Genomic DNA, 56,673 nt, shown 5'->3' on the forward strand with positions numbered 1-56,673 from the left:
GCGGATCGCCTGGTTTGGCTCGGCCCAGCTTGCCGCCTTCTGTGGGCGATGCTTTGCCTGTCTTCTCGTGCAATGTGATGATCGGCTGAACCAGCCTGATCTCCTTGATGTGCAAGCGATCCGACCAGAGGGAGGAGAGTGTCACCGAGCCCGCAACCTCTCCGATTTCCGCTGCGACGCCCGCCTCTTCGCTCGATAGCACGACAGTTTCGGCAACCACCGCCACATGCGGGAATACGGACAGCCTGACGGGGCCTTGCAAGGCAATTGAGCTGCCTGTTGCAGTCGAGAGCTTTCGGCTGAGTTCGGCGCGCATCCAATCGCTCGAAACGAAGCTGGGCAAGACGAGGATGGAGGCGGCAATGAGCGCACCGAACGCGAGAAGGCCAAGGAAGAATCGCATTATATGTCCCCGTCGCGAATACAACTGATTCGTTATCGTTTTCCGGGGTGAAAAGATTTGCAACTGCCGGTGGACTTGTCCGGTACAATGGAGCAAGTGATCTGAGTTGTAAGCGATATGGCAGGGAAGGTGGCAGCGCGCCGCACGCCATGTCGGACGCGACCGCGAGGCGGCATGGAGGCGGCCGTCTCTTTCCTGACGCTCTGACTCCGAGTTGTTCTTAGGTCGAAACAAAGCGACCGAGCTCGCAGTTCGGGACTCTTGTCAACACGCGAACGTTCGTCGAACGCGAACGTACCCGATCTCGCGTGGGATCCTCATTGCACAACTGTCGGGGCTGTGAACGTATAGCCCACCCCATAGACCACCTTTATCGGCACGTGCAGGTTGGTCTGCTCGCCTATTTTTCGGCGAAGGCGACTGACGACAGCATCCAGATGCCGGTTATCGAAATGGGTTCTGGGGCGGGCAATGGTCTCCGCCAGTTCCTCGCGTCCGCAGATGCCACCGTCATATTTGCAGAGCGTGCTGACGAGCGCGAACTCGGTTGCCGTTAGCTTGAGTGAGCGTTGGTTGGGCGCAGTGAGAGTCCAGTTTCTGCTGTCCAATGCCCATTTGCCTGCCGCGCCGTCCGCTAAATCACCTTGATCACCTGTTCGCCGCAGTAGGCTACGGATCGCTGCTTCGATCTCCCGCAAGGTGCTGTGCTTGACGAGGTAAATGTCGGCTCCACTTTCAAAGCCGCGAATGCGGTCGTCACCGTCGCCAAGAGCTGTAAGCATGATGATGCCGCAGCGATGGGCCTCACGGATTTCGCTGGCCAGGTCGAAACCATTGCCATCAGGCAACCCGACATCGAGGATGATGACATCGGGCGGCTCATCATTTGCCAGTGTCTGGCGCAAGCCTTCTGCTGTCGCAGTTCCTTCGGCCGTGAAACCGCACAATCCCAGAAAATCAACCAGATCCCTGCGCAGTCGCTGTTCGTCCTCGACGATCAAAATGCGGGTCAAGCCATTATCTCCTCTTGCAGGGCGGGCTCTGTCGTTCCGCTCAAGACAGGCACACGCGCCACAGCCGCCGTTCCCCCTCCTTCACGGGGTAGCAGCTCCAATGTGCCGCCATGATAGGCCAGAAGCTTACGGGAAGAGTAAAGGCCAAGCCCGGTCCCGCTTCCGGCCTTGGCGTTGGAGGCTCGGAAGAAGCGGCGACCAATTTTGTGTGCCTCAGCTTTCGGTATGCCGATACCGCGATCACACACTTGGATAACGACGAAGCCACTTGCCGACAGGGTATCAATATGAATGGGCTGGTTCTCGGGCGAATATTTGAAGGCGTTGTCGATGAGATTGATGACGACGGTTGCCAGCATATCGGGATCGACGAAAACCGAAGTTGCTTCCCCGTACGTTCTGAAATGCAATCGTTCCCCGCGCCCGGTCATTTCGAAATGGAACTGCACGTCGGCCATCAGAGATCCGATCTGCATCGATTGCGGTCGAAAGCCATTGTCTCGGTCGTTCGTCATGAAGCGATCAATAAGGGAGAACAGCCGGTCTAGCGCCTCGCCGATCCCGGTAAGCCGTTCCTTTGTTGCTTCACGCGATCTGTCACCGACGAGACCGATCATGTCGGCCGCATTACGGATGACCGCCAGAGGAGTACGAAACTCGTGACTAACAATGCGCATGAAGTCCGCCTGCTCCTCACGAAGCGCGCGTTCGGTTTCAAGGCTGGTATTCAATTGGTTTTCAAGGTTTCTGCGTTCCACCACTTCCCGTAACAAAGCGTCGTTCTTCTCGCGTAGGGCCGCTGATAGTCGCGAACTGACCATGAAGAGGAGGCAGGCAAACAGAGCGATCAGAAACAGAACGCCCTGCAACAGGTACCAGGCGTTGCGATTGTCGAGAACCGTGATGTCTTGGGCGGCGGCCGGGTTCCAGTACTCGATGGCGCTGTGAATTATACTGGCTGCGATATATTCGGCCAATACCGCAATGGTCATCCATCGCAAAAGCCAAGGCTGTGTCCGGTCACGCAGCAGCGCCACGGACATTACGGACATCATGATGATCGTGAAGAGGGTCGATGAGTGGATGCGGATGGCAAGGTTGCCCGGATCGACGGCGAGGGCGATGCTCCAGGCCACGACCTGAAAAATCAGCAGCGAAATACCGATCCAGGTGTAGCGCGGTTGACCCAGGAAGCGCGCCAGTCCTTCGGCGAGCAGGACCAGACCGAGTTTTATTACAGTATTGTGCAGCACGATGGACCATGCTGCAGGCTGCTCGCCTCTCAAGATCATCAAGAGAAGCCCTATGGCAATGGCGGTAAACCCCGCAGCAAGAAACTTGAGCTCGTAGAGATGGCGCCAAACCAGCCAGACAAAGATCCAGACGACCGCCTGCAGGCTAGCAGTCGCCAGATTGACGACCAGGACTGTCTTGAGGTCAAGCATTCTTGAGCATTTGTACGGTGTCCCCCTGCTGCTGCAAGTCACGCGATCATGCAACCTATAGCTGGCAGGAGTCGAACGCAGGCGCAAGAACAATCAAGTGACGTAAGAATTTACAAGAGTTCAGCCGAATTGATCGATTTTCATCGATCGACAAATCCCAAGAGCGCTCTGCAGAGCGTCGCATGCAGGATTTGGTCAGAATTGAATCGTTTTGTTCGGTTGAATCTCCGCTGTTTGCCGCTTTATCGTTCGCGTGGTTGTGGCCTTGCAATTCTGGTTGAAGGAAGTCGCGTCGAGGATTTCGCGCAGATTGCGCATGCGACGAAGCTTGTCTCAGGGTCGGCAGGTCTTGTTCGCTTCACTTTTGGGGGCTCATCGCATGAAGCATGTCGTACGCACCGGGAAGACCGGGCAGGGATCGTCGCTCCCGTCATCCAGGCGCAGCGACCAGGCCGCAGTCCTGTCCGACCGAAACGCATCGCGTTTAGTGATAGTGTTGGCCTTGGGTCTCGGCGGCGCAACCGTGGCCGGCAATGCGTACGCAGGCTGCACCGGGTCCGCGACCCAGACAATCGGCCAGGTCGACTATGGATATACGTGGTCCGCCTGCTGGGGCGACAGTGGTGTCGATCACAACGACGAGAAGGACGGTGACCCAGGAGCGAATATAACGATCAAGACGCAGGCCTCGTACACGGCCGGCGCAAGCCTCCCTTACACAGTGCCGTGGGAATCCGTCGGCGGCGTCATCATGACATATACAATGGGTGGCGCTGGCGTCGACGAGGGAAGCGCCGGCGCCGGGGGTTCAGTGACGATCACCAATTACGGCCCCATAACCCTGACGAGCTCGACAGATCCAGGCTCGATCGGCAGCTTGATTTCGGTAACGAGCTTCGGCGGCGACGGGGATGGGGATAACGACAACTACAAAACCAGCGGCGGGGCCGGTGGGGCGGGAGGCGCGATAACGATCACCAACTATGGGGCGCTGGCCGTAGAATCGCTCAACTCGAATACGGCCAGAGGTATGACCGGCATCTTTGCCGTGAGCAAGGGCGGCAGCGGCGGCGAACAGAACAGCGGTGCGGCGGGCGACCAAGTGGGTGGCAACGGCGGCAGCGGCGGCACCATCAACATCACCAACACCGGACAGGTGAATCTCGGCAGCGGGACCAACCCGCTGAGCGGACTGGACTATGTCTGGGGCCTTGCCGCCGAATCCACCGGCCAAGCAGGCGGCCACGACAACGGTGCGGGCGGCGCGGGCGGCTTCATCGATATCGCAAACGGTTCCTCCGGCAATACAGCCGCCGGCGCGATCGGTATCTACTCGAACGACGCCGACAGCGTGCGCGGCATCTATGCGCTGAGCCAGGGCAGCAGCGGCACGGCTTCGCAAGACAGCTCCGATGAAGGCGGTACCGGGGGAGGTGGCTCGGTCATAAATGTCGACACATATGCCGACATGAAAATCGTCGCCACCGGCGAGGTGAATGACCTGTCAGGTGGAGTCGTTGCCGTTACCCAGGGTGGTGATGGCGGCGACGGCTGGAGCTCGAACGTCGCGGGCGCCGGTGGCGAGGGCGGCAGGCCCGAAAGTGGAATAGCCGCGACGACCGTGACGGTCCATTCAGGCACCATTTCGACCCAAGGCGACTATCTTGGTGGCGTGATCGCATTGAGTCAGGGTGGCCGCGGTGGCGACGGCCAGGCCGGCGAGAAGGACAGCTCTGGCGGCGGCGGCGGAAATGGTGGTCAGATCCAGTTGAACCTATCCGGCGGCAGCGTTGAGACGGAGGGCAGCTACGCCTATGGCTTGCTGGGCCAGAGCATTGGCGGCCAGGGTGGCAATGGCGGCGACGACACCGCCGTTGTCGGCACGAGCGGCGGGGGCGGCTATGGCGGCAATGCCGGCAGTGTAGGCCTCTTTTCGAGCGGGGCTTCGAAGATCACGACGAGCGGTGATTACTCGGCCGCCATTACTCTGCATTCCATCGGCGGCGGTGGCGGCACCGGCGGCAACTTCACCGACGTGCTCGGGGGTGGCGCGGGCAATGGCGGCAATGGTGGCAATGGAAACACGGCTATCGTCAACAACAACGCGGCGATCGCCACCTCGGGCGGGCATTCCTATGGCATCCTGGTGCAGTCGATCGGCGGCAGCGGGGGCACTGGTGGCATCGCCGACGGGCTGGCGCTCGAGCTGGGCGGCGATGGTGGCGACGGCGGGGAGGCCGAGACGGCCAGCGTCCAGAATTCCGGCGCGATCACCACCTCCGGCTATTCGGCGCACGGCATCATTGCGCAGTCGATCAGCGGCGGCGGCGGCGCCGCCGGTATGGCGGGCGGTATCCTTTCGATCGGCGGTTCCGGCGGCAGCGGCAACTATGCCAGCACTGCCGAGGTTCAGAGCTCGGGCGCCATCAGCACGGCCGGCGACGCGGCGATCGGCATCATGGCACAGTCGATCGGCGGCGGCGGTGGTTCGGGCGGCGGTGCGAAGGGCATCGCGACCGTCGGAGGTTCGGGCGGGGCTGGCGGCTCCGGCAGCCATGCAAACGTATTGCTGACTGGCGGCTCGGTCACCACGCAGGGTGAGATGTCACACGCGATCATGGCGCAATCGGTCGGCGGCGGCGGCGGCAATGGCGGCAATGTGATCGACCTGTCGGTCGGTGTTCCGGCACTGGGTGTCGGCGGCACCGCCTCGGGCGGTGGTAGCGGCGGATGGGTCTGCGTCACCAATGAAAATTCCAGCGGCGATTGTTCTACAGGCTCTGGAACGCCGCAGGCAGTTGCCATCGCGACAGAAGGCTCCGGTGCGCTCGGCATACTCGCGCAATCGATCGGCGGCGGCGGCGGTAATGGCGGCAACGCCACGGGCGGCGATGCCGGGCTCGGCAGCTTCCAGATCGGCGGCGGCGGTGGTGGCGGCGGCTACGCAAACACCGTGACCGTCGGCTTCCAGGGACTGAACCTGACGACCCAAGGCTCGCACGCCGCGGGCATCGTGGCGCAGTCGATCGGCGGCGGCGGCGGCACCGGCGGTTCCGCCAGTTCCTATTCCGCAGGTATCGGCTTCACGGCGTCGGTGGCTGTCGGCGGCACCGGTGGTTCCGGCGGCGCCGGCGGCGAGGTCTCCGTGGGCCTGACCGACAGCAGCATCAAGACCGGCCAGGGCGGCGGCGATGTGACCGACGCGATTGGCGTGCTCGCGCAGTCGATCGGCGGCGGTGGCGGCAGCGGCGGCTCCTCGGTTGCCGATGCGCTCACCGTGGCAGTGCCGACCGGCGAAGACGTCTCCCTGGCGATGAGCGTCTCCACGGCCGTCGGCGGTAGCGGCGGATCAGGCGGGACTGCCGAGGAAGTGTCGCTGACGCTGGACGGCAGCTCCGCGGTCTCCACGAAAGGTGCTTCGTCGCATGGCCTTGTGGCGCAATCGATCGGCGGCGGCGGCGGCAATGGCGGCAGTGCATCGTCGATGGCCGCGACCGTCGGCACGGTGGACACCGTCAGCGCCGACGTCGGTGTCTCGGTCGGCGGCTCCGGCGGCAGCGGCGGCAATGGCGGTATCGTCAAGGTCGATCTAAACGACAGCGCCTCGGTAACGACGGCCGACGATTATGCCAATGCGATCGTGGTGCAGTCGATCGGTGGCGGCGGCGGCAATGGCGGCGTCGGCAGCGTCAACAGCAAGCAGATCGGTAGCGGCTTCAACCTGGCGGCAAATGTCGGGGTCGGCGGCTCAGGCAGCGGCGGCGCCAGCGGTGGAAACACGACTGTGGACCTCGAGAGCGGCACCAGCTTGCAGACTAGCGGGTCCGGTGCTCGCGGCGTGCTCGTTCAGTCAATCGGGGGCGGCGGCGGTACTTCGCAAGGTGTCAGCGTCGGGCTATCGGCCAGCGCCGACCTGCCCGGCGGCGAGGAAGCCGAAGAATCCGAAGGGGGCAGCGGTGCTTTCTCCGCATCTGTCGGCGTTTCCGTTGGCCGGACTGGCGGCAGTGGCGGGACGGCGGGCACGGCCACAGTCACCACCAGGGGTAAAATCAATACCTCTGGCGCAGATGCGGACGGGGTGCTCGCGCAGTCGATCGGCGGTGGCGGCGGGCTAGGCGGCTCGGTAGGGCAGGCTACTTCTGACGATTCCGAGCCGCTCGACGACGAGGGTGGCAGCGAATGCGCCAGCGAAGACGGCGATGGACATGGCTACTGCTTCAACGTCAGTGTCGGCGCCACCATTGACGACGGTGGGAGTGGCGGCACGGCCGCCAATGGCAACACGGTGACGCTGACGCATGGCGGGCACATTGCCACCACGGGCGACTGGGCAGACGGCATCGTCGCCCAATCGATCGGCGGCGGTGGCGGTGCCGGTGGCACGTCCACCGCATCCGGCAGCCAAGCAACGGCCAACATCACCGTCGGTGTTGGCGGCAGTGGCGGTGCGGGCGGTAATGGCGGCACGGTCGACGTCACCTTCGACAGTGACCACGGCACCGCCGGCATCAGTACCGCTGGTTATAGCGCCTATGGTGTGCTGCTGCAGTCGATCGGCGGCGGCGGCGGCCAGGGCGGCGATGGTTCAGACAAGGCGGCAGGCAAGATCACCGTCGGCGGCGGTTTCGGCGGCAGCGGCGGCGCCGGCGGCAGCGGTGGCAAAATTACAGTCGGTGCGGGAAGCTGGCTCGCCCTTCAGACGAACGGCGACGATTCGATAGGCATCCTGGCCCAATCGATCGGCGGCGGCGGTGGTGTCGGCGGCGCCGGAAGCACCAAGGCGGCCGAAGAGGATGACAGCCATGCGATCGACCTTGTTGTTGGCGGCAGCGGTGGCGTCGGCGGCAGCGGCGGCGAAATCGACCTGAACTACGGCGGCGGCGTGGACACCTATGGCGACCGGGCCCATGGCATTGTCGCACAGTCGATCGGCGGTGGCGGCGGCATCGGCGGCGCCGGCGAGGCCAACAGCATCGGCTCGCTCGTGGTCGGTGGCTCGGGCGGTGGAACAATAAACGGCGGCGTCGTCACGGTCGATCTGACCAACGACAGCACCATTCATACGCGAGGTCTGGCCGCCCATGGCATCGTTGCCCAGTCGATCGGCGGCGGCGGCGGTATTGGCGGCACCGCCTCGGGTGCGCCGCTCTCCACCAAGGGCAACAGCCCCGGCAGCACCGGTGACGGCGACGATGTCTCCGTCTCTGTTGACGGCAACATCACCACGTCGGGCGACTATGCCTACGGCATCCTGGCCCAGTCGATCGGCGGCGGCGGCGGTTTCGGCGGCAACGCGACCAGTGCTTTCATCGGCTCCAACGGCAATCTCTCGTCGGCCGGCAACAGCGGCGATGTGACGGTCACCCTCGATGCTGGCAAAACTATCCAGGCGACCGGCAAAGACTCGATCGGCATGTTCGCGCAGAGCGATGCAGGGACGGACAACAACGGCAAGATCAATGTGACCGTCAATGGTTCCGTCACCGGCGGCTCCGACAACGGCGCCGGTGTCTGGGTTTCGGCTGGGAAATACAACGTGGTGACCGTCAATTCCGGAGGCAGCGTCTCGGCTGCTTCAGGCCTTGCCGTCAACTATACAGTCGGCAGAAGCTCGCCCGTCGGCAGCACCCTGACCGTTCTTAACTCCGGCACGATCAGCGGCAGCGTGAGAGGGGATCTCATCGAAAGCAAAGTCGTATCCGACGACGACAACTTGCCGGTGGCGGCCCGCTTCGGCAGCAGCATGGCCGTCTCCGTGATCAATGAGGCCGGCGGCCTGCTTACGGATGCGGAGATTTATGAGGCTGACGTGATGAATCATGGCCGGCTGATGATCGGTCATTCCGACGGCATCGACGCCACCAGAATCACTGGCGACCTCACGCAGGACGCGGGTGGCATACTGGGGCTCACCGCCGACTTCGCCGGCTCGCGCATGGATCGGCTGACCATCGACGGTGACGCTACGCTGGACGGCAACTTCGCGGTGAACGCCATCAGCGTCCTGCCCGACATCAGTCTGCCGTTCCTCACCGTCGGAGGCACCCTGGACCATTCGCTGAGCGCCCAGTCGGCAATCTTCGACTATGCCATCACCCGGGCAGGAAACGAGCTGTCGGTTTCGGCTGAGTCGGCCCACTTCGCCGAGCCCGGCGTCGCGCTAAACGACGGCCAGGATAGAGTCGCAGGTCACCTGCAGGAGATCTGGGATGCCGGCGGCGGCTCCTTTGGCACACTGTTCGGCACGCTCGGCTCTCTCGCCGACGGCGATGCGGGCAGCTATGGAGCAGCTCTGTCAGACATGTCGCCCGGTGTCTCCGGTGCAGCTGCGGCCGGCAGCATCGCCATGACGCAGCAGCACCTCGACCTTTTGCTCAGCTGCCCCGTGTTTGCCGCGGGCACCTCGTTCCTGACGGAGACGGAGTGTGGCTGGGCTCAGGCCGGCGCACAGACGCTCGACCAGAAGACCAGCGCCAGCGTGTCGGGCTTCGACACCACGACCTATGCCCTGCAAGCCGGCGCCCAGGTCGAGGTGTCGCCGAACTGGTTCGTCGGCTTCGCTGGCGGCTATGACCGCAGTTCCATCCGCGGCGACGACGCCCGGGTCAACGCCAACGGCGACATCCTCTACGCCGGTGTTTCCCTGAAGCATCAGAGCGGCCCCTGGTTGCTGTCGGGTGCCGTTGCCGGCAGCTACGGTTGGTACGACAATACTCGCACGATCCGGATTCCTGATTTCGCCGGCCAGGCCGAAGGCGACCCTGAGGTTAGCAATGTCAGCACCCGCGTGCGCGCAGCCTATACCTTCGCGCAGGATCCTTACTATGTGCGGCCTCTGGTGGACTTTGACCTGATCTATTCGCATGCCAATGGCTATCGCGAGTCGGGAGCCGGCACCCTCGACCTCCTGGTCGATGATGCCGGCCAATGGAGCTTCCACGCCACTCCGGCCATTGAAGTCGGTACGCGAGTTGACGTTAACAAGACAACGGTCATGCGGGCATTCGCGGCCGCCGGAGTGAGCTTCAGCAGCGCAGATAGCTGGGATACGTCTGCACGGCTGGCCAATGCGCCCGCCGGGATAGGCACGTTCGGCAGTGAGGTGCCGCTGGGCGACGTGGTGGGGCGGCTGACCGCCGGCGTCGATCTGGCGAGCGACAACGGCTTCAATTTGCGCTTGAACTACCAGGGTTCGTTTTCCGACACCTACACGAGCCACGGCGGCGCGTTGCGCTTGGGTTATAAGTTCTGAGGGGAGACAGGGGCCTTGAGACAGTGCTTATCATCGTGGTTCCGGTCGAATCGGACAATCTTCGCTACCTTCTGCCTGGTGGTCCTGGCCATTGGTGAAACGTTCGCGCAGGAGCACGCCCCGCTGCCGGGCGGTGCGTCCTCTCTGCAGGAAACCTACGCGGACTGGATCGTTAGCTGCGTCCAGAGGAAGAACAGGCATTGTCTCCTCATGCAGCAACAGACACAGCAGAACGGACAGCGGCTTCTGGCTATCGAGATGGCAGCCGGTGGCGATGGGAAGACTGCGACCGGTACACTTGTTCTGCCCTTCGGGCTCGCACTTGATGCCGGCGTATCGCTTCAGGTCGATGAGCGGTCTTCGGAGGCGCCTGTGCGTTTTAGCACCTGTCTGCCTGCCGGATGCGTTGTCCCGCTTAGCTTCGACGGTGCAGCCCTTGCCGAGCTGCGGACCGGAGCGGTGCTCAAGATGATGGCCAAGGCTAACAATACCAACGAACCGATCTCGTTGTCGGCTTCCCTGAAAGGCTTTTCCGCTGCCTTGGATCGGGTGACAGCCCTGATGAAATGACATCTGCGGTGTGTCGCCCGGGCGGACCGTCTTGCTCCATCTTTTTACAGCTCGCTTCCAATCTTTTTCGGCGGATAACGATGTGCACTTTGAACAAGTTCATTTCCAAAACCATCAAATGGTTTCTCATCGTCTTCGGTTTGGCGACCTGTGGGACATTGCCGTTCGCGCTCGACATCAAACTCATCACACCGATGCTCGGTGGACTTGTCGATTTCACCTCTTCGAGCGTACCTGCTCTGCGACACTGGGGAATCATGATCTTCGGAATTGGCGCACTGATGGTGGTCGCGGGGTTCCGTCCGTGGCTACGATTTGAGACCATGGTGTTCAGCACCTTCGAGAAGGCATTTATGGTCTATCTGTATTTAACTAATCTCGGGGAGCCTTGGATAGAAGGTTATTTTGCTGCCTTCCTTGTCGATTTCACGATCGTCGCATATGGCGTGCTGTACTTCATCAGTGCCGAGGGCCGGCCCAGCCGCTGGACCGTGAGGAGATTGGTCTGCCCCCTGAAAAGTGGTCCTTCTTGAAGTATGGCTTGTAAGCCGCAAAAGGACATTGAAATGGCGGCGAAAAGACACAAGGCGGAAGAGATCGTCTGGAAGCTTTGTCAGGTATGCACTGTTCTTGAGCGTCGTTCCACGCAGCGCAAAGTCGCTAAGACAGCGGATGATGAGGCGGCATTGACCGCCAGCATCACAGCGCTCGCCCACAAATATGGCCGATATGGCTTTCGGCCCATCAAGGCGAATGCTGCACCCAGGCGGGCTGGATTGTTGACGTCAAGCGGGTTGGGTGGGCTGAAGGTTCCGGCGGGTCTGCGTTACGTCGTGGACGACATCTACCGCTGTCAAAGCTTGATGCATCGCAGTTCAATTTGTTTCTGAGAGGTACTCTTGCACACACCGCCTATCGTCACAGACCATGCCTCTGTCATACAAACATCCCTTGCGCCGGTGTTTTTGTTGGCTGGCACCGCAGGCTTTGTCAGTATCTACACCATTCGCCTCGGGAGAGTTTCGGACCGGCTGAACGAGGTCGCGGATAGGGGTAAGCAGGGCAAGTTGTTTCGCATGCAGATCGCGTATCTGCGGCGAAGGGCACTTGCACTGGAGGTTGCGGTCGTGCTTGGGGTGATGGCCGGCATTTGCACGGGCGGCGCAATCCTAAATCTGCTTGCTGGCGCTCTTGCCATAGGACTGCGCCAAGAAAATCTCTTCTGGTTTTTTGCTGGTGCCATCGTCTCGCTTATCGGATCGCTTGTCGCGTTCCTGTTTGAATTGCTGATCGCTGGACGGAACATGTTGCGGCAAATACGAATGGACCAAGTTTCCATGGAGCAAGACTGACCACGTGCTTGTCACGTTGGTAACCGACCACAATTGAATTGGTCGCACCCGACCATACCGAAAAACACGGAAACTATTTGGCGGCTTCCGAGAACGTTCTGTGGCTTCGCACGCTTCGACGATCTCTACCCAGTGCGTTGGCAGGGCCGGAGACTAACTCAAAGTCCATAGTCGAGCCTTATGCCGCCTTCCCTAAATTGTGGGTTTTGGGTTCGTATCCCTTCAAGGGCTACAATTCTCGCCTGTTACAGTTGCTCAAAACGGGCTCGGCGGTTCCTTTGCCATCAATCCCTACAGATGAAGCTCGGGATGCAAGTACGATAGACGATGATCAATGCCGCATGGTATCTGCCCTCTCGGGTAGGTCGGAAGCGGTGATCCAGATGCGACCGTCGAAGGCGAATTCTCCGCCATCGAGCTTTCGGCTGGCGATCCTCTCAAGCAACGTGAGCTTGGAACGAATATCGCCGATCACGCTGTCATTGACCACGCAGACGGCCTGACAGGTGCTGCCATCCCTCATCACGATCAAGGTGTGGTGGCTGTGCTCCAGAATTCTTCCTGACAATGTCACGAGCCTCATGCTGTTTTCCTTCCGTAAGAGATTGCGGAAAGCCCCCGGGCAGAAGGTTCGGAAAATATGGTTAACGAAAGGTTAACAGGAGCTGCGGCTAGTCGGCCATGGGACGGTCAAACCCACCTTGCACGGTCCGCTGCCTACCGCGTTTCGCTTCGCCGGGCGTGTCCTTCATTTGGAATTACGGGAAGCGCGAACGGTCGGATTTGCCGACAATTTTCCTATGGCAAGGATGCACCTACTCATGGGCAAGATCCTCAATCCGCACTATCAGGCAGTTGGGGTACGCACCGGCTAAGGTTTCCATATCCACAAATACTCGTCGCGCATGAGCTAAAGCGAAAACGGGTCATCGTCGATGCGTGGCGTTTCTCGTCTCAAGGTGAATGACCTTGGCAGCATCTCGGAAAATCGTCGCCCTTGATTACGATCGTGGGGAGGCTTTGAAATCTGAACTATGGCTGGTCCGAAGGTTCAACTCCCTTCAAAAACGTCAAGTTTTGAATTCGCTTGGCTTCAACTCATGCATCCGCTGATCTTACTTCAGTCCTTCGATTTCTCCCGCGCTGATGCCTAAGCGGCCGCTCGTGTGGTGGAGCAAGGTAGATTTCCAACAAACGCAATCCGAGGATCAGTGCCGAATTGATGACCAAATATATGGCGGCTACCATGCAGAATACCTGGATGACGGCGAAGGTCTCGCTCATCAGATCCTTTGCTACACCGGTCAGTTCCATCACCGTGATGGTGCTGGCAAGCGACGTCGCCTTGAGCGACACGACGATCTCGTTGCTGTAGGCCGGCAAAGCGCGTCTCACAGCTATCGGAGCGGTGACGAGAAAAAAGACCTTGATCGACGACAGTCCCAGCGCGCGGGCTGCCTCGATCGCGCCTTTGGGCACGGCGGCCAGACCGCCGCGCATCACCTCGGCCGTATATGCGCCCGAGCAAAGGCTCATGGCGATCACAGCACAGGCGAAAGGCTCCCTCAACAGGATCCATGCTGGACTTTCGCGCAGCCATGCGAACTGGCTGAGGCCATAGTAAAGTACGAAGATCTGAACCAGCAGCGGCGTGGAGCGGAACGCTAGAACATAGGCTGATGCGATAGCCCGAAGAGACCCATGACGCGAAGCACGCGCCCAAGTGGCAATACCCGCCAGGACGAAACCAAGTGGGAGGGTTGCTGCCGCCAGTGCCAATGTGACCCAGATTGCGCCAGCCAGTTCGCTAGCAACGTGTAGTGTCGTTTCGAAATCCATGATCAGCCCCAGCGCATTCTGTTCTCGACGGCGACGAACACCCGCGAGGATACGGCGACAAGCACGAAATAGATGACAGTCGCGGCGCCGTAAAAGACGAAGGGTTGTCCGGTCGTGCGCCCGGCGAGGCCGACGACCCGCATAAGCTCGGCCACAGAGATCACGGAAAGCAGTGTCGTTTCCTTGATGGCCATGATCCAGACATTGCCCAGGCCTGGCAGGGCCTGCCGGAACATTTGCGGCATGATGACCAAATAGAGTCCCAGAAACGGACGAAGGCCGAGCGCGGCGAAAGCCTCAAACTGCCCGGCTGGAATGGTGCCGTGCGCGCCGCGGAACACTTCGGAGCTATAGGATGCCGAGACGAGGGTGACGGCCATCACGCCGACCGAAAACGCGTCTATCTCGATGTAGCCGGTGTAACCGAAACCGCGCGCGACCCACATCAGCGCCCCGTTGGTTCCGAAAAAGAGAAGGAAAATGACGAGCAAGGGCGGCACTCCTCGCATCACCGTCGTATAGAGATTGGCTGCGCCCGCGATCCAGCGATTGCTTCCGAGCTTCGCCAGTGCAATCGCAAACCCAAGGGCGACACCGAGAACGTAGCCGAGGCTCGCGCAGGTTACGGTGACGCCGAGTCCGACAAGGAGCGGCCTGGACCAGCCCTGATCGCCCCAGGCCAGCATTTGAAGAATGGACGCGTCCGCAGCCATCAAAAATCATTCCCCGCAGATTTTCGGGTCGGCCTTGGTCGAGATATCGAAACCAAACCATTGCTGCGAAATCCGTGTGACTTCGCCGTCTTTCTTCAGTTGGCAAAGGGCCACGTCCCATGCTTTGCGAAGCTCCGCGGTATCCTTGCGCATCAGTCCGCCGACACCGACGCCGAGATAGTCGAACTGCTCGAAATCAAGATTGGGTGACAGGATCTCGATCGTTTCGCCTTGCGACGAACCCGTGAGAGCTATCCACGGGGAACGCCCCGCAAGTGCGGCGTCAATCCTTCCAGCCAATAGGTCGAGATTGAGGCTGTCCTGATTGTCGTAGAGGCGGACGTTAACTTCGCCCTTCAGTTCATTGTCCATGAACTTTTGACTTTGCGTGCCGGATTGGACGCCGACCGTCTTGCCTACCAGCGCATTCTTGAGCTCTGCCCAGGAGCTTTTCCCGTTCAGGCCGGAATTCTTGGCGGCCGCAAAATTGATCGGCAGGTTGCCGTAGCTCTGCGTGAAGGCAAGGCGTTTCTGCCGCTCTGGGGTGATCGATATCCCACCGACGAGGATGTCATATTTGCCCTGCTCAAGAGCGGGAATCTGTCCTTCCCAGGGTTGGGCGGTGAAGCGGCAGCTGCGCTGCATTCGCTGACACACGAGCCTTGCCAGTTCAATATCGAAACCGGTCAGTTCTCCCGCAGGCGTCATCGAGGTCCAGGGAAGATAGCCGCCATCCGTTCCGATGCGCACTTCAGGTAAGCCCTCAGCCAAGACTGGCGTCGCGCATAATGCTGCAAGCGTCAATGCTGCGACGAGTTCCGTCCATTTTGCATTCATGATTGTCCCCCTCATTGTATTTGTGTTGGCAGGTTCAAAAGCGTTCGGGTCGGTCGTCCGTGCCGAGGTCCCAGAACAGGCCCGCCATGATTGCAAGACCCTCTGCGACAAGTGGCGTCAGCAGATGTTCGTCCGGCGCATGCTGACAGCATCCCGAATAGGAGTGCGGCACCCAGACCGTTGGAATTCCTAACAGATCTGCGAAGCAATCGTTGGGTAGAGAGCCTCCGGCATTCGGCAGAATTGTCGGTTCCACCGCCGTCGTCCTTTGAACGGACGCGGCCGCCCAGCGCATCAAGGGATGCTCGGGATCGAGGCGTGTGGCGCCCCATTCCAGTTCCGTTGACTTTGGGACGACGGCGACATTGCCAAAGCCGTTTTCGTCGAGGTAGGCGCGAATTGTCTGCATGAAGCCCGCCGGATCGGTATCGACGGTGTAACGGATCTGCAGTCGTGCAGATGCGCGGGGCGGAATGGCATTGATCGGTAGAGCCGGCGTGCCTGCCGTCATCGCCAAGACTTCGAGCGCCGTCCAGCCGAAGACGCGTTGCGATGGCGTCAATCCCGGCTCGCCCCACCAGCCGTCAAGCTCCGGGCCGCCGCTCTCGGCTTGAAGCTCTATTCGACCGAGTGCGGCCATGACGCCCGGAGGAACTTCAGTTGGAAGAATTCCTCGAACATTGATTTGACCGGTCGCCGACACCAGGCTGGAGATGGCGTTGGCGAGGATCACGGCCGGGTTGGCAATCAGACCGCCCCAATTGCCGGAATGATGTGCGCCAGCCCTGAGATCGCAGATCAGATCGAAATCAACGGTTCCACGGGTGCCACCATCAAGTGTCGCGCGGTCGAGGGCCAGGCGAGGTCCGTCCGATGAGATCAGCCAATCGGCCTTGAGCTGCGAACGATGTTCCGAACAAATCTGGTGAAGTCCGGCCGAACCGGTCTCCTCAGATGTTTCGATAAGCACCACGACGTTAAAGCCGAGGGATCCGCGCGTCGCCAGAACCGCCTCCAGAGCCAGCATCACGATTGTGTGCTGGCCCTTGTTGTCGGCGGTACCGCGACCGTAGAGGCGGTCGCCCTCGACACTCACGCGCCAGGGATCACGGCCATTCGACCATGCGCCTTCCATGCCAGCCACCACGTCCGCATGTCCGTAGACGAGCAGTGTCGGCAGATGTCCGGCTTCGTCGCGCCGCGCGATCAGCAGCGGGCCGCCTATGGGATCCGGGTTGTCCAGAATGTCGCCAGTAAAGCCGAGGCTTGCGAGATCCTGCCTGAACTCGTTTAAATAACGCACGCATTCCGGGCGCCGTGCGGGATTCTGGCTTTCGGTCGCGATTGCGACGCGGCGTGTCAGATCGGCCAGAAAGCGCCCGTTGGCCAGATAGGCGACGGCGGTGGCTATAGATTGATCCCTAGACATAATCCTGCTCATTCATTGCGTTGACAGCACGATGTCACGCGGACGAATATGCAAGCAAACCAAAAGTTCTCTCGGTTACCCTTAGCTGGATTGAGTCTCGACATGGCCCGTCATTTACCGCCGCTGCCCGCACTGCGCGCTTTCGAAGCTGCGGCGCGCCATCTGAGCTTCGCCAGGGCGGCTGGTGAGCTGAGCGTGACCCCGGGCGCAGTCAGTCATCACATGAAACAGCTCGAAGAGTGGGTCGGTGGACCGCTTTTTGAACGGCGCGCCAATGGCGTGGGATTGACGGAGACCGGCCGGGTCTTTGCAACGCGCCTCGGTGCGATCTTCGATCAACTCACCGCCGTCGGCGCTGCGGCACGAGTGCCCGGCGGGCTCAGCACCGTCACCGTTCGTTGCCAGTTTTCACTCGCAACGAAGTGGCTTGCACCCCGCATTGGCAAGTTTCGCAAGGCCCATCCCGACATCTCCGTGGCTGTCATGGCTCTGCCGCACCGGTGGAGCGCTAGGGAACCGGATCCGGATCTTGCAATCTATCATGGCCGTGGAACGATTCCGGGCGTCCGACAGGATACGCTGATCAATGGCAGCCTGATTGTCGTCGGTTCGCCCGACTTGGCGGCCACCCTCCCGCCTGCGTCGACACCTGCTGACTTGTTGTCCCGGCCCCTGATCAAGGTGGATTATGCCGAGCCGGGCTGGCACGATGAAGGGTGGGAAGCATGGTTTGCTGCAACTGGGTTTGGGCATCTCGAACTGCGGTCAACCTTGTCGTTCAATCTGGTGCACCTTGCGATCGATGCCTGTCTGTCGGGCGCCGGCTTCGCTCTGGTTCCAGATTTCCTGGTCGAGACCGAACTATGCACCGGGCGGCTGGTCGATGCCTTCGGGATATCGCTGCCGATTAGGCAGCCCTATGTCATCATGACACCCGACGCTAATCTTGCGCGACCAGAGGTTGCGATCTTAAGAAGCTGGCTCTTGGATCAAGGTCTTGCGACGGCGAAACTGGGGTAACCAGTCCCGCATGTGCTTTCAGTCCGAGTACTGTTCTCGCCGGCCTCGTTCGAGGAAGAGACGCATGGTGTGCAGGTTGGTTAGTTTCACGTTGGTCCGACGTCTTCGGTTCTCGACGAAGGAAATCGCGGCCGGTGCTCTCTTCAGCCTCAAGCGGTGGGAACGGTCCCGCCGTCGATGACATATTCGGTGCCGGTTATTGCCGCGGCACGCGGGGACGCCACGAAGGTAATCAGATCGGCCACCTCGTCGGGTTTCGCCGGCCGTCCGAGCGGAATTCCGCCGAGAGAATTCATGATGATCTTCTTGCCGCCTTCATAATCGGTGCCGGCATCCCTCGCGAGCCGTTCTGCGAGGGCTACGGCGGCGTCGGTCTCGATCCAGCCCGGCGACACGCGAACCACCCTGATCCCCTTGGGGGTCACTTCCTTCGACAGGCTCTTGCTGTATGTCGATAGCGCGGCCTTCGCTGCTGCGTAGGCCGTTGTCGATTCCGGCAGAGGCAGTTCATGTTGGATCGAAGTCACATGGATAATGACGCCTGAACCTTGGGCGATCATCGACGGTAGCAGCGCGCGGTCGAGCCGGACCGCAGGCATGAGATTGTGATCGATCTCCTTCTGCCATTCCTCATCGGTCAATGCTGCGAAGCCGCCCGCTGGCGCGCTCGATCCTCCAAGCACATCGACGATGATGTCGATGCCGCCGAACTCGCGCAGCACCTCCTCGGCGACTTTCGCGCAACCCTGCCCAGTCATGAGGTCGGCGGCGACGTAATGGATTTTCTCTGATCCTTTCTTGGGCACGGTCCTGGCAGTCGTCGCGACTCTCACGCCTGCGGCCACCAACGCCTGAACGACCGCCGCACCCACACCCTTGGTGCCGCCCGTCACCAGGGCTCGCTTTCCATCAAGACCGAGTTCGAAGCTCATAGGGCGATCTCCAGGCGAGCGATTTCGTTTCCTGCGAGAGTGAAAGCGTAACGAAGATCCACCGGGCTTCCCGGAAAGTTTCCAGTCAGATGCGCGGTGACGATGATCCTGTCGTCATGGTCGTCAATGGCCACAGGTTCGCTGTCATAGTCGTATTTTGCCGACGCCTCGGTCTTCCAGCGCGCGATCGCCTCGCGTCCCCGGTGCGTTTGCTTCTCGTCGATGACCACGGCATCGGCGGTGAAGCAATTGGCGACCGCCGTCCCATCCGTCGCATCCGCGGCGAAGTAGTCGGCTATGGGCTTGGGTAGTGAAAGGGGCATGATCGATCTCCGAGCAGAGCTTGTTCGGCTATCGAAAATGGCTTAACCTCCCAAAAATGCAAGAACGTACGAAAAAGTAAGGTACTTACAAGAAAGTATGTCTTATCAATATACGCGAGAAACGGCAGCCGAAGGCGTCGAGAACGCGCTCAAGCTCCTCGAGGGGCGCTGGAAACTCGTGATCCTGTTTCACCTCTTTGGTGGGCATGTTCTGCGCTTCTCCGATCTCGAACGCGCAATCCCGGGAATTTCCCAGAAAATGCTGATCCAGCAGCTTCGCCAAATGGAGAAGGACGGGATCGTGCGCCGCATCGTCCACCATCAGGTGCCCCCGAAAGTCGAATATGGCCTGACGGACTGGGGCCAGGCCCTGTGTCCAGCTTTGGACGCGCTGCTCACATGGGCTGCCCAGCGGGAGAGTGCGGACGGCGCCGATCAGGAGGGCATAAAACGGGGTGGTAAGAAATGAGCTTCATTGAAGGCGAGGACAGAGGACAGGTCGCCTTATTGCACGATCTTAAGCATCGGGCTGTTGAGGCCTTGGGCCGCCATAGGGATGGCCCAATATATCTGGGAGCGAACTGGGGTCGTGATTGCAGGGACTGTTGGGACACTAATGGGTGAAGTCGAGGAACAGGCATCTGCGGTCGGGGCAGAGTTCATTGAGCTCGAAGGCTTTGATTTTGGTTTTTAGGATCCAAGTAAAGGTGCCGCCTCGTTCACCGGCAACCACGATTTTCTGCCGAGAGCAAAGCCGCGCAGTGCGCGTTCAGCCGCATTGTTGGTGACACAAATCAGCCCATCAGTTCCCCAAGCACCGCCGTTTCCTCGAGGAAAGCCGGGTCCTTCTTGCCGCAGGCGAAGTCAGGATCGCGGCTGGGTCGCCGCGCAGCACCGGCCTGGTCGGCGTGGGTGTCACCAGTTTACTTTTTTCTCAAGCCGCACGATGGAATCCGAGCGCCTCTTAGACCTCGGCCCAAACGCTGATAGGGCCTTCGTGACCAAACTTCACGCCGGGCAGTTTGCGCGGGACGATACCCTTAAGCACGCACCAATCGCCATAATGTTTATTGCTCAAGGCCCCAGTGTCGATTTCGTCGTGGGCCGCATCTATTCGGCGGTTGTGCAGAAGACGTTCGATCAGATGGCGAAAAATGACAACAATGGCGCTTCGCTGCCGTCCGACAAATGGATCACCGACGTGTCGCTTTTGAAGCCTATCGCGGAGACCAAGTACCGAGCCGCAAATTGCGATCTGATCAAATAGTCAGCTCTGTCTTAGCAAGCATACGACGGCGAGGTTCAAGTTTTGCGAGTTCCGCCCGTCGCAGAAATGCGAAAGCGCGCTTGTTTGCGCCAAGCGCGCTCAAAGCGGGCGATCGATGGCTCATCAGATTGTCCTCATCATCTCCCAAATCTGGGCCGGGTCTCTGTGGCCGGTTTGGTGAAGCTCGATAATCCTCTTGGCGAGCTCCTCGGCTTCCTTGCTGCCGATCGATAGGTTGCGCTCCTCCAGCGCCTTGTGGAGCACGCCTTCAAGCATCGCCAATTCGTCAGGATGAATGGCAAAATCGAAACTGCTGAAGTGATGCATGGCTGATCTCCTCTCCCAGGGGTAAATCTGCCGGTCGAGGCAGTCTACGCGCTTTTGAAGAGAGCATCGAGCGGCAAACTTTCACGAGCCGATTGGATTAAGAATGTGATCGGGTCGTTCTCGGTAAGCCTCCCTTGCTGCCGATGGGAATCTTGGCCATGAGTTTGGCCGCACGCGATGACGCGTCGGCGGCTGGCGGTGTCGGACAGGTGGTGGCTAGCTCACGATTTCCGGCGCATGGGTTCTTCCGCGTGCCGCAGTTGTTTCTGAGTCAAGGCGTCCATCTTTCGGCGCAGGTAGCGATCGATGCGCTTCGCGTTCCGGATTTAAGCGGCCTACAGCACAGGCGTTGACATCAAGATCGGGTTTGGGTCGCCTGGAGCAAGAGGATCCAACGGCCGCCCAGCGGCGATAATAGCGTCGACATCAAAGAACATGAGATGAGAATCATCCGGGTCGCGGCCGCTCAGACTGCCGAAGGCCCGAGCAATGCGCCTATAACGCGAGCAAGCGCGCGCTCGCCGGCACCGTCCAGACGGCAGCGCTCGAATATTCCGACCGGGGCATACGCGTGAACGCGATCTTCCCTGCTGCGACCGACACGGAGTTGATCCGGCGGCAGGCGAGCATGATGGACGCGCCCGATCCCGTCTGGCATGCCGGCGTCGGGGTATGGGTCAACGGCAATGTCCATGGCTTCAAGCGCGCCGCTGTCCCCGACGAGAACGCCACAGCCATATGAACAGATCGCTGCATTCACTGATGGCGGCATGACCGCGATCCTGTGATGATGAACAACCTAATGAGCAGCGCGACTGCGGCCGATACCGCGGGCTGTCTCTATGAATGCTCGGAGCTTCGGTGCAAGTTCGGCCCGGCGCGGATAATAGAGGAAGAGACCAGCTTCCTCTATCGCATAATCGGTCAGGACCTGAACTAGCCTGCCTGCCGCGATGTCAACCTGCACGAGCGGCTCGAATACGTAAGCCAAACCAACACCGGCCAGCGCCAGTTCGATCGCTGAATGGGACTCGGTCACGATCGACTGGCCACGCACCGCGACCGAGACATCGCGGCCGTTCTCGGCGAACTCCCACTGATAGATGCCGCCCGAGCGCATGAGCCGGTAGCCGATGCAGTTGTGATCCGAAAGGTCAGTGAGCTTCTTCGGGTATCCACGGCGACCGATGTAGGCCGGCGATGCGACCACGACGGATCGAAAGGGCGGTGTCAGCCGGACCGCCACCATGTTCTGTGCAATCATCTCGCCAATGCGTATTCCGGCATCGAAGCCCTCGGAAACAATGTCGGTCAGCCTTTCATCGGAGAATATCTCGATTTCGACTTCGGGATACCGCCCGGCCATAGCAGTGATGATCGGCGTCACAGCGAGGGGCAGGCAGATGCGGGCAGCGTTGATTCTCAAGAGTCCACTTGCCCGCCCATTGACGGCACGGATGCGGTCGATCCGCTCGTCAATGTCCCGAAGGGCCGGTATCAAGACGTCAACAAGGTTCTGGCCCGCCTCGGTGAGCGCGACGCTTCGCGTGGTGCGGGCAAAGAGCGGCTGCCCCAAACGTTCCTCGACAAGTCTCACCGCGTGGCTGACTGCTGACGCGCTCATGCCGAGTTCCCTAGCTGCCGCAGCAAATCCACCACGCCTCGCTACGGTGGCCACTACTGACAAATGAGGCAGCAAATCGCGATTCATTCATGAATCATATCGCATGATGTATGCAGATTAAACAGTCTAGTTGCCCCCGTCGCCGACGGCTATTCCATGAAAGGTCAAATGGAGGTGCCGGCCGCCCCGGCCAAGCTGGCCCTCTCTCCGCACGGCTTTTGGAGAAAACGATGAACATGACCTATCACACACTCGGAAAGAGCGGCTTGAAAGTCACCCGGCTCGCCCTGGGTACTATGACCTTTGGCACGGAATGGGGCTGGGGGGCGGATAAGGAGACTGCCCGTTCCATGTTCGACGCTTATGTCGACGCCGGTGGCAACTTCTTCGACACGGCGGATGCCTATACTGGTGGAACGGCGGAAAGTTGGCTAGGAGAATTCATAGCAGAGCGCGGCTTGCGCGAGGACGCGGTGATCGCCAGCAAATTCAGTATGAATCTTGAGGCCAGCAGCCCAAATGCTGCTGGTAACGGACGCAAGAACATATTGCGTGCCGTTGAAGGCTCTCTGAAACGGCTCAACACGGATTTTATCGACCTCTACTTCCTGCACTGCTGGGACCGTTTGACACCACCAGAGGAGGTAATGCGGACGCTGGACGACCTCGTCCGTTCAGGCAAGGTGCGCCATTTCGGCCTATCGGATGTGCCGGCATGGTATGCAAGCCGTGCGCAGGCGATAGCTGAGCATCGCGGCTACGAGCCGATATCGGCGCTTCAGCTGGAATACTCGCTGGCAGAGCGCAACATAGAAAACGAGTTTGTGCCCTTGGGTACACGCTATGGTGCCGGGATCATGGTGTGGAGTCCGCTGGCCAGCGGACTGCTGAGCGGTAAATATCGTCCGGGCGAAAGAGGGCAGGCTGTCGGCCGACTCGAGACGGTGCGGGGGAGTAGCAATCCCGGCTTCCAGAAATTCACCGAGCGCAACTGGGCGATCGTTGTTGAGCTTGAAAAGGTATCAGTCGAACTCGGGCGCAGCATGGCACAAATAGCGTTGAACTGGGTAATAACGCAGCCGGGCGTGGCCTCCGTTATCCTCGGTGCAACGAAGCTGGAGCAGATCACGGACAATATGGGCGCGCTGGACTTCGTCATTCCGGCTGAGGTGCGAGAACGTCTGAACACGGTAAGCACACCGCCAGCAACATTTCCCTATTCATTCTTCGGCGCGGAGATCCAGGGGAGCCTGACCGGTGGAAAGACGCTGGGAGACAAGCCCAGCGGCTATTATCCCGACTTGGAAATGTCTGGAAGGTTTGCCGGGGTGAAATAGACTCTGGACCTACTAAGCCTCTTGCGGGAGTGGTGATTGATTGATTCAAAAGGCGACGTAAGGAAGCGTTGCCACAAGCGATCCGATTACTCGTCGATACCGTCTCATTTGTTGACCGGAAGATATGCGGAGAAGCTTGGACAGCATGATTTTCACGGAGCCTCGCGATCCCAGATAGGCGCTTCAGCGCCGACAAGCGCGATTGGAAGAAGGAAACCGAGCGGGTTGTTCCACCTCGCCGTTCCAGCCATGCAAGCAAACTTGCCCGCACATCCGCCGTGATTTCGAACCGAACCGGACGGCCGGTCTTTTGCTGGACGACCATGCCTCGGGTTCGAATTTCCGTTCCTGTCACGAGGCTTCCGATTTTCATGTTTACGAGATCGCACCCACGCAGCTTGCTGTCGATTGCGAGGTCAAACAACGCGCGATCTCTCATGCGTCCCTCCCGGTCGAGGAAGAATCGGATCGCCCAGATCCCGCGTTGTTTCAGCGGCTTCTTGACGCCGACCGTTCGGCCAGCGTTCCAAACCGGACGGCCCAGTGCGGTAGGATCGTATTGTGCAATACCCATTTCAGTTCTCCTTCGGCCAACATTGGCCGTTAGGAGAACGCAGGAGCGCAGGGATCGAGGGGGCCGATGGCCGACCGTTCGCTGCCAGGACGCCCAACACGAAAAGCGGACATCAGAGCTCTTGCCGCCGAGGACTGGGATTGGTCACGCCTGAAATCGCCGCCGAACTTCAAGGTCGTCGCGCGACAGGTGATGCAGAATGTCTTGAAGAGCGCGAAGGCTGCCTCTAGAGGCGCGATCACTGACGTTCCAGTGAGTGGCCGAAAGCAGCATGCGCTCCTCACGACGTGTGGGCTGGAACCAGCAATCTGAGCCGTCGCACGGCGGCTTTTTTAGCTGGATGCCGGCCTAACTGTCTAACTACCGTCGATCGCCTCGCCGATGCGGGCAATTGCCTGCTGATAGACACTCGCGGAGTTCCAGCCAGCGATGGCGCCCATGTTGCCTTGATAGCCCCCGCCGGCCCGCCAACCGTGCGCCCTGAGGAAGTTGGCCGTTGACATCAGGGCAGTACTCGTGTCGCGCATGTTCCTGCTGCCGACGCCGTACTTCAAGACATTCCCGGGCAGGAACCCGGTTTGGCCGATCTCGCCGTGCATGGCGCCGACCGAGCGGGCGCTCAGCACGCCGCTGTCGACCAGCTTGAGCGCCGCGATCGCATGCGGCGCGAAGAATTGTGGACGGCGGCAATCGTAGGCGAGCGTGACGATTGCCGACACAGTGTTCTGGTTACCCATGGAGGCGCCGAAGCCGGTCTCCATACCCCAGATGGCGAGCAACACCCCGGCGGGCACGCCGTACTTACGCTCGATGTTGCCGAAGAGTGCTGCGTTCGCCGTCTTGAGCGATTGGCCCTTGGAAATAATCGCGGACCCACCACGTCGTCTCATAAAGTCGTCGACCGAGCCGCTGAAAGCCTTGTTGACGGAGCGGTCGGCCCGGATGGTCCCTACGGCGTATTTCGCTCCGAGAAGCGCTGCAAGACCCTTCCCCCTGATGCCGGCGGCCTTTGCCGTCTCCGCAAACTCCACTTTCCACTGTTGAAACCCGGCAGCGCTTTTGCCGCATGAGGCCGCCTCAGCAACGCACGTGAGAAGGCAGAAGGCGAGGGCGCCCGCCGCAGCGATCAACTGTTCCTTAGCAAAGAACGCCATGTCGCTCTCCTAGTCGGCCTGATCCATCAAGCATCCGGCCGCATGGCGTCACTCCTTCCCTTGCGGAAGCCCAAATGGTTGCTCGCGCGCTTGAGAAATTTGACCAAATTAATAATAGCGATTGTGCGAAATAAAGCCAGCCATGGCGATTTGGACAAACACAGTGGAAAGCTACTCAAAAACACTGAGGTTCTTGGCTCAGGCGCCGTTCTTGTCAGACGACGGTATAGACCGAGCCGCGGAGGCAATTCGCAAGTCAGATGGTTTCCAATAGCGGACCCAAACGCAATCTGTACGTTGGGCCGACCTCGACATATCGAGCGAAGCGCGATTTCGCGAAAGCGAGTGAACCGAGTGGTGAGGCAGGCGAGGGACGGGCGGTAGAATCTGCTTATCCCAGCCTTTTCCAGGGCCGAACGGATGTCCGCGATGGTGCCAGGCTTAAGTTCCACGCAAGCTCGGAGACGCTAGAGCATGGGGCGCACAACTATGTCATTCTTCGAACGGCCCAGAGCGACCGGCCCGCATGAGCGATTCCGGACACGAGCCGCAGGCGAGGATCATCCTTGAGCCGCTCAGCCTCAACCGCATCAAGAGTCAGGGCGATCTGATCGGTTTCGTTTGCGTTCGGCGTAATCCACCAGCGCCGACCCTCGCAGCAAAGCCCGGCTTCCGGATGCTCCTGGAGGTACTCAATCGCATATTCGGCGTTCACTTTTCGCGGTCGCGCGTCCTCGGGCATTTGTTTTTTCCTCCATTTCACATTCCTTGAACTGGCTCGACAACAAGGCTGCCGCAAATTATCTATAAAAAATGACCGCGATCAATGACGATACAGTTGCCAGCCGCATCAGCCGCATTCTTGCCGACCGGATCGTGACCGGCCAATTGGAGCCAGGCACGAAACTCCGGCAGGACCATATCGCTGAGGAATTTGGGGCGAGCCACGTGCCCGTGCGCGAGGCCTTCCGCAGGTTGGAAGCGCAGGGTCTCGCCATTAGCGAACCGCGTCGTGGGGTGCGTGTCGCTTCATTCGATCTCAAGGAGCTTCGAGAGGTCGCACAAATGCGCGCCGCGCTCGAAGTTCTGGCGCTGCGTCATGCGGCTCCGCACCTGACGCCCGCGATCCTCGATCTAGCTGAAGAGGCGACGGTCGCCGCGGACAATTCCCGGGATGTGCGCTCCTGGGAGGGGGCGAACCGGCGCTTTCACCGGCTGCTACTGACGCCGTGCGGTATGCCACGTCTGCTTGCCGTGATCGACGATTTGCATGCTGTCAGCGCCCGCTTCCTGTTCGCGACCTGGCGGTCGGAATGGGAGGTACGGACGGACCATGACCACCGAGCAATTCTCACCTTCCTTCGGCAGGGCGAGATCGAAAACGCAGCCGTAGTCCTGGAGCGCCATGTCCAGTGGACAGGCCAGAAACCGGTCAAGAACGTCTCCGGCTCCACGCGGGATGCCTTTGCCATCGTCGGCTGACGGCCGGCGCTTGGTACGCGGTTTTTAAGGCTTTTTGGGCTCCGGTTGAACGACCGCGACGGCCACACAACCTCTTCCTGAACTCGCCATGGTTGAATTCTCCTGCCGTCTCGCCGTTTAGTCGGTTGCGACTCCGTGCTCAACAAAGAATTATAGATAAAATTAGATTCTATCGATAATTCCGGCGTAAACAACGAGGGCAACTAGGTTATGCTGAATGCAGGCGGACCAAACGAGCAAATTTCGGCCAATTCCGCGACCCAAGAGGACGGTTCAAAATCTGCTAAAGCGAGAAAAATCTATAATCTTCCTTTCAATGACCTTCTCTTTCGCGCGCACTCGGTCCATCGCGCGCATTTCGATCCAAATTCCGTGCAAATGAGCCGTCTGCTGTCGATCAAGACCGGCGGATGCGCGGAGGATTGCGGCTATTGCAACCAATCGTCGCACTACCCGACCGGGCTCAAGGCCTCGAAATTGATGGAAGTCGAAAGGGTCATCGCCGAGGCCAGCAAGGCGAAGGAGGGTGGCGCGACGCGCTATTGCATGGGCGCTGCCTGGCGCAGCCCGAAGGATCGCGACATGGAGGCGATCGTCGCGATGGTGCGCGGCGTCAAAGCGCTTGGCATGGAGACCTGCATGACGCTCGGCATGCTGTCGCCCGCGCAGACGGCGTCACTCGCCGATGCTGGCCTCGACTACTACAATCACAATGTCGATACGTCCGAACGCTTCTACAGCGAGATCATCACCACCCGAACCTTTGCCGATCGTCTCGAAACGCTCACTAATGTGCGCGAGGCAGGCATCAAGGTCTGCGCCGGCGGCATATTGGGGATGGGTGAGACAGCAAACGATCGCATCTCCATGCTGGTGACGCTCGCCAATCTTCCGTCGCCACCCGAAAGCGTGCCGATCAACATGCTCATTCCGATTCCTGGGTCGAAATTGGCCGACGCGGCCCCGGTCGATCCGATCGACTTCGTCCGCACGATCGCGCTCGCCCGCATCCTGATGCCGCGGTCTCTTGTGCGTCTGTCGGCTGGCCGGACCGAGATGACCGACGAAATGCAGGCACTCTGTTTCTTCGCAGGCGCCAATTCGATCTTCGTCGGCGAGACACTTTTGACCGCCGGCAACCCCGGTGAGGATCACGATGCGGCGCTTTTCCGCCGGCTTGGATTGAAACCGATGGAACTGGAGCCGGCCGAATGAACCCGGAGGCCCTCGGCCGCTACGACAGCATGCTGGCGGGGCTCGAGCGCAAGGGGCGGCGGCGGCGGCTCGTGCCCCAGGCCGGCGTCGATTTCACCTCAAACGACTATCTGGCGCTTGCCAATTCGCCGCGCCTGAAGGCTGCCGTTGCTGCCGCGATTGACTGCGGTGTGCCAGTCGGGGCCGGCGGATCGCGGCTGCTGCGCGGCAACCATGTGGAGCACGAGGCGCTGGAGGCCGAAGCGGCCGAATTCTTCCGGACAGAGCGGGTGCTCTATTTCGGCAGCGGCTATGCCGCCAATGCCGCGCTGTTTTCCACCTTGCCGCGGCGCGACGACATCATCATTCACGACGCGTTGATCCATGCGAGCGCCCACGAGGGCATTGCGGCGAGCAAGGCGCAGGCGGTGGCCGTCACCCACAACGACGTCGATGCCTTCGCGAACGCACTGCGGCACTGGCGCAGTGCCGGCGGAACGGGGCATCCGTGGATAGCGGTCGAAAGCCTCTATTCGATGGACGGCGACCGGGCGCCGCTCGTGGAACTCGCCGAACTCGCGGACCGCCATGACGGTTTTCTCGTGATCGATGAGGCGCACGCAACCGGTGTTTTCGGTCGCGGCGGCCGCGGTTTCTCGGCGGAGCTTGAGGGCCGGGAGAACGTCGTCGTGCTGCATACCTGCGGCAAGGCGCTCGGATCTTCCGGCGCCCTGCTCGGCGCGAACGGAGTGCTTTGCGACTATCTCGTCAACCGTGCGCGCCGCTTCATCTACTCGACTGCGCCGTCGCCGCTTATGGCCGTCGCCGTTCGTGAGGCACTGAGAATGCTGGCGGACGAACCGCAGCGCCGGGCGGATTTCGCAGAGCTGCGCGCCTTTGCCAATGAGGCGCTTGCCGCAACGCTCGGTGTTGCGGGGAGTGGATCGCAGATCTTGCCGGTGATGATCGGCGACAATGGTCGTGCGGTCAGGATCGCGGCGCGCATGCGCGCGGAAGGTTTTGATATTCGTGCGATCCGGCCACCGAGCGTTCCCGAAGGTACGGCGCGCCTGCGGCTTGCCATTACTCTGAACGTCGACAGGCCGACGATTTTGTCGATGCTTGAGCGGCTCAAGATCGCGATCGCGGAGGAGCAGTCATGACGCCCCGCTTCGTGGTTACCGGCACAGATACCGGTATCGGCAAAACCGTGTTTGCCACAGCACTCACCGATGCGCTTGCAGGCTGCTACTGGAAGCCGGTGCAATCCGGCCTCGACGGCGAAACGGACAGCGAAACGGTGCGGCGCCTCGGCCGAATTCCGACTGACCGCATCTTGCCGGAGGGCTACAGGCTGACGACGCCCGTCTCGCCGCATCTGTCGGCGAGGATCGACGGCGTCCCGATTTCGCCGGACAACCTTTCGCCGCCTGCGGTGGATCTCCCGCTCGTCATCGAAGGGGCGGGCGGCCTGCTGGTGCCGCTGACGGAACGGACGGTGTTTGCCGATCTCTTCGCGCGCTGGCAGTTTCCTGTCATCCTGTGCGCCCGTACCGGGCTTGGGACGATCAATCACACGCTGCTGTCGCTCGAAGCGCTTCGTCACCGCGCGATCCCGATCCTTGGTGTCGCCTTCGTCGGCGACGCACAGGCTGACACCGAGAACATCATTGTCGAGTTGGGACAGGTCCGCTCGCTCGGCCGGTTGCCGCGGCTCGATCCGCTGACGCCCGACGGTCTGAGGCAGGCGTTCTGCGACCGTTTCGATATCAATTGTTTTCGTGAGGCGCTGGCATGAAACGCTCCCCGGTCTGGCACCCCTTCACCCAGCACGCGCTGGAGCCGGCGATGAAGCGCATCGCAAAGACGGACGGTGCCTATCTCATCGATGAGGACGGTTCGCGGATCATCGACGCAATTTCGTCCTGGTGGGTCATCACCCACGGGCACCGGCACCCAGCGATCATGGAGGCAATCCGCGGCGCCTCGGAAACCTATGATCAGGTCATCTTTGCCGAATATACCCATGAGCCGGCGGAGGAACTTGCGAAGGGCCTGATCGAAATCGCGCCGTCTGGGCTTGAGCATGTGTTCTACTCCGACAGCGGTTCGACCGCAGTGGAGGTCGCGCTGAAAATGGCGCTTGGCTATTTCCACAATGCCGCAGCGCCACGCGGCCGCATCTGCGTCATGGAACACGGGTACCACGGCGACACGATCGGCACGATGTCGGCTGGAGAGCGTGGCGTCTTCAACGCAGCCTATCGGCCGCTTCTCTTTGCCGTCGACCGGCTACCATTTCCGCAAGCCGGCCGCGAACAGGAGACACTCGACGCGTTCGAGGCGTGCTGCGTCTCCGGTCACGTGGCGGCGTTGCTGATCGAGCCGCTGGTTCTCGGCGCCGGCGGAATGAAAATGTACCCGGCTGGTGTTCTCGCCGAACTGAAGCGGATCGCCGAACGCCATGGCAGCCTGCTGATCGCCGACGAGGTGATGACCGGATGGGGGCGGGCGGGCACCCTCTTTGCCTGCGAGCAGGCGGGAATAGTACCTGATATCCTCTGCACGTCGAAAGGATTGACCGGTGGCGCACTGCCGCTGGCAGCGACCCTTTGCACGGCTGAAATCTTCAACGCCCATCTTTCTACGGACCGCCGCAAGACGTTCTTCCATTCGAGCTCCTATACGGCTAACCCGATCGCCTGCGCGGCGGCGGTCGCCAACCTGGCGATCTGGAAGACGGAGCCGGTGCGCGAGCGTACTGGCGCGCTTTCGGAGAAACACCGGCAACGATTGGCACGCTTTGCCGCCGATCCCCGGTTCCGCAATGTCCGCCAGGCGGGCACCATCGCCGCGCTCGATCTCGATGTGCCGGCGGGCGGCTATCTGTCGGATGCCGGTCCAAGGCTGAGGGCCTTCTTCCGCGAGCGTAAACTGCTGATCCGCCCGCTCGGCAATGTCATTTATCTGATGCCGCCCTATTGCGTGACGGATGGCGATCTCGATCGGGCATACGACGCGATCGATGAGGCGGCATCGGTCTTTGCGGCGGGGAAACTATGATCGCCATCCGCTCCTCCCGACTTGCCGGTTTCGGCCATGCCGTGCCGACGCGGCGCGTCGAAAATGCCGAGATTGAAATGAAACTCGGGCTGGAACCGGGTTGGATCGCGCGCCGGACGGGCATTCGGGCGCGACACTGGGTCGAGGAGGGGGATACGCTGACAGGTCTTGCAGCGCAAGCGGGCGAGGCTGCCCTCGATGATGCGGCCGTAGCTCGGGGCGACATAGCCCTGACCTTGCTCGCGACCTCGACGCCGGATCACTTGCTGCCACCTTCGGCGCCACTGCTAGCGTATCGGCTCGGGCTCCGCAATTCCGGCGCACTCGACCTTGCCGGTGCCTGCTCGGGCTTCCTTTACGCACTGACGCTCGCCGATGGCTTTGTTCGTGCGCAGGGAAAACCGGTGCTCGTCGTCGCCGCCAATATCCTCAGTCGCCGCATCAACCCGGCGGAAAGGGCGAGTGCCGTGCTCTTTGCTGATGCGGCCGGCGCGATCGTACTTGCGCCCTCTGATGACCCCGAAAAAGGCATCCTCGGGGTCGATCTCGCCTCCGACGGTAGCTGCTACGATCTGATCTCGATCGCGGCCGGCGGCAGCAACCGACCCTTCGCGCCGGGCATGGCGACGGAAGATTTCCTGATGACGATGCGCGACGGGCGCGAGATGTTTACGCAGGCAGTCGCGATGATGACATCTTGCGGCAGCCGGGCGCTCGCGCAAGCCGGCCTTGGGGCCGTGGATGTCGGCCGCTTTGTGCCACATCAAGCGAACGCGCGTATTTTCGATGCCGTCTGCGACAATCTGGGCATCGACCCGCAGAGAACAGTGCGAACGATCGACGACTATGGGAACTCTTCCGCCGCGACCATCGCGCTTTCCCTGTCGATTGCGCATCAGGAAAAACCGTTCACTTCGGGAGAAAGGCTGCTGTTGACCGCAGCCGGAGCAGGGCTGACGGGCGGAGCGATCGTTCTCGGTCTTTGAGACCGGCGCATATGACACGCGAGATGGCGACACGATGGTAAAAATGTCGGCGCTGCAATTCGGCTTCCCGCAATCTTAGTGCATGGGCTGACCAGGCGTGGGGCCTGGTCCTCCTCTCACGTTAGATCGTTCGAGCAGACGAACGTTGGTCTATGAAAGCGGCAACTAATGTTGTGGCGAGGGGAAATGAGAAAGCTAGTCGCACCGACTACGCCTCGTCGTCACCCTGAAATGCTGGACTTCCTTTTTTCACAGAGGTGGTCTTAAATCGTTTCTCCACGGATCGTTCTCGGCCCGCCTAACAGGAACGGGCCGAGTAATCCAACTTAGAGAACGCTGACGTTCTCGGCTTTGGACTTTCCGGTCTTGCGGTCCTGCCCTAACTCGTAGCTGACCTTCTGGCCATCCTGGAGCGAGCCACCGAAGCCGACGGCCGAGATATGAACGAACACATCAGGACCGCCATTGTCCGGAGTGATGAAACCAAAACCTTTGTCTTGGGCGAAGAATTTTACCGTGCCAGTTGCCATAGTGTCCTCCTTGACTGCTTAGCGCAGTCCGACGCTTTAGCGATCATTGCTGAGCACGGCAAGGTTGCTGCACCGGTGGAAGTGAGCCTCGCTGTGACTGCGCATAGGCGGGGCGACGCCCTCCTTGCCGCAATCACGCCGTTCCGACGGGCGCGCCATACGACAAGTTTCCACACTCTTTCCTGATTTTCTTTGGCGAAGTGGGAAGATCAGGATTGGGGCGAAGGGAGCCGTTCTTCACGAGCCCCCCGTGCACGGCCTGTTGCGAGGATGTTCACGGCATGACGACCCTGACCACGAAAATACGCTTGCAACAGTAGTCTTCCGGATAGGGTACCCAATTGATCAGGTGGAGCGTTTATGATCACACCGGCGACGCCCCATGCTTCTTGATGGACGGAACACTGCGTCACGACAAAAGCCGTACGGGGTGATCCGGTATGCCGCCAGTTGCCACTGCGAAATCACACAGGCAAAAGGCCAAACATTCGGTGAGTACCCGTTCGGGATCGCCGCCGCTATGGGTTCAATCGGCGATGGAGACTTGATCGACTTGGGGGCCGGAGCGGGAGAAGTTGCCCCAGCCCCCTCTCGGGAGGACTCAAGCTTTGGGAGCGGTCTTTTCGTGCAGCGGCTCTTTGCGGTGCCAGTTCTCCAATATCCGGCCACTGGTGTGCTTCTGGTCAGCCCAGCGGACGCCATTGGCGATGACCTTGTGAACATGCGGGTTGTGGTAGACCGGATAGGTCTCGTGGCCTGGGCTGAAGTAGAAGATGCGGCCGCGACCGCGCTGGAAGGTGCATCCGCTGCGGAAGACCTCGCCGCCGGAATACCAGGATATGAAGATCAACTCGTCAGGTGTCGGAATATCGAAAGGTTCTCCATACATCTCGGAGGCCTCAACCTCGAAATACGGCGGCAAGCCTTCGGCGATCGGATGAGACGGATTGATGACCCACACTCGTTCGAGATCGCCTTCAGGAAGCTCCCGCCACGAAAGGTTGGCGTTCGTTCCCATCAGCCTGCGAAAGAGCTTCGAGTGATGGCCCGAGTGAAGGATCAACAGACCCATGCCCATAAGGACGCGCTGTTGAATGCGGTCGATCAGGCCGTCGCTGACTTCTTCGTGGGCGACGTGCCCCCACCAGAGCAAAACGTCGGTGTCATTCAGTAGCCTGTCCGGCAGGCCTTCTTCGGGGTCGTCCAGCGTAGTGCGACGGATTTCGAAGTCCGGATGGGCTATACCCTTGGCGATAGCACCGTCCATGCGGTCGGGGTAAATTTGCTGGACGACTTCGTCGGTTTGTTCGTGGCGTCCTTCGTTCCAGATGGTGACCTTGATCGTCATTTCAGTCCTCGTTGTCATTAAACATTGGCCAAGCGGACGGCTTGTCCAGATTGATCGAATAGACGGCAGGCGCTCGGGTCCGCTGTCAGCGATACGCGGTCGCCGGGCCGAATGGACATGTCCCCTTCGGCGCGCACGATCAGCGGCAGATCGGGCGGGCCGACCGTCAGATAGGTTTCGACACCGAGCCGCTCGACGATGGCAACCTCAAGCGAGAACCGCCCTTGGCCTTCTGGCGCGATCTTGAGATGCTCGGGCCTGATGCCCATTCGCACATCTCCCTGGGGTGCGCTCATGCCCGCGTCCGGCAGATCCAGCGTCAGGCCGAGCGGGCTTTCCAGATGAACAGTTCCACTTGCCCCACGCGTAGCTTTCGTCGGGATGATGTTCATCTTCGGCGAGCCGATGAAGGTTGCGACGAATTCGTTGTCGGGCTGGTGGTAGAGGGACATCGGTGCACCCTGTTGGGCGACGACGCCCTTGTTCAGGACGACGATCCGGTCCGCCATGGTCATGGCCTCTACCTGGTCGTGGGTGACGTAGACCGCCGTGGCCTTGAGTTCCCGATGCAGCCGCTGCAGTTCGGCGCGCATCTGAACACGCAGCGCGGAATCGAGGTTGGAGAGCGGTTCGTCGAACAGGATCAGCGACGGCTTCTTGATGATCGCCCGACCGATGGCCACGCGTTGACGCTGACCGCCAGACAGGGCGGCCGGCCGACGATCGAGATAGTCCGTGAGCTGGAGGATTTCGGCCACGTCTCCAACCTGCTTGCGGATTACGGCATCCGGCACTTTTTTCAGGCTCAGCGAGAAACCGATATTCTCGGCCACCGTCATGTGGGGATAGAGCGCGTAGGATTGGAAGACCATCGCAATTCCGCGCTTGTCCGGCGGCACGTCATTGATGCGCTGGCCATTCAGGATCAGGTCGCCGTCGTCGATCCCTTCCAGCCCTGCAATCATGCGCAAGAGCGTCGACTTACCACATCCGGACGGGCCGACGAAAACAGCGAACTCGCCATCCTCGACAGTGATATCCACCCCTTTGATGACTTCCAGTGCACCATAGTATTTGCGTACGTTTCTCAGTGTGATCATTTTCGAACTCTCACTTTGCCTGTCCCTGACGCGTCAGCCCTTGACGCCGCCGGCGAAGGTCTGGACGAGGAATTTCCGGGCGAAACCGAAGGCGACGACGGCAGGCAGCAGGTAGATGAAGGCCAGCGCGGCCAGCAATCCGTAGTCCACCTGGTTGATGCGCATGAAGGCGCGGAACAGGCCGAGCGGCAAAGGTTGCAGCTCTGGCGAAGACAGGAAGATCAGCGGCATCAAGAAGTCACCCCAGGCTGACATGAAGGAGAACAGTCCTGCGGCCGCCAGACCCGGCAAGGCGAGCGGGATCAGCACCCTGCGGATGCGTTGGGTCATTGTCGCACCGTCCATGAGAGCAGCCTCCTCGTAGTCACGCGGAAGGCCGTCAAAGAAAGTCTTCATGATCCAAAGTGCGAGCGGCAACTGCATGGTGGCGAGCACGAGGATCAGCCCGAGATAGCCGTCAATGAACCCGATCCACTGCATGATGTCGCGCGTGTAGCTTCCAAAGATCGGTCGGAGCAAAGCCCGCTCGCCGTTGTTCAAGGCGAGCAGCACCTTGTAGAGTGGGACCACCAAAGCCGTGGGTGGCAGAACACGGATGAGCAGGATCGCATAGAGGAACGGTAGCTTCCACCAGGCGCGAGTCCGTGAAAGCGCGTAGCCCCCGAGCCCCGCGAGAACCATCACCAGGATGGTCGCGGAGCCCACGATGAACAGCGAGTTGAAGAGCCAGCGGGCACCATCTTCTTGGACGAAGACCTTGGTGTAGTTGCTGACCGTCCATTCCTTCGGCCATTGGAGAAACAGCTGCGCGTTTCCGTCGAAAGATGCGAGCAGAACCCAGAAGAACGGCACGACGCAAAAGATCGAGATGATCGACAGCGATGCGTAGGCGAGCAGGTCTGACCGGACCTTGTTTGCGCTCTCGGATGGAGAAACGGCAGCCATGTCAGACCTCTACCTTCACGGATTTCACATAGGCCACGCCGATCACCACGGAAATGAGGAGCACGACCACCGCCACCGCAGCGCCGTAGCCAAGCTGGAAGGCAGTGAACGACTGGTTGTAGATGTAGATGCTGACGAGTTCGGTCGCGCCGCCGGGGCCACCACGGGTCAGGGCGTAGACCAGGCCGAACACGGCGATGGTAGAGACAGCGGAAATCAGCATGTAGAGCATGATTGTCGGCATCATCAGCGGCAACGTGATCCGCCGGAACATCTGGGAAGGCGTCGCGCCGTCCATGCGCGCGGCCTCGTAAATCTCGTTGGGTATCGTGCTGAGGCCTGCAGTGAGCAGGATCATGGCAGTGGCGATGCCGCGCCAGGTGTTGACGATAATGATCATGGCGAGCGGGAACGTGTTCAGCCAGTCCGACGGTTCAATCCCAAGGAACATGACGATACGGCTGAGAGTGGAGCGCTCCCCTCCCGCCAGCATGGAAATCCACATGAAGCCTGCGACCACTTCCGGAGCCGCGTTCGGCAAGAGGATCATTGACGAGAACGTCTTGTGGAACTGCACGGGCCTGCGTAGCGCGATCGCGGAGACAAGACCAAGAACGAACTGGCCGATGATCGCCGAGCCGAGGACGAACAGGAACGTGACAAGGAGGGAGTTCCAGAACTTCGCGTCATTGAAGAGGCGCACGTAGTTGCGGAAGCCGACGAACCGCGGGTTCATCGCGCCGGGACCCGTCAGTGCCTCGTTGGTGAAGCTCAGATACACCGAATAGAGCGCCGGATAGATCACGAATGCCAGCAGCAGCAGGATCGACGGCAAAAGGATGATGAGCAGCTGCCTCTTGAGGCGCTTCTCGTGCATGCTCATGGCAGCCATGGAGATAATCCGTTTCCATTGGGAACTGGAGACGCGAGCGATGTCGCGCCTCCAATATGGGCAGAACGGGGGAGGCTGGTTACTTCACCATTTCCTCACCGAGAGTTTCCTTGACGTAGTCGACCAGGATTTTCTGCGCGCCAGCGGCATCGGTCTCCTTGCGAAGCAAGGCATCCGTGGCCCGCGCTACCCCTTCGGAGACGGCCGAGAAGCCCGGCGCGGTCTTGATGAACGTGCCATTTTCAACCCCGGCGTGCACAGGAACGAGTGCCGAGAGCTTCTTGAACTCCGGGTCATCGCCGGCGTCTCGGCGGCCGGGGATGTTGCCGATCCGAGCGGCATAGGCGACATCGGCCTTGACCGAGCCGATTTCCAGAAGGACCTTCTTGGCCATCTCGACGTCCGACGCCTGTGAGTTCACGGCCCAGGCACTGTCGATGTCGACGATGACGTGCTCGCCGCCGTCCTTGCCCGGCATCAACCAGGTGCCGACCGCATTGGCGACGTCGGGGATCGGGTTTTTGCTCTCCGGACCCCAGTCGTAGATATAGCACCATGAACCGCAGGTCGTGGCCGCGAGCTTGCCAGCCGGGAACATCTCGTACTTGGGAACGACCCACGGCTCGGGTCCGAGGAGCGGCTGGACGGGTGTCAGGTCGTTGTTGACGAGTTCGGCATAGAAGCCCATGACGTCCTTGATGCCTTCGCTTGTGAGATTGAGTGTGCCGTCGTCGGTGGCAATTTCCGGGGTCGAACTGCCGACCACCAGATACTGGAAGCCTTCGCCGAACGCGCCGCCGCCCCAAGTGAGACCCGCCGGAAACAAAAGACCATATGCGCCGGTCTTCGCCTTGATCTCCTTGGCGCGATCGAGCAGTTCCTGCCAGGTCTTCGGCTGCTCGGTCGAGATGCCTGCCTTATCCAGGATGTCGCGGCGGAAATAGAGCTGCTGGACATTGAGCATGGCAGGCAGGACGTGGATTTGACCATCCTTGTCGGTGACCAGCTTCTTGGAGACATCAAACAGGGCGTCAAAGCCGTCCCAAGCCTTCACTTCGTCTGTAATAGGGGCGATGTAGCCTGCGGCGGCCATGTCGGCGACATCCTGGCCGCGGGGCGCGGTGAACAGATCAGGAGCGTTCCCGGCACCGAGCTCAGTCAACAGCTTGGTCATGTAGTCTTTTTCAGGGGCTGGATACTCGACGATCTCTATCTCGACATCGAGCTTCTTCTCGATTTCCGGTACGACGGTCTTCAGCGCGTCAATGCGCGCCTGCCGATGTTCGGCGATGCGGATCGTTTCGCCAAGCGATGTGGTGGCCGACATGGCAAGCGCGGCAACGCTGATGCCCGCCAAGAGAAATTTTCTCAGCATGTGCTCCTCCCTAGAGTCTCCTAAACGACCTCCTCGATCGTTGATGAAAAATGTACACGGTTCCGCATCATAATCAAGCCCATCGATTACGCATCACATTTTGTCGCCATTATTGCGATTTCTATTGTGATTTCGGCTGAGATCGTGGTAGTTCGAGTTGTGTAACCGTTTGCACAAATGGAGGAAGCCGTGCGAAACAAAGTTCGACTAGGGGTCATCGGCGCCGGCCTGAAGGCCGCTGACTACGCGCAGAGCTGGGCGCGCATGCCCGAAGTGGAATTCGTCGCCGCCGCAGATGTCAGCGCTGCATCCCGTGCCCGCCTGAGAGACATCTGTGTGAAAGCCGGACAGAGCCCGCCGCGCGAATTTGAGGACTTTCGGGAGATGCTCGCAAAGTGCCGGGACGATCTTGACGCGGTCTACATATCCACGCCTCACTCTTCCCATGGCGAGCAAGCGCTCGCCGTCATCGAGGCGCGCCTCGATCTATTTCTGGAAAAGCCGATGGTGACCACGGTCGCCGAAGCGAAGGCCTTGATCGACGCGCGCTCCCGAACCAACAACACCCTGGTCATCGCCTTCAATGGGGCGCTCTCACCCCTCGTCCGCGACACACATAAACGTGCATCCGCGGGAGAGTTTGGCGAATTGGTCAGCGTGTCGGCGTCGATATGGGAGAGCTGGCGTTCGAACTATGAGGGCCATTGGAAACAGATGCCCGAGTTGTCGGGCGGCGGCTTCATGTTCGACACCGGCGCTCACATGATGAACACGGTCTGCCTCCTGGTTGGCTCGGAATTCGAGCGCGTCTCTGCCTATATGAACAATTATGGAAAGCCGGTCGACATCACCTGCGCCGTTGCGGCCCGGTTGGAAAACGGTGCCCTGGTCACGTTCAACGCTGCTGGGGAAGGCCCAAAGGGATGCGCGTCACATATGACCCTCTTCTATTCGAAGGGAATTGTGCGCATTGACGCCTGGGGCGCTTGGCGTGAAATCGAAATCGACGGGAAACCCGTGGTGCGCGAAGTCGCCGAAGCAGCTCACCAGGAGAACCCGCTGAAGTCCTTCCTTGCCGTCCGCGCGGGACTGGAAGAAAATCCGTCCACGGTGGAAAATGGTCTTCGCTTTGCCCGGCTGTGGGATGCTATCAAGGCTTCCGCGGCCCGTAATGGCGAATCCATCCGGATCGCCGATATTGGCTAGGAAAGCCTCACCAGGACTGCGATGAACAAACGCATCACTTCCAAGCAGCTTGCGAAACTTGCCGGCGTCTCGTCGGCGACGATCTCCCGTGCGTTTTCATCGGACGCGCGTATCAGCGCGGCGACGCGAAATCGTATCCTGTCGATCGCTCAGGAACACGATTACCAGCCCAACGCTCTCGCTCGCTCGTTGAACAGCCAGCGGTCGCGCCTGGTGGCGCTGGTCGTCAATTCCATTGAAAATCCGGCGGAGGCCGAGCAGCTCCAATATTTGGTGCACCGGCTCCAGGAGAAGGAGCTGCTTCCGATCATCCTCTGCTGCGCAGGCTACGACGACCGGGCGCGATTGATGCGGATGGCCTCGGCTTATCAGGTGGACCATGTCGTTGTGTTTTCGGACATGGTCTCTTTTGACGACGCCATCCAGATTTTTCGGTCGGCCCGTCCGATCATCGTTTCGAACGAGCCTCTCGCCGACAACAACGCCTCGCTCGTCAGATTCGATGGCGCGCGCGCGGCGGAGGAAGTGGTCGACAAGGCGGTGGCGGCCGGAAAGAGCCACTTCGCCTACCTTACCGGAAGAACATCCAGCTGGATCGACAAACAGCGTAAGGCCTGGTTTGCGGACGCCCTTGGCAAGCATGGTCTCGCCTTCGTGGCGGAAGGCCACGGAGACTACGGTTACGACTCCGGCTTCAAGGAAGCGGTGGTCTTGCTCCGCCGCTCCAAAGTAGATGCAGTCGTCTGCGGAAATGACGTGATGGCAATCGGGGTCAGGGACGCCGCGACGCGAGTACTGGGCAAGCGCGTGCCGGAAGATATCGCGATCATCGGCCAAGACGGCATCGCCATGGCCTCCTGGGAGTGCCATGACCTGACCACGATGGCGCTCGACGGCACCACGTTCATCGACCACGTCGTCCGCTTGATCGAGCGTGACCAGGCGGACGAAGTGCAGCCTGAAACGGTGGTGCTTCACCTCAAGGTTCGGTGGGGATCGACCTGCTGACCCGGCTGAGGTCATGATGTCGCCGACGCAGGCGCATAGGATGCCCGCCTGGTCCGGTGCAGATGGTTAGGAATTTAAATTAGTCGACGTCTTGCTTTAAATCAGACGGGATATCCTTGATCGTGACGAAGAACCCGGCCGGTTCCTGCTGACTGGATCTGCTAACCTCGCGTCGGTGCCAGCTATTGCAGATTCCCTTGCTGGACGCATGGCAGTCATTTCCCTGCTAACTGCAGGAAGCCGTCGGGGATCGCTTTATCCGTGGCCTGGTGCTTCACGATCATGATCGCGTGACGCCGTTCGGAGAGAGGTTGCACGCCGCGCCGCCATCGGTTCTCCGGTCGATGTAAGAAGAACGGAAATCGTCGCGCGGCATGCTGCGGAATCGCCAATCCGGAAACTCCTCCCGGAGGCCGCAAAAGGTTGGAAGTCTGCCGTTCGTTTCGAACGATGGGAGGAGCGAGATGGGCCGATTCTCGACATTCATCGCGCGGCGCGCAAGCTGTGGCTTTCGATCCACAGCGGTCGTTCATTGTAAATGCGCGAGCCAGTTTAGCACGGCGATTCGATTGCCCGCTCCGTTCTATGGCGGAGTTGTCGTCTGCCGGGCCTCGCTTTCCGGCAGCCGCACGGGCTTGGAGAGTTTCGCCAGCGCATCCACCCTTGCGCAGTGCGGAAAGCCAGCTGCAACTAACTGTCCCAGTCGGGCGTCACTACTCTCGAATCTGAGATAGCACTGAGTCAGTGCGACGGGCCGCCCGGAGGTTGGGGCCATGTGCGGCCTTACCGCTTCCTCGCGCAGATTGCATAACGATGCTGGCATTGTCTGGCCAGGCCCTTGAAGAAATTCCAGTTCCTAGCCTGCGTGCGATGGATCTCGCGGAGGTCCCTGTCAAGCTCTATGTCGACGAAGCCGGCCTTGCCAAGCAGGTTGGCGACGTCATCGGCCCGCGCACCGGCGGAGAAGTGCACGCGCGAGAGAATGCTGCGATGGGTCGCCATCATTTGCAATGTTCCACTCGGCGCTTCTGCCGTGAGGAACCCCAAGCGCTGACCCCAGGTGCTGAGTTTCGAAAACAGCCGTTCGAGCGCACTTGTATTGACGAAGTCCCCGTCGACTATCAGCAGCGTACCGCCGGGCCTCAGGACGCGCTGCCATTCCACAAAGGCTGCTGCGGGATCGACGAGCGTCCACACCAGATGTCGGGTAACGACCACATCGTAGTAGCCATCGGGCTCCATGGTGTTTTCGGCGTCGCCGAGCCCGAAGCGGATGGCGCGACCGCGCTTGCGTGCCTTCTCGCGGGCGCGCTCGAGCATCGGTTCGGCCCAGTCGAGGCCTTGGACCTTGAAGCCGAGATCGTCGAGCAGATGCGAGATGACGCCCGTTCCGCTTGCGAGATCCAGGGCAGCGCGGCCGCCGCCCGGTCCGAGGTGCTTGAGAAACAGCCTATGCCATGCCGCACGCTCTTCCTCCGAGAAGATCTCGTGGCCCGGGGAATGATCGAAGGTTGCGGCCCGCTCCGACCAGTAGGCCTTGATTTCATCCCTCAGGTTGTAGTTCTGCCGATCTAGGGTGTCGCTCATGCTGGTGCTGCTCGTCTCTGTTTGGAGGCGTTCTAAAAGATAAATGTTGACTAATAAAGTCATGAAACATTAGATCGCGTCGATTTTCCCAGCGGAGCAAAAACAATGCGGCTTTTCAACAGGGTGGCTGCGGCCGCCACGGGACTTTGCGTGCTTTTTTCAACGACAGCCTTCGCTGATGTCGTGAAATTGAAAGACGTCACCGGCCGCGATGTCGAGGTCAATGTACCGGTCGAGCATGTGATCCTTGGTGAGGGGCGCCAGATCTACTTCCTCGGAGCGCTCGACCGCGATGCGCCGTTCAAGCGTGTCGTCGGCTGGCGCGACGACTTGGCGAAAGCCGATCCGGAAAGCTATGCCGCCTATCTCGCCGAATATCCTGACATCGCCGAGCTACCGACTTTCGGTGGCATGAAGGATGGTAGCTTCGATATTGAGCAGGCGGTGGCGCTGAAGCCGGATGTCGTCCTGATGAATATCGACGCCAAGACGGCGACGGAAGAGGCGGGCTATATCGAGAAGCTCGCGAAGGTCGGCATCCCGCTCGTCTACGTCGATTTCCGCGAGAGGCCGATGGAAAATACCGAACCGAGCATGCGGCTGATGGGCAAGCTGCTCGGCAAGGAAGAAAAGGCTGAAGAATTCATCAAGTTCCGCGTCGAGAACATCGCCAAGGTGACTGACGCTCTGGCAAAGGCGAACCCGAAGAAGCCGCTCGTCTTCGTCGAGCGGGCCGGCGGCTATTCCGACGATTGCTGCATGTCCTTCGGCAACGAGAATTTCGGCAAGATGGTCGAGTTTGCCGGTGGCGTGAACATGGCCAAGGACATCATCCCCGGCACCTTCGGCACCGTCAACCCGGAGCAGATCATCGCCGCCAACCCCGATCAGATCATCATTACTGGTGGCAATTGGCAGGGCTATGTGCCGGGCGGCAACTGGGTCGGCGTCGGCTACGGCGCCGATAAAAAAGAGGCCGCGCGCAAGCTGGAAAATCTGACCAAGCGGCCGGCCTTCACCGGCGTCAAGGCGGTCAAGGACGGCAACGTGCATGCCATCTGGCACCAGTTCTACAACAACCCCTATCAGTTCGTCGCGATCCAGCAGATTGCCAAGTGGCTGCACCCGGATCTCTTCGCTGACCTCGATCCGGAGGCGACCTTTACGGAGTTGCACGAGCGTTTCCTGCCGCTTCCCTACAAAAGCGGGTACTTCGTCTCGCTGAACGTCAGCCAATAAATGCATTGGCGGCCGGCGGACGGGAGGCCCCAAGCGCCGCGATCGAAAGGAATGAGAATGTCGATCTTCAGGAAAATCGCTGTTGCGCTGTTTGCCGCGATCATGCTGGCGGCGGTGCCAGTGGGCGCGGCGGAAATCGTCGATGTCACCGGCCGCCGGGTCGAAATCGCCTTGCCCGCCAAGCGCATATTGCTGGGCGAGGCCCGGCAGATCCATGTGGCCGGGGCGCTGAAAGGCGAGCATGTCTTCGATACGATCGTCGGCTGGCGCGACGATCTGCTGAAGAAGGATCCGGACTCCTACGCGGCCTATGTCGAGCGCTTCCCCGAGATCGAGAAGCTACCGCGCTTCGGCTATATCCCGTCGGGCGATTTCAGTCTGGAAGCAGCGATCGCGCTCCAGCCGGATGTGCTGACGCTGAACCTCGAGGCACAGAAGGCGGTCGAGGAATCGGGCTTCATCGAAAAGGCTGCGGCTGCCGGAATTGCCGTCGTCTATCTCGATTTCCGCGTCGATCCGGCCGCAAATAGCGAGAAATCCGTTGAAATCCTTGGCCAACTCTTTGGCGCCGAGGCGAAGGCGCGCGAATTCATCGAATATCGCAATGCTCAGATCGCACTGGTGACGGACCGCCTGAAGAAGGCCGGCGCGATCACGCGTCCGAAAGTCTTCATCGAGCGCTCTCCCGGCATTACCGGTGATGTCGTCTGCTGCCGAACTTTCGGCCCCGCAAACTTCGGCGAGATGGTGGAGAAGGCCGGCGGCCACAACATCGGCTCCGACGTCATCAAGGGCACCTTCGGCGACCTCAATCCCGAGCAGCTCATCGTCAGCGATCCCGATCATGTCATCATCACCGGCAGCAACTGGTCGGCGGAATCCGATCTCAACCAGTTCGTCAGCGTCGGCCGCGACGCCGATGCGGCCGCAGCACAGGAGCGCCTGCGCGGCCTGATGCAGCGCCCGGGCTTCCCAGGTCTGAAGGCGGTGAAAGAGGGCAATGTGCATGCGGCCTGGCATCAGTTCTACGGCGCGCCCTACGAGTTCGTGCCGATCCAGCAATTCGCCAAATGGTTCCATCCGGAGCTTTTCGCCGACATCGATCCGGACCGAACCTACCGCGAGTTTCACGAGAAGTTCCTGCCTGTGACCTATCGCCCAGGCTACTTCGTCTCACTTCCGAAGGATGGTGAATGATGGTTGCCGTGACTGACGCGATCCCTGGAATCGAAGGGCGAGAGCGCTATCGCGCCCTCGTTGTGCGCCGTCTGCTGTTGATCTTCTGTCTGCTCGGCGCGCTCTTTGCCTCGGTTGCAATCGACATGGCGCTCGGCCCCGCGAACTATCCGCTCGCCGACGTGCTGACGGCGCTGTTTCGCCCGGAGACGGTGAGCGACCAACTCCGGGTGGTGATCTGGGACATTCGCATGCCGATCGCCCTGATGGCGGTGACGGTCGGCGCCTCGCTGTCAGTCGCCGGCGCGCAGATGCAAACGATTCTGGCCAATCCGCTGGCAAGCCCCTTCACGCTTGGAATATCCGCAGCGGCAGGCTTCGGCGCGGCCCTCGGCCTCGTTGCCGGGGTCGCGATCTTTCCCATCGCGGTCCAATACATGGTGCCGATCAACGCCTTCCTGATGGCGATGGTCGCGGCGCTCTTCATCCACTTCGCCTCCACCATGCGTGGCGTCACGGTCGAAACCATCGTGCTTCTCGGCATCGCACTCGTCTTCACCTTCAACGCCGCGCTGTCGCTGCTCGAATATCTTGCCTCCGAACAGGCACTCGCCGCCGTCGTGTTCTGGACGATGGGCAGCCTCACCAAGGCGACTTGGCCGAAGGTCTGGATCACCGGCGCCGTGCTCCTTTTCGCCGTTCCGCTCTTTGCCCGTCACGCCTGGGCGCTGACGGCACTTCGGCTCGGTGACGACAAGGCGGCGAGCTTCGGCATCAATGTCCGCCGCCTGCGACTCGAAGCGATGATGACGGTGAGCCTGCTTGCGGCGATCCCGGTCTCCTTCGTCGGCACCATCGGCTTCGTTGGTCTCGTCGGGCCGCATATCGCCCGCATGCTGGTCGGCGAGGATCAGCGTTTCTTCCTGCCGGCCTCCGTGCTGTGCGGCGCGCTTTTGCTTTCGGTCACCTCGGTCGTCAGCAAGATGCTGATCCCAGGCGCGGTGTTGCCGATCGGCGTCATCACCGCGCTCGTCGGCGTGCCCTTCTTCTTCGTGCTGATTTTCACTAACAGGAGGCGCGCATGGTAAGCCTGACGCTGGAAAAGGTCGGGGCGAACTACGGCCGGCGCACGGTGCTGTCGGACGTCAATACTGGGATGTTGCGCGGAGGCGGCCTGACGGCGGTGATCGGCCCGAATGCTGCCGGTAAGTCGACGCTGTTCAAGCGCATTGCGGGCCTGACGTCAGGTCCTGGCACCGTCCGTTTGTCCGACGCGGCCAAAGGGCCTGAAGGCATCTGTTACATGCCGCAGGATACCGGTGCCAACGCCGTACTCACCGTCTACGAGTCGGTGCTCCTCTCGGCCAAGCAGGGCTCCGGCTGGAAGGTGAAGGACGGCGAGCTCGCCGAGATCGACCGGGTGCTTGGCGAGCTCCGGATAGCTGATCTCGCCTTTCGCGGCCTCGGCGAACTCTCAGGCGGCCAGCGTCAACTGGTCTCCATTGCTCAAGCCCTGGTGCGCAGACCGGAAGTGCTGCTGATGGACGAGCCGACCTCGGCGCTTGATCTCTTCCGGCAAATCGAGGTGCTCGGCTTCATGAAGCGCCTGTCGGCGCAGTCGGGAATGGCGGTGCTGATCGCGCTGCACGATCTGAACCATGCGCTGCGCTATTGCGACGACACGATCGTCATCAGTGATGGTTCGGTCGTGGCGAGCGGCCGAACCCATGAGGTCATCACCGCGGATATGCTGCGCTCGGTCTACCGTGTGGAGGCCCGTGTCGAAGCCTGCTCGATGGGCCGCCCAGTCGTCATTGTCGATGGGTCTCTCTGAAGGCGACGAATACGGCAGCCGCACGGCGCCGTCGTTCGCTAGACCGAACGGCTCGGCCGCCTAGTCTTAATAAACGATATGGCAATTTTGTTAAATAACGCAGTCGCTTGTTTAACAGGGGCCTTGGTTCGAATCGCCAAGACGGGAGATGATCCCGCGATCAGGTTTGCCAGTCGAGTCCGATAACCTCCGCATCGCTCCCATAACAAGCAAGGGGAACGATATGTCTCATATCATGATGAACCGCCGAGGGTAACCGGGTGGCAAACGGGTGCCCTCCTAGCCTCACCGCTAGACCGAACATCAAGGCTGTCGGAGCGGGTGCCCGAGGGAGCGTTGCTCCTGGCTGCAAATCATTTGGCTCGCTATCGGGCCAGACGGATCGCACCCGGGTTGTTGATGGTGTTGTTCGCGAGCGCCGCCTTGCAATCCAGCTTGAAGCTGCTGTTGCCGATCATCGTGATTTCCTGCGCGACGATGCGTACGCATTCGCCGCCGGTGGAGCCATTGCCGGCATACTGGATCTCACGTGACGCCGGCATGTAGATGATGCCCGCAAGCGACGAGGCGCTGTTGCCGTTGATCACGGCCGTCTCCGTGTTGTTCCTGGCGGCAACGATCGAGAAACCTGCCCAGTCACCGGTCAGCGACGGCGTGATCTTGAAGGTCGAGCCGCCGTGAATGTCGAGTTGGGCACCGTTCATCAGGAAGAAGGTGACGCCCTCACCCGTGAGCACCGACTGGCTGGCAAGTTTCAGAGTGCCGCCATCGATGATGTAGGAGCCCGGCCGCAGAAGGACCTCGCCCTTGATCTCCAAGCCGCCGTAGGTGCCGGGCTTCAGTTCGACAGTGTAGCCGGCGGGTGCGTTGTTCGGTGTCTTGCTCGTACCGTTGCAGTCGCCATTGCCGCCACCGCCGGCCACGAAGTTCTGTCCGCATCCGGAGAGGTTCACCCAGCTCCCGGTCGTCGGCATTTTCTTGAACCGGAAGGGGTCTGGGATCGGTGGAACACCTTCCACCGCCTTGCCGCAGGCGAGCTCGAGATGGGCAAGCGTCGCCGAAACCTTGCCCGTTGCATAAAGACACTCTGCCTTGAGAGTAGCCGACCCACTGAGATAGATCGACTGTGCGTCGCTCGAATCCGACGTGATGGTACAGCCGGAGGTATCGACAGTGGCACTGCCGCTCACTTCGAACGCCCGGGATGCGGTCGGGTGGAGTGCCAGAATGCAGGCTTCCCGCCCCGGCATGCGCGCCGCGACGCTTTCGCGATCGATCGTATAGGGTTGGAGTCCCCAGAACAGCGGAGCGTATTTGAGCTCATAGGTCGTCGTCGCCGTGCTTTCGACGCCGAGGGTGCCAAAAGTAACCTTGATCGCCTGCGTTGCCACCGGCGTCGAACTGCCCAACCCGATCTCGTCGATAATCTCTGGTATGCCGAAATTGGCGAAGAAGATGTTGTTCGCCAGGTCCTTCGCTTTGGCTTCATCCTCCCCTTCGCCATAGGACTTGACCGCGGAAAAGGCGGCCGCATCGAGCGCGTCCTGCATCTTGGCGGATTCGAGATTGATGCGGGCGAGATTGATGGCGATGGAAGCGCCCGTGAACAACGGGATTATCAGCAGAGCAGTCATGACGGCAAAGTTGCCGTTTTCGTCCTTAAGGATGCGGACGAGGTTGTTCTTCAGATCGCTTAGCATCTTGTTTGTTGCCCCCTCAACAGATCACGACGACTTCGGATGCGGCCAGCTGGCTACGTCCCCTCCTTGCGCTCCAAAACAGATTGCTAATGTAGCTATCAATCGTAGAGGAATAGCTTCAGAAATTGTTAAACTTTGTGGCATCCGCGCTGTGCGGGGGGAATCCACAGCGGAAACGGGCGGGTGCCTGCCCGTGCTGCCGCCCTGGGTATCGTTGGGGCCGCTCTGCGGCGGTGTTTGTTTCCGATTTGTGCGTCTGGGATCGCATAATGTATCATCTGGATTGTGCGCTGCGGCCGATCCTTGAGAATGTGCCGTTTCATCGCGCCGTACTTTCGCGAACCTGAAGCTCGAAGCCCAAGTCGACGACCGGCGATTCAATTGGCCGGCCGGCAAGTCGATCCAACACCATCTGCACCGAGCGGCGGCCGATTTCATAGCGCGGCGTGCGTACGCTGGTGAGCGACGGATAGGCGACGTGCATCATGTCGAGATCGTTGAAGCCGCAGATTGCCATGCTGTGCGGCACGGCGATGCCCGCCCGCTGGCATTCGAACAGCACGCCCATGGCAAGGTCATCATTGTTGCAGAAGACCGCGTCAAGATCGGCGACCTTGGCAAGCGCATCGGCCAGGAGCGGCCCGCCGAGCGATACGCGTGAAGGCGTCAGCGTGGTGGTTACCAGCTTGGGATCAAAGAGCTGAGCGGTCTCCAGAGCCGAGCGGTAACCGGCGAGGCGACGCTGCGAGCGAGGATCCATTCGCGCGCCGATGAAGCCTATGCGGCGATATCCAGCCTCGATCAGATGGTTGGTCGCCGCCTTGCCGCCATCGAAGTGGGAGAACCCGACCAGCATATCGACCGGATCGTCGCCATACTCCATGATCTGCACGATAGGGCAATCCGCGCTCTCGAGCAGTTTGCGGGTCGTTTCGGTCTGGTCGATACCGGACACGATCAGCGCCGATGGCCGCTGGCTCAAAAACATCCGGATCAGCCGTTCCTCTTCCCGGGGCGAGTAGTGGGTATTGCCCATCTGTATCTGCAACGGACCGTCGCCGAGCTCGTCATAGATGCCTCTCACCGTGTCGGCGAAGACGATGTTTGTCAGTGATGGCACGAGAACACCGATCACGTCGGCTCGGGAGGAGGCGAGCGCGCGCGCATTGGGGTCGGGCGCATAGCCGAGCTGGATCACCGCCGTATCGATCTCCGCGCGCAGTTCGGCCGAAACCAGCGACGGATCGCGTAGCGCGCGCGACACGGTAATCGCGGCGACCCCTGCCAGCTTTGCGACGTCGGCTATGGTTGGCCTCCCACTGCCGCGTCGGCTTGCCTTCCGGCTCTGGTCTTTGGAAGTGATGTCGTCCTTCACGTCGACTCCTGCTGGCTGCGTGAGCGCAGGGTCCCGACATCGGTGCGGCCGACATACCAGTTCCTTGCGTCCACCTCATCGAAGACGACGGAGATTTCGCGCTCGGACAATCCGGTTGCCTCGGCAATCGCCGCAGTGACCTGGCTGCTGATTGCCGCCTTCTTGGCCGCAGGATCGTCGGCGAGGGTCTCGCGCACGATGGTGATCCGCACGAACGGCATGGCTGGCCTCCTGCCTCAGTCGAGTCTTGCGCCGTTGACCATCAGCCGAACGGCATAAAGCGAACTGGTCGCGCAGATGTAGAGGATGTTTCGCTTAGGCCCGCCGAACACGCAATTGGCGGTGTTTTCCGGCACTCTCACCTTGCCGAGCAAGGTGCCGTCCGGGTGGTAGCAATGGATGCCGTCGCGGGCGCTTGTCCAGATCCGCCCTTCGTCGTCCAGGCGGAACCCGTCAAAGAGGCCTACGGTGCAATCGGCAAGGACCCGCCCGCCCGATATCGCGCCCGCCTCGTTCACATCGAAGACGCGCATATGCGCAGGAAGGTCGGGCCCGTGCGTCCGGCCGGTGTCGACGACGTAGAGCTTTTTTTCATCAAGCGAAAAGGCGAGGCCATTCGGCCGCACCATGTCGGTAATGACGGCCGCAACCGCGCCCGTCGCCGGGTCGACACGATAGACGTGGCAGGCGCCGATTTCGCTTTCGGCCTTGTGGCCCTCGTAATCGGACTCGATGCCGTAGGCGGGATCGGTGAACCAGATCGACCCGTCTGATCGCACGACGACGTCGTTCGGCGAGTTGAGCCGCTTGCCGTTCCAGCGATCGGCGACGGTGGTGATGCTCCCGTCATGTTCGGTGCGGCTGACACTGCGGCCACCGTGCTCACAGGTTACCAGACGGCCATGCCGGTCGGTGGTATTGCCGTTCGCGAAGTTCGACGGTTGGCGAAAGATGCTCACATGCCCGTCGGTTTCGTCATAACGCAGCATCCGGTCATTGGGGATATCCGACCAGACCAGATAGCGCCCGGCGGCGAAATAGGCCGGCCCTTCAGCCCAGCGACACCCCGTATAGAGCTGTTCCACTCGGGCGCTGTGGTTGACCAGGTTGGCAAAGCGCTGGTCTACGATCTCGAAATCCTCGGCCATGGGTACCCTCATGCGGCAACGATCGCACTCTGACTGCTGATCGCATGATAGCGCTATCATCACGGAAGGGAATAGCCTTCCTGCATCGGTGTCGACCGTCGCCGAATTTCACTTGAAAATTGGGAAGTTCGGTTCTCGGCAATCCGCAAATGTTACTTTACAATTTTTTGTGGTAGCGCTACCTAATTAAGAGACAGCGGTGTTTTCGGGAGGAGACCAGAGCGCCTCGTCAATGGTGAAAGCAGGCATCCAGCGTGCCGGTGCCAGAGAAGTTCGTGCCGTTCCGGGGGAAGGAGTTCCCTCTCGAACCGGAGAACAAAATCAGTGGCGCGCCAAAGGGAGGAAATGTCGATGGTGAAGTCACTCGCTGGCGGCATCGTTGCTGCCACTGCCTTTTTCATGTTGGGATCGGCCGCCTACGCAGAGCCGGAAGTGGTTTCAGGGCCCGCGGCGGAGCCGGAATGTTTCGCGCCCTGGTCGGCAGACACCAAATTCTTCAAGTTTCCGAAAAAGGACGGCCCATACCGCATCGCTCTTGCGAACGGCTACATTGCCAACACCTGGCGTATCCAGATGGTGCAGACAGCCAAGGCCTATGCCGCTCAGCCCGACGTCGCGGCCAAGCTGAAGGAGTTCAAGGTCGTATCGACGGGTGAGGACGTGCCCGCCCAAATCTCGGCGATCAACAACTTTATCGATTCCGGCTATGACGCCATCGTCGTCAACGCCCAGAACCCGACGGCATTCGCGCCCGTCATCAAGCGGGCGAAGGAAGCCGGCGTGGTGCTGGTTGCCTTCGACAACACCCTTGACACCGAGGACGCGATCAACGTGAACGTCGACCAGAAGGGGCTCGGCGGACTGTGGGGCCAATGGCTCGTCAAACATCTGCCGAATGGCGGCAAGGTACTCGAGGTGCGCGGTGTGGCCGGAACTTCGGTCGACACCGACCGGCACGATGGGATCCATGAGAAACTCCAGGCGTCGGGCAAGAACTTCGAGGTCGTCGAGGTCATGGGAAAGTGGGATGACGGGGTGGCCCAGAAGGTGACGGCGGATGCGATCGCCACCAGCGGTCCCTTTGACGGCATTACCGGTCAGGGCGGCGATACCGGCATCGTCCAGGCGATGATCGACGCCAAACATCCGTTCGTGCCGTTTGGCGGCGAAACCGAAAACGGGTTTCGCAAGTTCTGCGCAGCACATGCCGCCGACGGCCTGAAATGCTCGTCGGCTGGAACCGGACCCGCACAGGTGGCCGTTGCTATCAAGACGGCGATCGCCGCGCTCGAGGGACAGGTGGTGCCGCAGTCGGTCAAGTTGCCGTTGGCCATTGTCGAAGATCCGAATTTCAAGGAGGGCCAGGATTACTTCCAGTCCGAATCCGACAATTTCTTCGTCGGTAATTCCTTCCCTACCTGCGGGATCAATTTCTCCGCCCAGGAGATCATGAAGCAGAGCAAGGAAAACCAGTAGGTCGATCAGGAACGGGCATCGCACAGCCAGCCGTGCGGTGCCCGTCGTCCGTAACGGTTTCCCGGAGAGCGCAATGGAAAATGGCGGACCGCTCTTTTGCATGGAGGGGATATCGAAGCGCTATGGTGGGGTTCGCGCGCTTGAAAATGCCGCGCTGTCGGTCAGGGCAGGGGCCATCCACGCCGTACTCGGCGAGAACGGCGCCGGAAAGTCGACGCTCATCAAGATCATGGCCGGCGTCGTGGCTGCGGACGAGGGCCAGATGACGCTCGACGGACAGCCGGTGACATTCGCTTCGCCGGCTGCCGCCAACGCCGCCGGGATCGCCTGCGTCTTCCAGGAGTTGTCGTTGATCCCAGAACTCAGCGTTGCCGACAATATCGTCATTTCCAATCCACCGACGCGGTTCGGCATGATCGACCGCAAGGCCCAGAGGCGCCTGGCAGAGGAGGCGCTGGCGCGCGCCGGTGCCGTCGACATCCATCCTCTGGCTCTGGTCAAGGATCTGCCGCTGTCGCGCAAGCAGATCGTCGAGATTGCCAAGGCGCTGGCCCGCAAGCCGCGCATCCTCATCCTCGACGAGGCGACATCGGCGCTGACTGCGGCCGACGTTTCGAAGGTTTTTGCAGTGCTGAAGCGATTGCGTGCGGAAGGGCTGGCGCTTGTCTACATCTCGCATCGAATGAACGAGATTGCGGAACTTGCGGACGACTGCACGGTGTTTCGCAACGGCAGCAAGGTCGCGAGCTACGCGGCGGGCTCCAAGAGTGACGGCGAAGTCATCGAGATGATGATCGGCCGTGAGTATCACAGCGTCTACCCTCCTAAGCCGGGCCGGCTTGCACAAACTGCGCCAGTGCTTGAAACACGAAATCTGTCCTGGGCGGACCGGCTCCACGACATCTCGTTTTCGCTCCGCTCGGGCGAAATCGTCGGTCTTGGCGGGTTGGACGGGCAGGGGCAGCGTGATCTCCTTCTAGCGCTGTTCGGGGTCCTGCGCGGGCTGCACGGCACGGTCCTCGTCGACGGCAGCCCGATCAGCATCAGCAGCCCCGCGCAGGCGCGCCGGCACGGTATCGGCATGGCGCTCATCCCGGAGGACCGTAAGACCGAGGGGCTGATGCTGCCGATGACGGTGCGCGACAATCTCTCGCTTGCGTCGCTCGACCGGCTGACGCGCGGCGGGATCATCGACAGCGCGAAAGAGGAGAGCGCCATCAATCAGATGATGACGCTGCTCGCCATCAAGGCGGGGAATATTGACGCGCCCGTCGGCGCCCTTTCGGGCGGCAACCAGCAGAAGGTCGTCATCGCGAAATGGCTGATGCGGCAGCCACGCATCGTCCTCCTCAACGATCCGACACGCGGCATCGACGTTGGAACCAAGCAGGAGATCTATCTGCTCTTGCGGCGCCTGGCTGACGCGGGCGCGGGCATCCTGTTCTATTCGACCGACTATGCCGAGCTCATCGGCTGCTGCGACCGGGTCCTCGTGCTTTATGACGGGGCGGTGAAGCGGGAACTGGTGGGAGCTGAGATAACGGAGCGCGCCCTGATCGCGAGCGCGCTTAACATCCCGTCCGCGGAACCATTCCATCAGGAGCCCGCGCAATGAACGACTGGCAGTATCGACTGGCCGAGCACCGGGGCACGCTGACTGCGGTTGCGATCTTCGTGGTGATGTTCATCATCTACACGGCGAACCATCCGGCTGGTTTCACAGCCAACGTTATTCAGACGGCTGCCAACAAGGGGGTGCTGCTCGCCTTTGTCGCGATGGCCCAAACCATGGTGGTGATAACCGCGGGCATTGACCTCTCCGTCGGCATGATCTTCCTTCTCACCAACTGCCTGGCCTCATGGTTGGTCGTGGGCTCGCCGCTCGAAACGACCTTCGGCGTCGTTATCGTCCTGGCCGTCGGGGCTGTGTGCGGCGCGATCAATGGAGCCATCGTCATATATGGGCGGCTGCAGCCGATCGTGGCGACGATTGCGACGGGGGCGATCTATTTCGGTGTCGCCCTGTTGCTGCGACCTTTTCCGGGAGGTTCCGTTAACGAGGGTCTGGCGGATGCCCTGACGGGACGGATATTCGGAGTCGTCCCGGCGAGCCTCGCGGCACTCGCGGCGGTGGTTGTGCTGATATGGGTGCCCTTCAGCCGGTCGGTCTATGGCCGGGCGGCCTATGCCGTCGGTTCTTCCGAAACGGCGGCCTACATGTCTGGCATGCCGATCCGGCGCGGCAAGCTGCTTGCCTATACGCTTTCGGGCCTGGTGGCCGCCCTCGGCGGGCTGTTTCTCACTTTTTTCACGTATACCGGTGACGCGGCTTTCGCCAGCGGTAACGCCTACACGCTGTTCTCGATTGCCGCAGTGGTGCTGGGGGGCGTTTCGCTGTTCGGCGGCAAGGGCAGCGCCATCGGTGCCGTCTTTGGTGCGCTGGCGTTCCGCACGATCGGTGACCTTTTGTTCGTTTTCGATCTCGACCCGCTCTGGCAACCGCTGTTCCAGGGGCTGATCCTGCTTGCGGCCATCAGCCTCGGCGCTCTGGCCCTTTTCCGGGTGCGCAATAGATTGGAGTGGTTCCTGTGAGCGAGACGGCGATGACGCACGTAAACGGACGCAAGCCGAACTTCCTGCGCAAACTCGATCCGGCGGTGGTCACCGCGTTCGGCTGCATCCTGCTGCTGCTTGTCCTTGGCAGCTTCTATTCGCGCAGCTTCCTGTCACCGGAGTATCTGCTGCAGCAATTGAAGGTGGCATCCTTCCTCGGCATCATCGCCACCGGCATGATGCTTGTCATCCTGCTCGGGCAGATCGACCTTTCCGTACCGTGGACCGTTGCAACGGGCGCTATGATGGCCTGCGCGGCTGCCGCCTACGGTCCGGTCGGCACTGCTCTTGCCATCCCTTTCGGAATCCTTTGCGGGATCGGCATCGGGCTCGTCAACGGCGTCGGGGTGGCATATCTGCGCATACCCTCGATGATCGTGACGCTGGCGACGAATGCCGTCGCTCAAGGGGTGATGGTGGTCTACACAGGCGGGTTCTCGCCGCAGGATTCCGCCACCGCGGCCATGCGCTATCTCTCCACCGGCGCCTTGATGCCCGGCATCCCGAATGTCGTCTTCATCTGGGGGCTGGTCGGCACGGCGATGGTCTTCCTGCTGCGCCGGACGGGCTTCGGGCGGGCCGTCTACGGCATAGGCAATCGCGAACGGGCGGCCTATCTTTCAGGGATCAATACCCGCCGCATCGTGATGATCGCCTTCGCCGCCTCGGGCGGGCTCTCGGCCTTCGGCGGCGTCCTGCTGGCAGGCTATGCTTCCAAGGCCTCGCAATCGATGGGCGATGCCTATCTGCTTCCTGCCATAGCGGCTGTTGTTCTTGGCGGAACCTCGATCCTGGGCGGCCGGGGATCCTATCTCGGCACTGTCGCCGGCGTCATCCTCATCACACTCCTGCAGTCAATCCTCTCCGTCACGCAGATGCCAGAGGCCGGGCGCCAGATCATCTACGGCGTGATGATCATACTCATGCTCCTGCTCTATGGTCGTGCGCCAGCCAGCCGTTAAGCTTGCGGATAAGAGAGGAAGCGCCACACGCATCCATCTGGCTTCTCGCCAGGACGCCAGACGATCCGGCAATGGGCTCGAAAGGCCAACCCGCGGGTTGGATGATACATGGGCCGTCAAAGCCTTTCGCCGGTCTTCACCTCGCTCTATTTCGGATCGTACGGACCTGCCGTCCACCAGGCGCTCGCGGCAGAAACGTCACGGAAGGATCTACCCTCGGCGACCTGTCCTCGTGGGTCGTGCCGCAAACGATTGACACGCGCGAGGCCGGGTACCTGTTGGAAGAGCAACTGTGAAGGCCGCAGAAGGATGGAGGCGCTGCCGGAGCGAGCGAAGCGGGCCCTTCATATGTTTTGCTTGGACGGCGAACACTCTCCGAGATCAAAGTCAGCACAACCGGACCGAACGAACGGCCAGATCGCATAATGTATCAAGTGGAGTATGCCGTGCTGGGGCAGGGCCCGGCTATGCTGCTCTATCGATTTCCGGGATCAACTCCAGTTCGCCATGAAGCGCTATTTCCTCTGTCTTGAGGTTGAAGCTGGTCTGCATGTTCATCCAAAATTCCGGCGTTGTGCGGAAATACTTGGCGAGACGCAGAGCGGTGTCCGTCGTTATCGGTGTTTGCTCCGCCGCTATACGCTCGATGCGAGTGCGAGGGACATTGAGCTTTTTCGCCAGTGAACCGGCGCTCATGTTCAGCGGAAGTAGGTACTCCTCGCGGAGGATTTCGCCCGGATGGACCGGAGGAAGGATATGGGTCATCTCAAGCTCCTGTGTGCCACGATTGGCCATCAATGGTAGTCAACTATTTCGACGCCTTCGATACCGGCATCTGTCCATACAAAACATATGCGCCACTGATCATTGATCCGGATCGAATGTTGGCCTTCCCTATCGCCCTTAAGGGCTTCAAGTCGATTTCCCGGAGGGGAACGCAGGTCGTCCAGAGCAGCAGCGCTGTTCAGGATCGTCAATTTACGAACGGCTGACCTCACGATGTCTGAAGGAAAGCCTTTTGGG

General features: G+C 60.7%; 54 protein-coding genes and 2 pseudogenes (1 of these 56 only partly in view). 27 read left to right on the plus strand and 29 right to left on the minus strand.

What is annotated here, in order from left to right; all coding sequences use genetic code 11:
• The 3 genes from IB264_RS31360 to IB264_RS31370 all read right to left on the minus strand — a co-directional run.
• Positions 1 to 403, minus strand: a 403-nt coding sequence (locus IB264_RS31360) for an AsmA family protein (RefSeq protein ID WP_192434953.1), incomplete at its 3' end; no start/stop codon positions are given.
• Between the two features lie 317 nt (positions 404 to 720).
• Positions 721 to 1,416: a response regulator transcription factor gene (locus IB264_RS31365; protein WP_192434955.1), complete on the minus strand. Its 696-nt coding sequence runs from the start codon at positions 1,414 to 1,416 to the stop codon at positions 721 to 723.
• Entirely contained in the window at positions 1,413 to 2,861 is a 1,449-nt protein-coding gene (locus IB264_RS31370) for a HAMP domain-containing sensor histidine kinase (protein ID WP_192434957.1), read from the minus strand. Before IB264_RS31370 ends, IB264_RS31365 begins: the two co-directional genes overlap by 4 nt.
• 379 nt (positions 2,862 to 3,240) lie before the next feature.
• Here IB264_RS31370 and IB264_RS31375 point away from each other — a divergent pair, with 379 nt between their 5' ends.
• The 5 genes from IB264_RS31375 to IB264_RS31395 all read left to right on the plus strand — a co-directional run bounded on the left by IB264_RS31375 (position 3,241) and on the right by IB264_RS31395 (position 12,035).
• Entirely contained in the window at positions 3,241 to 10,113 is a 6,873-nt protein-coding gene (locus tag IB264_RS31375; RefSeq protein WP_192434959.1) for an autotransporter outer membrane beta-barrel domain-containing protein, read from the plus strand.
• A 15-nt stretch (positions 10,114 to 10,128) separates the two neighbouring features.
• Entirely contained in the window at positions 10,129 to 10,683 is a 555-nt protein-coding gene (locus tag IB264_RS31380) for an invasion associated locus B family protein (protein WP_025430973.1), read from the plus strand.
• Positions 10,684 to 10,772: 89 nt separating this feature from the next.
• The gene (locus tag IB264_RS31385) at positions 10,773 to 11,216 is read left to right on the plus strand and encodes a hypothetical protein (protein ID WP_128090549.1); all 444 of its coding nucleotides are present in this window, start codon (positions 10,773 to 10,775) and stop codon (positions 11,214 to 11,216) included.
• A 33-nt stretch (positions 11,217 to 11,249) separates the two neighbouring features.
• Positions 11,250 to 11,573 (plus strand): hypothetical protein, encoded by a 324-nt coding sequence (locus IB264_RS35690; RefSeq protein ID WP_128090548.1) that lies wholly within the window; start codon positions 11,250 to 11,252, stop codon positions 11,571 to 11,573.
• Positions 11,574 to 11,582: 9 nt separating this feature from the next.
• Complete coding sequence (locus IB264_RS31395; RefSeq protein WP_192434961.1) at positions 11,583 to 12,035, plus strand: DUF2721 domain-containing protein; 453 nt, start codon at positions 11,583 to 11,585, stop codon at positions 12,033 to 12,035.
• Between the two features lie 331 nt (positions 12,036 to 12,366).
• On the opposite strand, the gene IB264_RS31400 is transcribed toward IB264_RS31395, so the two are convergent.
• The 5 genes from IB264_RS31400 to IB264_RS31420 form a co-directional block, all read right to left on the minus strand.
• Entirely contained in the window at positions 12,367 to 12,618 is a 252-nt protein-coding gene (locus IB264_RS31400; RefSeq protein ID WP_025430969.1) for a hypothetical protein, read from the minus strand.
• A gap of 515 nt (positions 12,619 to 13,133) precedes the next feature.
• On the minus strand, positions 13,134 to 13,874 hold the full coding sequence (locus IB264_RS31405) for an ABC transporter permease (RefSeq protein WP_192434963.1): 741 nt from the start codon (positions 13,872 to 13,874) through the stop codon (positions 13,134 to 13,136).
• A gap of 2 nt (positions 13,875 to 13,876) precedes the next feature.
• Positions 13,877 to 14,587, minus strand: coding sequence for an ABC transporter permease (locus IB264_RS31410; protein WP_198956898.1), 711 nt, complete (start codon positions 14,585 to 14,587; stop codon positions 13,877 to 13,879).
• A 6-nt stretch (positions 14,588 to 14,593) separates the two neighbouring features.
• Positions 14,594 to 15,391, minus strand: coding sequence for a transporter substrate-binding domain-containing protein (locus IB264_RS31415; RefSeq protein ID WP_192434965.1), 798 nt, complete (start codon positions 15,389 to 15,391; stop codon positions 14,594 to 14,596).
• 67 nt (positions 15,392 to 15,458) lie between these two features.
• Positions 15,459 to 16,853 carry a M20 family metallopeptidase gene (locus tag IB264_RS31420; RefSeq protein ID WP_192434967.1) on the minus strand — a complete coding sequence of 465 codons (1,395 nt, stop codon included), beginning with the start codon at positions 16,851 to 16,853 and terminating at the stop codon, positions 15,459 to 15,461.
• A 90-nt stretch (positions 16,854 to 16,943) separates the two neighbouring features.
• Between IB264_RS31420 and IB264_RS31425 the strand changes: the two genes are divergently transcribed.
• The gene (locus IB264_RS31425; RefSeq protein ID WP_158071743.1) at positions 16,944 to 17,873 is read left to right on the plus strand and encodes a LysR substrate-binding domain-containing protein; all 930 of its coding nucleotides are present in this window, start codon (positions 16,944 to 16,946) and stop codon (positions 17,871 to 17,873) included.
• A gap of 149 nt (positions 17,874 to 18,022) precedes the next feature.
• Here IB264_RS31425 and IB264_RS31430 read toward each other — a convergent pair whose 3' ends face one another.
• Positions 18,023 to 18,805, minus strand: coding sequence for an SDR family oxidoreductase (locus tag IB264_RS31430; RefSeq protein WP_192434969.1), 783 nt, complete (start codon positions 18,803 to 18,805; stop codon positions 18,023 to 18,025).
• Entirely contained in the window at positions 18,802 to 19,128 is a 327-nt protein-coding gene (locus IB264_RS31435) for a nuclear transport factor 2 family protein (protein ID WP_192434971.1), read from the minus strand. The genes IB264_RS31430 and IB264_RS31435 overlap by 4 nt, the downstream gene beginning before the upstream one ends.
• 97 nt (positions 19,129 to 19,225) lie before the next feature.
• Here IB264_RS31435 and IB264_RS31440 point away from each other — a divergent pair, with 97 nt between their 5' ends.
• Both IB264_RS31440 and IB264_RS35695 read left to right on the plus strand, forming a co-directional pair.
• The gene (locus IB264_RS31440) at positions 19,226 to 19,597 is read left to right on the plus strand and encodes a helix-turn-helix domain-containing protein (RefSeq protein WP_084815497.1); all 372 of its coding nucleotides are present in this window, start codon (positions 19,226 to 19,228) and stop codon (positions 19,595 to 19,597) included.
• 6 nt (positions 19,598 to 19,603) lie between these two features.
• Positions 19,604 to 19,822, plus strand: a complete 219-nt coding sequence (locus tag IB264_RS35695) for a DUF898 family protein (RefSeq protein WP_025430960.1) — start codon at positions 19,604 to 19,606, stop codon at positions 19,820 to 19,822.
• A 32-nt stretch (positions 19,823 to 19,854) separates the two neighbouring features.
• Here the strand turns inward: IB264_RS35695 and IB264_RS31450 are convergent.
• A pseudogene (locus tag IB264_RS31450) lies at positions 19,855 to 19,932 on the minus strand (transposase); the annotation flags it as partial.
• A 193-nt stretch (positions 19,933 to 20,125) separates the two neighbouring features.
• On the opposite strand from IB264_RS31450, the gene IB264_RS31455 reads away from it, so the two are divergent.
• Positions 20,126 to 20,395: a hypothetical protein gene (locus IB264_RS31455; RefSeq protein ID WP_128090546.1), complete on the plus strand. Its 270-nt coding sequence runs from the start codon at positions 20,126 to 20,128 to the stop codon at positions 20,393 to 20,395.
• A 123-nt stretch (positions 20,396 to 20,518) separates the two neighbouring features.
• Here IB264_RS31455 and IB264_RS31460 read toward each other — a convergent pair whose 3' ends face one another.
• Complete coding sequence (locus IB264_RS31460) at positions 20,519 to 20,722, minus strand: hypothetical protein (protein ID WP_025430958.1); 204 nt, start codon at positions 20,720 to 20,722, stop codon at positions 20,519 to 20,521.
• Between the two features lie 490 nt (positions 20,723 to 21,212).
• On the opposite strand from IB264_RS31460, the pseudogene IB264_RS31465 reads away from it, so the two are divergent.
• Positions 21,213 to 21,464 (plus strand): annotated as a pseudogene (locus IB264_RS31465) (SDR family oxidoreductase); the annotation flags it as partial.
• Between the two features lie 57 nt (positions 21,465 to 21,521).
• On the opposite strand, the gene IB264_RS31470 reads toward IB264_RS31465, so the two are convergent.
• The gene (locus IB264_RS31470) at positions 21,522 to 22,433 is read right to left on the minus strand and encodes a LysR substrate-binding domain-containing protein (RefSeq protein ID WP_192434973.1); all 912 of its coding nucleotides are present in this window, start codon (positions 22,431 to 22,433) and stop codon (positions 21,522 to 21,524) included.
• A gap of 143 nt (positions 22,434 to 22,576) precedes the next feature.
• Between IB264_RS31470 and IB264_RS31475 the strand changes: the two genes are divergently transcribed.
• Positions 22,577 to 23,683, plus strand: a complete 1,107-nt coding sequence (locus IB264_RS31475) for an aldo/keto reductase (RefSeq protein WP_084815496.1) — start codon at positions 22,577 to 22,579, stop codon at positions 23,681 to 23,683.
• A gap of 930 nt (positions 23,684 to 24,613) precedes the next feature.
• On the opposite strand, the gene IB264_RS31480 is transcribed toward IB264_RS31475, so the two are convergent.
• Complete coding sequence (locus IB264_RS31480; RefSeq protein WP_025430952.1) at positions 24,614 to 25,411, minus strand: lytic transglycosylase domain-containing protein; 798 nt, start codon at positions 25,409 to 25,411, stop codon at positions 24,614 to 24,616.
• Between the two features lie 487 nt (positions 25,412 to 25,898).
• Positions 25,899 to 26,153 carry a hypothetical protein gene (locus IB264_RS31485; protein ID WP_084815495.1) on the minus strand — a complete coding sequence of 85 codons (255 nt, stop codon included), beginning with the start codon at positions 26,151 to 26,153 and terminating at the stop codon, positions 25,899 to 25,901.
• Positions 26,154 to 26,224: 71 nt separating this feature from the next.
• Here IB264_RS31485 and IB264_RS31490 point away from each other — a divergent pair, with 71 nt between their 5' ends.
• The 6 genes from IB264_RS31490 to IB264_RS31515 all read left to right on the plus strand — a co-directional run bounded on the left by IB264_RS31490 (position 26,225) and on the right by IB264_RS31515 (position 32,136).
• Entirely contained in the window at positions 26,225 to 26,893 is a 669-nt protein-coding gene (locus IB264_RS31490) for a GntR family transcriptional regulator (protein WP_025430950.1), read from the plus strand.
• A 210-nt stretch (positions 26,894 to 27,103) separates the two neighbouring features.
• Entirely contained in the window at positions 27,104 to 28,108 is a 1,005-nt protein-coding gene (gene bioB, locus IB264_RS31495) for a biotin synthase BioB (protein ID WP_210335694.1), read from the plus strand.
• Positions 28,105 to 29,250, plus strand: a complete 1,146-nt coding sequence (locus IB264_RS31500; protein ID WP_192434975.1) for an 8-amino-7-oxononanoate synthase — start codon at positions 28,105 to 28,107, stop codon at positions 29,248 to 29,250. Before bioB ends, IB264_RS31500 begins: the two co-directional genes overlap by 4 nt.
• The gene (gene bioD, locus IB264_RS31505; RefSeq protein WP_025430947.1) at positions 29,247 to 29,885 is read left to right on the plus strand and encodes a dethiobiotin synthase; all 639 of its coding nucleotides are present in this window, start codon (positions 29,247 to 29,249) and stop codon (positions 29,883 to 29,885) included. The genes IB264_RS31500 and bioD overlap by 4 nt, the downstream gene beginning before the upstream one ends.
• Positions 29,882 to 31,150, plus strand: coding sequence for an adenosylmethionine--8-amino-7-oxononanoate transaminase (locus IB264_RS31510; RefSeq protein ID WP_192434977.1), 1,269 nt, complete (start codon positions 29,882 to 29,884; stop codon positions 31,148 to 31,150). The genes bioD and IB264_RS31510 overlap by 4 nt, the downstream gene beginning before the upstream one ends.
• Positions 31,147 to 32,136 (plus strand): beta-ketoacyl-ACP synthase III, encoded by a 990-nt coding sequence (locus IB264_RS31515; RefSeq protein WP_192434979.1) that lies wholly within the window; start codon positions 31,147 to 31,149, stop codon positions 32,134 to 32,136. The genes IB264_RS31510 and IB264_RS31515 overlap by 4 nt, the downstream gene beginning before the upstream one ends.
• 326 nt (positions 32,137 to 32,462) lie before the next feature.
• On the opposite strand, the gene IB264_RS31520 is transcribed toward IB264_RS31515, so the two are convergent.
• From IB264_RS31520 to IB264_RS31545, 6 genes are all read right to left on the minus strand, one after another.
• The gene (locus IB264_RS31520; RefSeq protein WP_025430944.1) at positions 32,463 to 32,666 is read right to left on the minus strand and encodes a cold-shock protein; all 204 of its coding nucleotides are present in this window, start codon (positions 32,664 to 32,666) and stop codon (positions 32,463 to 32,465) included.
• A 601-nt stretch (positions 32,667 to 33,267) separates the two neighbouring features.
• Complete coding sequence (locus tag IB264_RS31525) at positions 33,268 to 34,014, minus strand: ThuA domain-containing protein (RefSeq protein ID WP_192434981.1); 747 nt, start codon at positions 34,012 to 34,014, stop codon at positions 33,268 to 33,270.
• Positions 34,015 to 34,031: 17 nt separating this feature from the next.
• Positions 34,032 to 35,114 (minus strand): ABC transporter ATP-binding protein, encoded by a 1,083-nt coding sequence (locus IB264_RS31530; protein ID WP_025430942.1) that lies wholly within the window; start codon positions 35,112 to 35,114, stop codon positions 34,032 to 34,034.
• Positions 35,115 to 35,147: 33 nt separating this feature from the next.
• Positions 35,148 to 36,059 carry a carbohydrate ABC transporter permease gene (locus tag IB264_RS31535; protein WP_025430941.1) on the minus strand — a complete coding sequence of 304 codons (912 nt, stop codon included), beginning with the start codon at positions 36,057 to 36,059 and terminating at the stop codon, positions 35,148 to 35,150.
• Between the two features lies 1 nt (position 36,060).
• The gene (locus IB264_RS31540; RefSeq protein WP_084815487.1) at positions 36,061 to 36,951 is read right to left on the minus strand and encodes a carbohydrate ABC transporter permease; all 891 of its coding nucleotides are present in this window, start codon (positions 36,949 to 36,951) and stop codon (positions 36,061 to 36,063) included.
• Positions 36,952 to 37,030: 79 nt separating this feature from the next.
• Positions 37,031 to 38,323, minus strand: coding sequence for an ABC transporter substrate-binding protein (locus tag IB264_RS31545; RefSeq protein WP_192435050.1), 1,293 nt, complete (start codon positions 38,321 to 38,323; stop codon positions 37,031 to 37,033).
• Between the two features lie 192 nt (positions 38,324 to 38,515).
• On the opposite strand from IB264_RS31545, the gene IB264_RS31550 reads away from it, so the two are divergent.
• Positions 38,516 to 39,532 (plus strand): Gfo/Idh/MocA family protein, encoded by a 1,017-nt coding sequence (locus IB264_RS31550; protein ID WP_192434983.1) that lies wholly within the window; start codon positions 38,516 to 38,518, stop codon positions 39,530 to 39,532.
• Between the two features lie 21 nt (positions 39,533 to 39,553).
• Complete coding sequence (locus IB264_RS31555) at positions 39,554 to 40,540, plus strand: LacI family DNA-binding transcriptional regulator (protein ID WP_192434985.1); 987 nt, start codon at positions 39,554 to 39,556, stop codon at positions 40,538 to 40,540.
• Between the two features lie 215 nt (positions 40,541 to 40,755).
• Here the strand turns inward: IB264_RS31555 and IB264_RS31560 are convergent, their stop codons facing one another.
• Positions 40,756 to 40,932 (minus strand): hypothetical protein, encoded by a 177-nt coding sequence (locus IB264_RS31560; protein ID WP_158407885.1) that lies wholly within the window; start codon positions 40,930 to 40,932, stop codon positions 40,756 to 40,758.
• 391 nt (positions 40,933 to 41,323) lie between these two features.
• Positions 41,324 to 42,127, minus strand: a complete 804-nt coding sequence (locus tag IB264_RS31565; protein WP_084815484.1) for a class I SAM-dependent methyltransferase — start codon at positions 42,125 to 42,127, stop codon at positions 41,324 to 41,326.
• Between the two features lie 105 nt (positions 42,128 to 42,232).
• On the opposite strand from IB264_RS31565, the gene IB264_RS31570 reads away from it, so the two are divergent.
• From IB264_RS31570 to IB264_RS31585, 4 genes are read left to right on the plus strand one after another with little or no spacing between them, the layout of a single operon-like run.
• Positions 42,233 to 43,366, plus strand: a complete 1,134-nt coding sequence (locus IB264_RS31570; RefSeq protein ID WP_192434987.1) for an ABC transporter substrate-binding protein — start codon at positions 42,233 to 42,235, stop codon at positions 43,364 to 43,366.
• A gap of 51 nt (positions 43,367 to 43,417) precedes the next feature.
• On the plus strand, positions 43,418 to 44,563 hold the full coding sequence (locus IB264_RS31575; protein ID WP_192434989.1) for an ABC transporter substrate-binding protein: 1,146 nt from the start codon (positions 43,418 to 43,420) through the stop codon (positions 44,561 to 44,563).
• Positions 44,560 to 45,630, plus strand: a complete 1,071-nt coding sequence (locus tag IB264_RS31580) for an iron ABC transporter permease (protein ID WP_192434991.1) — start codon at positions 44,560 to 44,562, stop codon at positions 45,628 to 45,630. The genes IB264_RS31575 and IB264_RS31580 overlap by 4 nt, the downstream gene beginning before the upstream one ends.
• Entirely contained in the window at positions 45,624 to 46,376 is a 753-nt protein-coding gene (locus IB264_RS31585) for an ABC transporter ATP-binding protein (protein ID WP_192434993.1), read from the plus strand. The genes IB264_RS31580 and IB264_RS31585 overlap by 7 nt, the downstream gene beginning before the upstream one ends.
• 365 nt (positions 46,377 to 46,741) lie before the next feature.
• On the opposite strand, the gene IB264_RS31590 is transcribed toward IB264_RS31585, so the two are convergent.
• From IB264_RS31590 to IB264_RS31605, 4 genes are all read right to left on the minus strand, one after another.
• The gene (locus IB264_RS31590; RefSeq protein ID WP_192434995.1) at positions 46,742 to 48,076 is read right to left on the minus strand and encodes a TadE/TadG family type IV pilus assembly protein; all 1,335 of its coding nucleotides are present in this window, start codon (positions 48,074 to 48,076) and stop codon (positions 46,742 to 46,744) included.
• Between the two features lie 319 nt (positions 48,077 to 48,395).
• On the minus strand, positions 48,396 to 49,451 hold the full coding sequence (locus IB264_RS31595) for a LacI family DNA-binding transcriptional regulator (RefSeq protein WP_309141682.1): 1,056 nt from the start codon (positions 49,449 to 49,451) through the stop codon (positions 48,396 to 48,398).
• A complete protein-coding gene (locus IB264_RS31600) occupies positions 49,448 to 49,672 on the minus strand; it encodes a tautomerase family protein (RefSeq protein ID WP_084815603.1) in 225 nt (74 codons plus the stop codon). The genes IB264_RS31595 and IB264_RS31600 overlap by 4 nt, the downstream gene beginning before the upstream one ends.
• 15 nt (positions 49,673 to 49,687) lie before the next feature.
• On the minus strand, positions 49,688 to 50,599 hold the full coding sequence (locus IB264_RS31605; RefSeq protein ID WP_192434997.1) for an SMP-30/gluconolactonase/LRE family protein: 912 nt from the start codon (positions 50,597 to 50,599) through the stop codon (positions 49,688 to 49,690).
• 351 nt (positions 50,600 to 50,950) lie between these two features.
• On the opposite strand from IB264_RS31605, the gene IB264_RS31610 reads away from it, so the two are divergent.
• The 4 genes from IB264_RS31610 to IB264_RS31625 all read left to right on the plus strand — a co-directional run bounded on the left by IB264_RS31610 (position 50,951) and on the right by IB264_RS31625 (position 55,650).
• Positions 50,951 to 52,075: a sugar ABC transporter substrate-binding protein gene (locus IB264_RS31610; RefSeq protein ID WP_025430852.1), complete on the plus strand. Its 1,125-nt coding sequence runs from the start codon at positions 50,951 to 50,953 to the stop codon at positions 52,073 to 52,075.
• Positions 52,076 to 52,148: 73 nt separating this feature from the next.
• A complete protein-coding gene (locus tag IB264_RS31615; protein WP_192434999.1) occupies positions 52,149 to 53,690 on the plus strand; it encodes a sugar ABC transporter ATP-binding protein in 1,542 nt (513 codons plus the stop codon).
• Positions 53,687 to 54,667 carry an ABC transporter permease gene (locus IB264_RS31620; protein WP_025430850.1) on the plus strand — a complete coding sequence of 327 codons (981 nt, stop codon included), beginning with the start codon at positions 53,687 to 53,689 and terminating at the stop codon, positions 54,665 to 54,667. Before IB264_RS31615 ends, IB264_RS31620 begins: the two co-directional genes overlap by 4 nt.
• 11 nt (positions 54,668 to 54,678) lie before the next feature.
• Positions 54,679 to 55,650 (plus strand): ABC transporter permease, encoded by a 972-nt coding sequence (locus IB264_RS31625; protein WP_210335697.1) that lies wholly within the window; start codon positions 54,679 to 54,681, stop codon positions 55,648 to 55,650.
• Between the two features lie 465 nt (positions 55,651 to 56,115).
• Here the strand turns inward: IB264_RS31625 and IB264_RS31630 are convergent, their stop codons facing one another.
• On the minus strand, positions 56,116 to 56,415 hold the full coding sequence (locus tag IB264_RS31630; protein ID WP_025430848.1) for a HigA family addiction module antitoxin: 300 nt from the start codon (positions 56,413 to 56,415) through the stop codon (positions 56,116 to 56,118).
• Positions 56,416 to 56,444: 29 nt separating this feature from the next.
• Positions 56,445 to 56,673: the 3' portion of a type II toxin-antitoxin system RelE/ParE family toxin gene (locus tag IB264_RS31635; protein ID WP_192435001.1), read on the minus strand. It continues 53 nt past the right edge of the window; only the last 229 of its 282 coding nucleotides appear in the window; its start codon lies beyond the right edge, outside the window — the gene reads right to left on this strand; its stop codon occupies positions 56,445 to 56,447.

It is taken from the genome of Ensifer sp. ENS11 (assembly GCF_014851895.1).
GTDB classification, from domain to species: domain Bacteria; phylum Pseudomonadota; class Alphaproteobacteria; order Rhizobiales; family Rhizobiaceae; genus Ensifer; species Ensifer canadensis.

Coding starts and splice junctions, on each gene's coding strand:
- IB264_RS31525 (WP_192434981.1), bottom strand. CDS start 34,014: ATGACGATCAAGGTCACCATCTGGAACGAAGGACGCCACGAACAAACC.
- IB264_RS31420 (WP_192434967.1), bottom strand. CDS start 16,853: ATGTCTAGGGATCAATCTATAGCCACCGCCGTCGCCTATCTGGCCAAC.
- IB264_RS31375 (WP_192434959.1), top strand. CDS start 3,241: ATGAAGCATGTCGTACGCACCGGGAAGACCGGGCAGGGATCGTCGCTC.
- IB264_RS31630 (WP_025430848.1), bottom strand. CDS start 56,415: ATGACCCATATCCTTCCTCCGGTCCATCCGGGCGAAATCCTCCGCGAG.
- IB264_RS31405 (WP_192434963.1), bottom strand. CDS start 13,874: ATGGATTTCGAAACGACACTACACGTTGCTAGCGAACTGGCTGGCGCA.
- IB264_RS31430 (WP_192434969.1), bottom strand. CDS start 18,805: ATGAGCTTCGAACTCGGTCTTGATGGAAAGCGAGCCCTGGTGACGGGC.
- IB264_RS31555 (WP_192434985.1), top strand. CDS start 39,554: ATGAACAAACGCATCACTTCCAAGCAGCTTGCGAAACTTGCCGGCGTC.
- IB264_RS31485 (WP_084815495.1), bottom strand. CDS start 26,153: ATGCCCGAGGACGCGCGACCGCGAAAAGTGAACGCCGAATATGCGATT.
- IB264_RS31500 (WP_192434975.1), top strand. CDS start 28,105: ATGAACCCGGAGGCCCTCGGCCGCTACGACAGCATGCTGGCGGGGCTC.
- IB264_RS31565 (WP_084815484.1), bottom strand. CDS start 42,127: ATGAGCGACACCCTAGATCGGCAGAACTACAACCTGAGGGATGAAATC.
- IB264_RS31620 (WP_025430850.1), top strand. CDS start 53,687: ATGAACGACTGGCAGTATCGACTGGCCGAGCACCGGGGCACGCTGACT.
- IB264_RS31605 (WP_192434997.1), bottom strand. CDS start 50,599: ATGGCCGAGGATTTCGAGATCGTAGACCAGCGCTTTGCCAACCTGGTC.
- IB264_RS31435 (WP_192434971.1), bottom strand. CDS start 19,128: ATGCCCCTTTCACTACCCAAGCCCATAGCCGACTACTTCGCCGCGGAT.
- IB264_RS31520 (WP_025430944.1), bottom strand. CDS start 32,666: ATGGCAACTGGCACGGTAAAATTCTTCGCCCAAGACAAAGGTTTTGGT.
- IB264_RS31585 (WP_192434993.1), top strand. CDS start 45,624: ATGGTAAGCCTGACGCTGGAAAAGGTCGGGGCGAACTACGGCCGGCGC.
- bioB (WP_210335694.1), top strand. CDS start 27,104: ATGCTGAATGCAGGCGGACCAAACGAGCAAATTTCGGCCAATTCCGCG.
- IB264_RS31440 (WP_084815497.1), top strand. CDS start 19,226: ATGTCTTATCAATATACGCGAGAAACGGCAGCCGAAGGCGTCGAGAAC.
- IB264_RS31515 (WP_192434979.1), top strand. CDS start 31,147: ATGATCGCCATCCGCTCCTCCCGACTTGCCGGTTTCGGCCATGCCGTG.
- IB264_RS31610 (WP_025430852.1), top strand. CDS start 50,951: ATGGTGAAGTCACTCGCTGGCGGCATCGTTGCTGCCACTGCCTTTTTC.
- IB264_RS31600 (WP_084815603.1), bottom strand. CDS start 49,672: ATGCCGTTCGTGCGGATCACCATCGTGCGCGAGACCCTCGCCGACGAT.
- IB264_RS31460 (WP_025430958.1), bottom strand. CDS start 20,722: ATGCATCACTTCAGCAGTTTCGATTTTGCCATTCATCCTGACGAATTG.
- IB264_RS31400 (WP_025430969.1), bottom strand. CDS start 12,618: ATGAGGCTCGTGACATTGTCAGGAAGAATTCTGGAGCACAGCCACCAC.
- IB264_RS31370 (WP_192434957.1), bottom strand. CDS start 2,861: ATGCTTGACCTCAAGACAGTCCTGGTCGTCAATCTGGCGACTGCTAGC.
- IB264_RS31480 (WP_025430952.1), bottom strand. CDS start 25,411: ATGGCGTTCTTTGCTAAGGAACAGTTGATCGCTGCGGCGGGCGCCCTC.
- IB264_RS31540 (WP_084815487.1), bottom strand. CDS start 36,951: ATGGCTGCCATGAGCATGCACGAGAAGCGCCTCAAGAGGCAGCTGCTC.
- IB264_RS31575 (WP_192434989.1), top strand. CDS start 43,418: ATGAGAATGTCGATCTTCAGGAAAATCGCTGTTGCGCTGTTTGCCGCG.
- IB264_RS31510 (WP_192434977.1), top strand. CDS start 29,882: ATGAAACGCTCCCCGGTCTGGCACCCCTTCACCCAGCACGCGCTGGAG.
- IB264_RS31410 (WP_198956898.1), bottom strand. CDS start 14,587: ATGGCTGCGGACGCGTCCATTCTTCAAATGCTGGCCTGGGGCGATCAG.
- IB264_RS35690 (WP_128090548.1), top strand. CDS start 11,250: ATGGCGGCGAAAAGACACAAGGCGGAAGAGATCGTCTGGAAGCTTTGT.
- IB264_RS31475 (WP_084815496.1), top strand. CDS start 22,577: ATGAACATGACCTATCACACACTCGGAAAGAGCGGCTTGAAAGTCACC.
- IB264_RS31490 (WP_025430950.1), top strand. CDS start 26,225: ATGACCGCGATCAATGACGATACAGTTGCCAGCCGCATCAGCCGCATT.
- IB264_RS31580 (WP_192434991.1), top strand. CDS start 44,560: ATGATGGTTGCCGTGACTGACGCGATCCCTGGAATCGAAGGGCGAGAG.
- IB264_RS31590 (WP_192434995.1), bottom strand. CDS start 48,076: ATGCTAAGCGATCTGAAGAACAACCTCGTCCGCATCCTTAAGGACGAA.
- IB264_RS31615 (WP_192434999.1), top strand. CDS start 52,149: ATGGAAAATGGCGGACCGCTCTTTTGCATGGAGGGGATATCGAAGCGC.
- IB264_RS31570 (WP_192434987.1), top strand. CDS start 42,233: ATGCGGCTTTTCAACAGGGTGGCTGCGGCCGCCACGGGACTTTGCGTG.
- bioD (WP_025430947.1), top strand. CDS start 29,247: ATGACGCCCCGCTTCGTGGTTACCGGCACAGATACCGGTATCGGCAAA.
- IB264_RS31470 (WP_192434973.1), bottom strand. CDS start 22,433: ATGAATCGCGATTTGCTGCCTCATTTGTCAGTAGTGGCCACCGTAGCG.
- IB264_RS31535 (WP_025430941.1), bottom strand. CDS start 36,059: ATGGCTGCCGTTTCTCCATCCGAGAGCGCAAACAAGGTCCGGTCAGAC.
- IB264_RS31625 (WP_210335697.1), top strand. CDS start 54,679: ATGACGCACGTAAACGGACGCAAGCCGAACTTCCTGCGCAAACTCGAT.
- IB264_RS31530 (WP_025430942.1), bottom strand. CDS start 35,114: ATGATCACACTGAGAAACGTACGCAAATACTATGGTGCACTGGAAGTC.